This is a genomic window from Paenibacillus sp. WG02 (assembly GCF_055396115.1).
This window is the reverse complement of sequence record NZ_AP036016.1, coordinates 2796620-2854290: the sequence shown is the minus strand read 5'-3', so window position 1 is coordinate 2854290 and position 57671 is coordinate 2796620. Positions and strand designations below refer to the sequence as shown.

At 45.8% G+C, this 57671-nt stretch carries 39 protein-coding genes and 2 pseudogenes (2 of these 41 running past the window's edge); 5 read left to right on the top strand and 36 right to left on the bottom strand.

Annotation, left to right across the window (positions count from 1 at the left end):
- From ACBP55_RS12655 to ACBP55_RS12590, 14 genes are all read right to left on the bottom strand, one after another.
- A protein-coding gene (locus ACBP55_RS12655) for an alpha/beta hydrolase (RefSeq protein ID WP_464651977.1) crosses the window boundary here: on the bottom strand, nt 1-649 show its 5' portion. It extends 698 nt beyond the left edge of the window; only the first 649 of its 1347 coding nucleotides appear in the window; it begins with the start codon at nt 647-649; its stop codon lies beyond the left edge, outside the window.
- Nucleotides 650-673: 24 nt separating this feature from the next.
- On the bottom strand, nt 674-1588 hold the full coding sequence (locus ACBP55_RS12650; protein WP_464651975.1) for a LacI family DNA-binding transcriptional regulator: 915 nt from the start codon (nt 1586-1588) through the stop codon (nt 674-676).
- Nucleotides 1589-1653: 65 nt separating this feature from the next.
- Entirely contained in the window at nt 1654-1878 is a 225-nt protein-coding gene (locus ACBP55_RS12645) for a hypothetical protein (protein ID WP_464653306.1), read from the bottom strand.
- Between the two features lie 147 nt (nt 1879-2025).
- Nucleotides 2026-3477: an IS1182 family transposase gene (locus ACBP55_RS12640; protein WP_464644886.1), complete on the bottom strand. Its 1452-nt coding sequence runs from the start codon at nt 3475-3477 to the stop codon at nt 2026-2028.
- Nucleotides 3478-3580: 103 nt separating this feature from the next.
- A complete protein-coding gene (locus ACBP55_RS12635) occupies nt 3581-5089 on the bottom strand; it encodes a glycoside hydrolase family 13 protein (RefSeq protein ID WP_464651973.1) in 1509 nt (502 codons plus the stop codon).
- Nucleotides 5090-5123: 34 nt separating this feature from the next.
- On the bottom strand, nt 5124-5957 hold the full coding sequence (locus ACBP55_RS12630) for a sugar ABC transporter permease (protein WP_464651971.1): 834 nt from the start codon (nt 5955-5957) through the stop codon (nt 5124-5126).
- 18 nt (nt 5958-5975) lie between these two features.
- Complete coding sequence (locus tag ACBP55_RS12625; protein WP_464651970.1) at nt 5976-7274, bottom strand: sugar ABC transporter permease; 1299 nt, start codon at nt 7272-7274, stop codon at nt 5976-5978.
- A gap of 13 nt (nt 7275-7287) precedes the next feature.
- Nucleotides 7288-8571 carry a sugar ABC transporter substrate-binding protein gene (locus ACBP55_RS12620; protein ID WP_464651968.1) on the bottom strand — a complete coding sequence of 428 codons (1284 nt, stop codon included), beginning with the start codon at nt 8569-8571 and terminating at the stop codon, nt 7288-7290.
- Between the two features lie 238 nt (nt 8572-8809).
- A complete protein-coding gene (locus tag ACBP55_RS12615) occupies nt 8810-10468 on the bottom strand; it encodes a DUF4855 domain-containing protein (protein ID WP_464653305.1) in 1659 nt (552 codons plus the stop codon).
- Nucleotides 10469-10588: 120 nt separating this feature from the next.
- Nucleotides 10589-12259 carry a response regulator transcription factor gene (locus ACBP55_RS12610; RefSeq protein WP_464651966.1) on the bottom strand — a complete coding sequence of 557 codons (1671 nt, stop codon included), beginning with the start codon at nt 12257-12259 and terminating at the stop codon, nt 10589-10591.
- Nucleotides 12260-12288: 29 nt separating this feature from the next.
- Nucleotides 12289-14022, bottom strand: coding sequence for a sensor histidine kinase (locus tag ACBP55_RS12605; protein WP_464653304.1), 1734 nt, complete (start codon nt 14020-14022; stop codon nt 12289-12291).
- A 42-nt stretch (nt 14023-14064) separates the two neighbouring features.
- Nucleotides 14065-14949, bottom strand: a complete 885-nt coding sequence (locus ACBP55_RS12600; protein WP_464651964.1) for a carbohydrate ABC transporter permease — start codon at nt 14947-14949, stop codon at nt 14065-14067.
- 31 nt (nt 14950-14980) lie between these two features.
- Nucleotides 14981-15886, bottom strand: coding sequence for an ABC transporter permease (locus tag ACBP55_RS12595; protein WP_464653303.1), 906 nt, complete (start codon nt 15884-15886; stop codon nt 14981-14983).
- A gap of 82 nt (nt 15887-15968) precedes the next feature.
- A complete protein-coding gene (locus ACBP55_RS12590; protein ID WP_464653302.1) occupies nt 15969-17651 on the bottom strand; it encodes an extracellular solute-binding protein in 1683 nt (560 codons plus the stop codon).
- A 243-nt stretch (nt 17652-17894) separates the two neighbouring features.
- On the opposite strand from ACBP55_RS12590, the gene ACBP55_RS12585 reads away from it, so the two are divergent.
- Nucleotides 17895-18722, top strand: coding sequence for a sugar nucleotide-binding protein (locus ACBP55_RS12585; protein ID WP_464651963.1), 828 nt, complete (start codon nt 17895-17897; stop codon nt 18720-18722).
- Nucleotides 18723-18800: 78 nt separating this feature from the next.
- Here the strand turns inward: ACBP55_RS12585 and ACBP55_RS12580 are convergent, their stop codons facing one another.
- The 15 genes and pseudogenes from ACBP55_RS12580 to ACBP55_RS12510 all read right to left on the bottom strand — a co-directional run bounded on the left by ACBP55_RS12580 (nt 18801) and on the right by ACBP55_RS12510 (nt 41318).
- Nucleotides 18801-19586, bottom strand: a complete 786-nt coding sequence (locus tag ACBP55_RS12580; protein WP_464651961.1) for a DeoR/GlpR family DNA-binding transcription regulator — start codon at nt 19584-19586, stop codon at nt 18801-18803.
- Between the two features lie 79 nt (nt 19587-19665).
- Complete coding sequence (locus ACBP55_RS12575; RefSeq protein WP_464651959.1) at nt 19666-24822, bottom strand: DUF2341 domain-containing protein; 5157 nt, start codon at nt 24820-24822, stop codon at nt 19666-19668.
- Nucleotides 24823-24851: 29 nt separating this feature from the next.
- Complete coding sequence (locus ACBP55_RS12570; RefSeq protein ID WP_464651957.1) at nt 24852-28643, bottom strand: S-layer homology domain-containing protein; 3792 nt, start codon at nt 28641-28643, stop codon at nt 24852-24854.
- Nucleotides 28631-28807: a hypothetical protein gene (locus tag ACBP55_RS12565; RefSeq protein WP_464651956.1), complete on the bottom strand. Its 177-nt coding sequence runs from the start codon at nt 28805-28807 to the stop codon at nt 28631-28633. Before ACBP55_RS12565 ends, ACBP55_RS12570 begins: the two co-directional genes overlap by 13 nt.
- Before the next feature lie 716 nt (nt 28808-29523).
- Nucleotides 29524-30049: pseudogene (locus ACBP55_RS12560) on the bottom strand (C40 family peptidase).
- A gap of 395 nt (nt 30050-30444) precedes the next feature.
- Entirely contained in the window at nt 30445-31548 is a 1104-nt protein-coding gene (locus tag ACBP55_RS12555) for a dipeptide epimerase (protein WP_464651954.1), read from the bottom strand.
- Nucleotides 31549-31637: 89 nt separating this feature from the next.
- On the bottom strand, nt 31638-32570 hold the full coding sequence (locus tag ACBP55_RS12550) for a S66 peptidase family protein (protein WP_464653301.1): 933 nt from the start codon (nt 32568-32570) through the stop codon (nt 31638-31640).
- Nucleotides 32571-32736: 166 nt separating this feature from the next.
- A complete protein-coding gene (locus tag ACBP55_RS12545; protein WP_464651952.1) occupies nt 32737-34380 on the bottom strand; it encodes a peptide ABC transporter substrate-binding protein in 1644 nt (547 codons plus the stop codon).
- A gap of 31 nt (nt 34381-34411) precedes the next feature.
- Nucleotides 34412-35455, bottom strand: coding sequence for an ABC transporter ATP-binding protein (locus ACBP55_RS12540; protein WP_464651950.1), 1044 nt, complete (start codon nt 35453-35455; stop codon nt 34412-34414).
- A 5-nt stretch (nt 35456-35460) separates the two neighbouring features.
- The gene (locus tag ACBP55_RS12535) at nt 35461-36378 is read right to left on the bottom strand and encodes an ABC transporter permease (protein ID WP_464651948.1); all 918 of its coding nucleotides are present in this window, start codon (nt 36376-36378) and stop codon (nt 35461-35463) included.
- Nucleotides 36379-36381: 3 nt separating this feature from the next.
- Nucleotides 36382-37313: pseudogene (locus ACBP55_RS12530) on the bottom strand (ABC transporter permease).
- 21 nt (nt 37314-37334) lie between these two features.
- Nucleotides 37335-38159 carry a M55 family metallopeptidase gene (locus tag ACBP55_RS12525; RefSeq protein ID WP_464651946.1) on the bottom strand — a complete coding sequence of 275 codons (825 nt, stop codon included), beginning with the start codon at nt 38157-38159 and terminating at the stop codon, nt 37335-37337.
- 123 nt (nt 38160-38282) lie between these two features.
- Entirely contained in the window at nt 38283-38639 is a 357-nt protein-coding gene (locus ACBP55_RS12520; RefSeq protein WP_464651945.1) for a DUF3870 domain-containing protein, read from the bottom strand.
- A 158-nt stretch (nt 38640-38797) separates the two neighbouring features.
- Nucleotides 38798-39952, bottom strand: a complete 1155-nt coding sequence (locus tag ACBP55_RS12515; RefSeq protein WP_464651944.1) for a serine hydrolase domain-containing protein — start codon at nt 39950-39952, stop codon at nt 38798-38800.
- A 106-nt stretch (nt 39953-40058) separates the two neighbouring features.
- Complete coding sequence (locus ACBP55_RS12510) at nt 40059-41318, bottom strand: FAD-binding protein (protein WP_464651942.1); 1260 nt, start codon at nt 41316-41318, stop codon at nt 40059-40061.
- 1519 nt (nt 41319-42837) lie between these two features.
- On the opposite strand from ACBP55_RS12510, the gene gdhA reads away from it, so the two are divergent.
- Nucleotides 42838-44208 carry an NADP-specific glutamate dehydrogenase gene (gene gdhA, locus ACBP55_RS12505; RefSeq protein WP_464651939.1) on the top strand — a complete coding sequence of 457 codons (1371 nt, stop codon included), beginning with the start codon at nt 42838-42840 and terminating at the stop codon, nt 44206-44208.
- 117 nt (nt 44209-44325) lie between these two features.
- On the opposite strand, the gene ACBP55_RS12500 is transcribed toward gdhA, so the two are convergent.
- The 6 genes from ACBP55_RS12500 to ACBP55_RS12475 form a co-directional block, all read right to left on the bottom strand.
- Nucleotides 44326-45144, bottom strand: coding sequence for an inositol monophosphatase family protein (locus tag ACBP55_RS12500; protein WP_464651937.1), 819 nt, complete (start codon nt 45142-45144; stop codon nt 44326-44328).
- A gap of 30 nt (nt 45145-45174) precedes the next feature.
- Nucleotides 45175-46122 carry a ComEC/Rec2 family competence protein gene (locus ACBP55_RS12495; RefSeq protein ID WP_464651935.1) on the bottom strand — a complete coding sequence of 316 codons (948 nt, stop codon included), beginning with the start codon at nt 46120-46122 and terminating at the stop codon, nt 45175-45177.
- A 34-nt stretch (nt 46123-46156) separates the two neighbouring features.
- Entirely contained in the window at nt 46157-47239 is a 1083-nt protein-coding gene (locus tag ACBP55_RS12490) for an ABC transporter ATP-binding protein (protein ID WP_464651934.1), read from the bottom strand.
- 12 nt (nt 47240-47251) lie between these two features.
- A complete protein-coding gene (locus tag ACBP55_RS12485; protein ID WP_464651932.1) occupies nt 47252-48898 on the bottom strand; it encodes an ABC transporter permease in 1647 nt (548 codons plus the stop codon).
- An 87-nt stretch (nt 48899-48985) separates the two neighbouring features.
- Entirely contained in the window at nt 48986-50098 is a 1113-nt protein-coding gene (locus ACBP55_RS12480; protein WP_464651931.1) for an ABC transporter substrate-binding protein, read from the bottom strand.
- A gap of 64 nt (nt 50099-50162) precedes the next feature.
- Nucleotides 50163-51497 carry a hypothetical protein gene (locus ACBP55_RS12475; protein ID WP_464651929.1) on the bottom strand — a complete coding sequence of 445 codons (1335 nt, stop codon included), beginning with the start codon at nt 51495-51497 and terminating at the stop codon, nt 50163-50165.
- 350 nt (nt 51498-51847) lie between these two features.
- On the opposite strand from ACBP55_RS12475, the gene ACBP55_RS12470 reads away from it, so the two are divergent.
- From ACBP55_RS12470 to ACBP55_RS12460, 3 genes are all read left to right on the top strand, one after another.
- Nucleotides 51848-52555, top strand: coding sequence for a GntR family transcriptional regulator (locus ACBP55_RS12470; protein ID WP_464651927.1), 708 nt, complete (start codon nt 51848-51850; stop codon nt 52553-52555).
- Nucleotides 52556-52860: 305 nt separating this feature from the next.
- A complete protein-coding gene (locus ACBP55_RS12465) occupies nt 52861-53580 on the top strand; it encodes a glycosyltransferase family 2 protein (protein WP_464651925.1) in 720 nt (239 codons plus the stop codon).
- 27 nt (nt 53581-53607) lie between these two features.
- Nucleotides 53608-53751, top strand: a complete 144-nt coding sequence (locus ACBP55_RS12460) for a helix-turn-helix domain-containing protein (RefSeq protein WP_464653300.1) — start codon at nt 53608-53610, stop codon at nt 53749-53751.
- Between the two features lie 88 nt (nt 53752-53839).
- Here the strand turns inward: ACBP55_RS12460 and ACBP55_RS12455 are convergent, their stop codons facing one another.
- Nucleotides 53840-57671 carry the 3' portion of an OmpL47-type beta-barrel domain-containing protein gene (locus ACBP55_RS12455; protein ID WP_464651923.1) on the bottom strand. 2075 nt of this gene lie beyond the right edge of the window, so the window shows 3832 of its 5907 coding nt (coding positions 2076-5907); its start codon lies off the right edge, out of view — the gene reads right to left on this strand; it ends in the stop codon at nt 53840-53842.

The following is a 57671-nucleotide window of genomic DNA, read 5'->3' as shown; positions in this document are numbered from 1 at the left end:
CATACCGGACATGCTTTTCCATGACCGTAAAACCTTCAGAATCTCCGACATCCATCCAGATTTTCAGGTTCTTCTTTTCCGTGTAGATGTCACTTAACCATGTTTCTTCCATCGTGCCCGGGTCTGTGCTGACAAAGAAAGGACAAAGGGCTCCTATCATGCCAAATGTGTCCGATTGACGGAATCCAATATTATAAGACACAAGCCCTCCCGCAGACGATCCCATGAGAGCCGTATGTTCTTTGCCCGTCAAAGTTCGGAGTGCCCGATCGATAAAAGGTTTAACCTCTTGAATGAGAAAAGCCTCGTAAAGTTCGCCTTGATTGATTACATCAAAAACATTGTTCCCGTCAGGGGTCGCGTGCATATACTCCGCAATCCTTGCATCTTCAACATGGGCGATCGCGACAACAATGATTTCTCGCATCTTTCCTTGCGAAACCAGGTTGTCTACCGTTGTATGAACCTCCCACGACTCACCCTTTTGATCCTCAAAAAATACGTGTTGGCCATCGTGCATGTATAGAACAGGATATCGCTTCTGTAGATCTGTATCGTAACTAAGAGGCAAATAAACAAATATATTTCTGTAATTATTAAGGGTCTTGGAATAAAAATCTTTGAGCTCGATGAGCCTTGATGAATTCACAAAGCATTTCTCCTTGTAACAAAGTCACAATTTGGTTGTCAATAAGAAAAACTTATCAGGGTTTACGTAATCCTGCTCATTCATGTAACGATCCAAACTGTGCACGATCTCTTCATAATCATTTAATTCAAACTGGATTTTCATCATTTCTTCAGGGAGAATTTCCGAGTAATGGCACGTACATATAGACACTGTTTTCTTATGGGTCTTGTATACTTCATTCGCCAAAAACTCGTTGATGACAACCCCTGGACGATCGGCAAATTTGGATAAGAAAGTGTTCAAACTCTCTCTGTTCTCGTAAATATATATCCGATCTTGATCCAAGTTGGATTTTTCTTTAATGAGCTCCACCAGTTCTTCATTGTTGTAAGCATCCATAATGAGAAATTGCGGGGATTCCGCGAACAATTCATTCAATACGCGAAAGCTTTGCTCAAAGTTCGGCATGATTTTGTGAAATAAATTGTCTTCAATATGACTGTCGATGACGAATATCGGGATGCCGAATCCGAAATAATTGGATATCGTCGAGAACTTTTCTTTATCAACATTGATGATGAAGACGCCATCCAAATTTCTTTCCATGATGATCTTGGAGGAAGGTGCCGTACTGTCGATTTGCATAAAGAGAGCATGGTAGCCCAACTTGCTGCATAGCTGTTCGATCTTGTATATGGTTCTAACATATTTCAAATCAGACCATGGGTTCTGATCCTTGTCTTTAAACAGCAGGATGCCAATCAGTCCTGTTTTCTTAATTTTTAACGACTGAGCCGTCCGGTTTGTCACATACTTAAGCTGTTGTGCGATTTTCAGCACTTTCACGCGCGTTTCATCGGAAATGGACTGCGTTTTGACATCATTTAAAATGTAAGACACTGTGGCAATGGATACGCCAGCCGCTCCAGCTATATCTTTTATCGTTGCTTTTTTCATGAGAAACCCACCCTACTTAAACGTTTAGGTTGATTTAATCACATCGCTTTTACTTTGTCAATTACTTACAGCGACGCTGTCAAAACGATCCAACCGAATGAAGGTAAACTTACAGAAATTTTATTTTCGGTCATTTGATATGTTCCGTTCCCCATGAGTATTTCAGGCGATGATTCACTTAGAAATGCAAAGTCCACGGAAGTCGAGTGTTTGCTATGATTAAAACAAATGGTAAGTTGTTCGCTGGCATGCTGCCTTTGTACGACAAGTTGACGATTTTTTGCATAAATAATTCGAAATGAGCCCTCTTGCAGTGGAGGCCACTGAAGAACTAGCCTTTTAGTTTAATTGGTGGTTCATTTACAGAAAAAAGAAGACATCCTCCTAAGTGGTCGATGTCTTCTTTCGCTGTTTTTGGCCTTTTGGGACTTTCAATTTTAATCATTTAGCTTCAAGATTCGTTTTAGATTCACCGCAAAAATCGCCATTGCTCCCTGAAGTTCCATACCTAATAGACCCGCGGAAGTGGCTACATCATACCCGTGTCTGTGCTTCAATTCACTGTTCTTCGCTTCAATTTTGTAGCGTTCTTTCGACTTCGCTTTGAAATCTTCACTCTCTTGAAATGCCATTTGGTCGGAATGTTCGTCGGACTTTATGCTGACGGAGTAGCTCTTTGACTTGGCTCCTTCCTTGTAACACCCTTCCCGAAGAGGACATCGCTTACATTTCGACACATCAAAATAATAGGTAGTCACTTGGTTCTTGCTGACACCTTTTTTCCCCTGCCTCGCTTTTCGCGTCGCCAAATGACCTGCTTTGCAAACATACAAACCTGCGTCTTTGTTAAACTCAAACTCCTCTTCTTTTTTCCGGTTTCCCTGGGTAACCACGGGATTCAGTTTGGCTATTAATTCAATATGGTTTGTATTGCTGTAGATGAGATTGTCCTTCTCCGAGTACGCCATGTCGCCGATCACTGTTCGGACATCCATGCCTGCCACTTTACTTTTTTCAATGAGTTCTTGTAGTTGCTTACCGTCGTTCTTTTCACCTGTTGTAACGATGGCTGCTGTAATAATTCGTTCCTCGGTCATGGCCAGATGTGTCTTGTACCCAAAAAAAGCGGAGTCCGCACTCTTGTGCCCAACCCGTGCGTCAACATCTTCTGAAATTCGAAGCTGCTCTACATCATCTAGAACGGTTTCCTTCAACATGTTGAGGGTCTCTTGAAGTTTGGGCACTAAAGCAATACCTAGCTCATTTTCTACGGTATGTATGAGTTTTTGGCAATAACTGATCTCATCTTTCAAATCTGCATTGGTATTTTTGGCTGGGAGCTTGCCCTTTAAGCTTTCATCTATCATATAGAGAGCTTTGCGCACCTTACGTGCCCGATCCTGCAAGATTTCTTGAGGAGACTTCTGGTTGTAACGCGCTTTGGTGTGGGTGGCATCAACAATAATAGCCTTGCTCTTAATAATTCCCTTTTCGGTGGCAAGTTGCACAGTTTTCTGAATGAGCAAATCCAGCAAATTCATGTCTTTCAAACGAAGTTTGCGAAATTTGGTCAAGGAACTAGGATCCATAACAGGGTCTTCTGGCGCCATTCCAAGAAAATATTTGAAGGACATATCGTAACGAGAACGGTCAACAATGTCCACATCGGACAAATCGAAAATAGCTTTCAACAACAAGTATTTAAACATTCGGATTGGATCAATGGCATTACGACCATTATCGAGACAGTAATTTACCTGAAGTTCTTCGTATATGAATGTAAAATCCACGAGTTCATTTATTTGTCGAAGCAAATTATCCTTAGGCACAATCAAATTATAGAGTTCAACATAAGGACTTAACAGCAAAGTTTGTTGTTTTTGGATCACTCGACTCACCCTTATTCCAATGATAATAAAAGTATACAAGAAAAAGGTGCAGTCTCCTCACATTTTTCGCGAGAATACTACACCTTTGTTTGGTTTTACTTTTTCAGTGGCCTCCTTGCAGTGCAAGATGTTTTTTTCTCAATGAAATCAAACTCCGATAAAAATCAAGAAGTTCGTGATTCTGTTCCTCCACGTCCCAAATCATCGGTCTTCTGCAATCGGGGTCTTGGCCTCCCCTCATCCCCACCTCATCGCCGTAATAAATACATGGCACGCCGAGGAAAGTAAACTGAAACAAGACGGCAAGCTTGAATCTATTCTCGTCGCCACAGACGGTAAGCAATCTAGGCGTATCATGACTTCCAAGAATGTTAAAGGCGGCTTCGTTTACCTGCTGTGGATATTGGGGTAACAAGCGATTGATCTGATAGGAGAATTGCAGCGCATCGGTCGTTTCTTTTGCAAAAAAATCAATGATGGCTTCCGTAGCCGGGTAGTTCATGACCGCATCGAACTGATCTCCTCGAAGCCATGGCATGGCATCGTGCCAAATCTCACCCAAGATATAGAAATCAGGTTTGACCGCTTTTAATTCCTTGCGAAATGCCCTCCAAAATTCATGGTCAACTTCATTCGCAACATCCAATCTCCACCCGTCAATATCGCACTCTTTTATCCAATATTGTGCAATGCCCAGTAAATATTTCCTGACTTCCGGATTCGCAGTATTTAACTTCGGCATATGGGACTCGAAAGCAAAACAATGATAAGACGGCCTTGGTTCATATTTAAGCGGATATTCTTTGATGTGGAACCAATCCCAATACGCAGAGTCAGGACCTTTTTCGATCACATCCTGAAAAGGGGCAAACCAAAAACCGCTGTGATTAAACACCGCATCAAGGATTACGCGGATGCCGCGATCATGAAAAGCATTGACCAACTTTTTCAATAATGTAGTGTCACCGAAATGCGGATCCACTTTTAAATAATCGGTCGTATCGTATTTATGATTAGTCTCCGCTTCAAAGATAGGAGTAAAATAGATGGCATTTACACCAAGGGCGCTAATATAGTCGATACGGTCTAATATGCCTTGTAAATCTCCCCCGTAGAAATCATGCGGACCCGGATTGGCATCCTCCCATGGACGAACATTGGCCGGATCATTCGATGGATCGCCGTTCGCAAATCGTTCAGGGAAAATCTGATAAAAGATAGCTTCTTTTACCCACCCCGGCGGCTTTAAAACTTCACTCGACCAAAGAAACGGATAATCGAAAAATTTCAGCGGATCCTTTGGTTTCTCCTTGCAAAAGCCGCTCTCCGTATACCAAAACGTTTGACCGCTCGAAACTAATTCAAACGCATATCGTAACCTAAAGTGCTCAGGGGCGATTTCCGCTTGCCAATAATCGAACAGCTCATCGCTAGCCATCTTATATAGTAGCTTCTCACTAACGGTTTTATCCAAATCATACTTATCTCCGTGGATGGCTTTCACCATTTGAAGATCGTCTTTCTTTGTCCGCAACCGGATATGGATCAAATTGTCATCATAGGCGTAGCAATAAGAATCAGCAGTTCTATGGTAAATCGCTTCAAATATCATGGCAGTCTCCTTACGTATGATCTACTTTCCTCCATCACCCTTTGTCTGCCCCTGACGTAATTCCGTTAATTAAATACTTTTGGAAATACATATACAGAACAGTGATAGGTAATGCCACAAGCACAGCGCCGGCAGCGAAAAGCGTAAAGCTGGAATTCGTTTCGTTGGCCACCATGTTATATAAGCCTTGGGCTAAAGTCATTTTTGCTGATGATCTCAACACGATTTGCGGCAAAATAAAATCCATGAATGGCGTAATAAAACTGTTTAGTGCAACAAAGGTAATCGCCGGTAGCGATAAAGGAAATATAATCTTAAAAAACACATCCGTATTGCTCGCTCCATCGATAAAAGCGGCTTCTTCAAGACTTTTCGGAATGGTATCGAAATGCCCCTTCATTACCCAAGTCCCCATCGAAATGGACCCTCCGGCATAAATGAGGATTAAACCCAGATGGGTATCCAACAATTTCGTCTGTAATAACAAAACAAAAATCGCCATGACGGATAAGAAGCCAGGAAACATTTGAAGAACCAACAATGTCATTAATCCTTGTTTTCTGCCCTTGAAACGAAATCTTGAGAATGCGTAAGCCGTCGCCGCAACAAGGGCTGTCGACACAATGGCATTCGAAATGGCGATCTTTATTGTATTTTGATACCACAGCACAAAATCAGTGTTCCTAATAAGATCAATGTAGTGAGCGATAGTTGGCTCATCAGGGATCATCTTACTTACCAGTAGAGCATTACCCGGATTAAGCGACGTCCCAATAACCCAAATGATCGGATAGATCACTGCAATAAGCAAAACGGCAAATACCGTGTAAATCCCTGTTACAATCAGGTTGGATTTTAATTTAGACATTTAGACCAGATCCTCTTCCTAGACTGACTTCATCCGCTTATAATTCCATAAGGAAAACATCGCAATAAAGATAAACATAATGATAGACACAGCGGAAGCCATATTAAATTGACTTTGATTAAGCGTCATCTTAAAGATCCACGAGATGAGAATATCCGTGCTTCCCGCGTAATAATAAGCAGGACTATCCGGTTTGCCATCCGTAAGCAAATAAATCAAGTTGAAGTTATTGAAATTAAAGGCAAATTGCATAATTAATATGGGCGCGGTAGCCAGTAAAACAAGCGGAAGAGTGATCTTGAAAAACTTTTGCTTTCCTGAGGCGCCATCTACTTCGGCTGCTTCGTAAAGGTCGCGCGGCATAGTCGTTAAAACACCCGACATCAGAGCCATAAGGAAAGGCGTCGAAAACCATAAGTTAACGCCGATAATCGTAACTTTTGCCATGGTCGGATCGGATAGCCAGGGCACTGGAGAAAATCCAAGTTTGCCGATTGCATCATTAATGGGACCAAACGAACCGTTCAATAAAACCCTGAAAACCAATATAGAGATGAATTGCGGGACTGCCCAAGGTAAGATAAAGACGGTTCTCCAAAATCTTTTGAATTTAATCTTAGGATGATTCAGCATCAACGCCAGTATTAACCCGCTCAAAAAAACAGTTGTGGTAGAAGCCACAGCCCATACAATATTCCAAACGGTTATGCCAAAGAACGTGAATCTCCATGCTTTTTGCGCAAATAAATCATAAAAAGTTCTAAAACCTACCCAATCTACTAAGGATCGATCAGGAATATGGGCGGGAGCCGAATAGTTCGTAAAAGCAATCAAAACATTGAAAACGAGTGGTATAATCGTAACAAAGAGTACAAAAAATGCCGCTGGCAGTAATAATAGATAAGGGAAATTTCTAAACTTCGCTTTTCTAACGGAATCCATGAATCCAGGGACACTGCCTCCTTCATCCCTCAGTCCCCCGTTTTTCTTGGCGTCATAAATGTTAATCAAATAGAAGCCTATGAACAAAAGGATAACCACAAGTGTAATTAGACCGTTAATTAACATAAAAATGGAGTGATCGCCATGAACCACTTTCCCATTGATGATTTGGGTAGGCACATCACCTAACGTGATTAAGCCCATAATCCCTTTATATGCAATGGGATAATAGTTCCAGAATAACAATTGAGCCAAGATGATGAATACGAAGCCTTTTAAATATTGTTTGTTATAAAGCTGACCTAGACCGATAAAAACCGTGGAGCAAATTGCGGCTATCGTTCGATGTCGAAGGGCGCTTTGATTCAAATCCATACGTAAGACCGCCTTATTTCTTAGTCTTCATTGCTGTCTTAATTTGTTCTACCGCGTTATTCAGGACGGTTGTCGGATCCCCATTGTCGTTCCAAATGGAAGCAAGTGCAGCACCTGCGGGCACCCAAACATTCCCCATCTCCGGTATGGACGGCATTGGCGTCGAGTATTTCGCTTGTTCAAGGAAAGCCGATGCATTAGCGTCCATCGTGATGATCGGATCATTCATCATGTCTTTTCTTGGAGGCAGTTGGGTCGTCATTTTAAACCGATTAATTAAATTCTCTTTACTTGTTGCATAACTAGCAAACAATTTCGCAGCAACCGGGTATTTGGTATACGAATTCACATACAGCGCTCTAATGCCTGAAAAGCTTTGTGGATGTTCGCCATTTGGCAAAAGCGGCAGCGGCGCTACCCCATACTCAAAGTTCACTTTGGACAAACCGGCCATTAACCAGGGTCCATTGATGACAGCAGCTGTTTTCCCTTCTTGGAATAAGCCTGTAATGATATTATCATTGATGTCATTGACGTTTAACGGAAGTATTTTCTTTAATGATTGAAAGAACTTCGCCCCTTCGATCGCTTTGGGACTATTCAGACCAATATCAGTTGCATCCGTACCATTCTTGCCAAATACATAGCCGCCGTAACCCGCAAGGAATGAATAGGATTGATACAACTGTCGTACATCCCACATGAAGGCGTACTTTTTGTTTTTTGGATCGTTATAGCTTTCTGCAAACTTCATGATTTCATCGTACGTTTTCGGAGCCTTTTCCATCAATTTTTTATTGTAAAAAAGCGCATAGGTGTCAATAGCTGTCGGGAACCCGTATAACACGCCTTTGTAGCTAACCCCGTCAATCGCCGAAGACATGATTTCATTTCGCATGCTTTCGTTATATACATCATTCTGTAAAACAAGTCCCGCTGTAACGGCATTGCCTAATTGATCGTGAGGTGCAGAGAATACATCAGCCCCTATTCCAGCAGGACCATCTGTCGTAAGTTTCTTCACAGAGTCAATAGCAGGAACCACTTCTACCTTCACTTTAACGCCATATTCTTTTTCAAAGGTTGCTGAGATCGCTTTCAAGTAATCCAATTCAGGCCCTTTGGACTCCCAAACTAGCAGCTCAGCTCCAGCCTCTGGTTTAGCTCCTCCTTGCTTTGTGCTGTCTTGTTTTACTTGACCTTGCTCTGGTTGGGTTGATTTTTTCGTACAGCCAACGAGAAATGACAAGCTGAAAAGAACAACAATAATAGAAGTAATTAACAGACGTTTGGACATTCATATTCCCCCTCTAATTTTACTGAATCGTTTAAGTACCTAAACGTTTAAGTAACAACACAATTATAATAACTTTTAATCCCTACCCAAGTCAATGAAAAATTTATGGACTAGAATACTTTCCATGAAACCGCGTTTAATGCCGATTATGCGAAAAAGGCCGGGCGGGCTGCCGATTTCTGCAGTTCCCGATTCATCCCCAGCCCTATACTTTTTTTACCAGCGCATCTGCTTGCCGTTAATTCGAATATGTCCCTTTGGTGAATCGGTAAAGCGAGTCATACAAATTTCGAATTTCCGGATCTGTGCTTGTTGCCGAATTCTTCAGAACGGGGCCGCTGCCTTTGTAATAGGCTTTAAATGCATTTCGCATATAGCCATACTGCACGCCGCCTTTGAGATAATCGTAGAATCTGTCGCGGAACACTTTATCAGTCAGCATTCGGTCATCAAACTCCATTTCCATACCCATTCCGTAAGACTTGGCAATCGTTGAAGCATCTTCCATACGGTCAACATTCAACTGTTCAAAGTAATAGTTCGGTTGAAAAGCAGCTGCATCAAAGCCGACATCCTGCCACATAAAGCTTTTGTACGCCAGGAAGTGAGGGATCCAGAACGCCTTGAAGCCCTGATCGTGAACGAGTTTATTGACTAAACGGAGAGTTTCCGGTCCCGTCTCACTCGTACTAACCTGCTCATCCAGCCAATACATGCCGACAAGCTCAAGATTGGAATAATTTTGTACGTTCCAACGCTTCTTAACCTCTTGAATCCACCAACTAACGGCTTTCTGTCTATTGGCCAAAGCCGCCTCTTTGCCTACGATGCCCTCATTGAAGTTCTCCATTATTCCGTCGCCGTCCACATCGCCGAAATCGGATAAATACTCTCCCGGATTCGGTATCATCATAACTACTTTTGATTTATGCTTCGGCTGCCCAAGTTTCTCTCCGACTTCCTTGGTCGCCTCGTTGAGTTGACGCAAGTCACCTTGATCGGAGAGCGTCTTATCGAGATACCATTTCCAGTCTGACAGGTATGAACCACCGCCGCCAAAATCGCGCCCTTGAGGTGTCATCAATCCGAGCATAAGGAAGCCGTCAAAGAACCAATCGACCGGTTTCCCCTCCTTATTGATATAGCTAATTTCGGGAATCAACTTCTCCTTCGTCCAGTTGCCTTCTCCGTTGGCATAATAGCCATTATATAAGAGCGACAAATTGGAAATGCCTGCAGTGTCTTTACCTGGTTGCAAATAAGTGAATGGATCGGCATGTACCATCTTTGCCCCCTTCGCTTTGCCATCGGTCCCCCAGATCTCGATTTCGTCTATGAACGACCAGGCTCTAGGATGCATGGAGAACGTCACTTTAATATATCGGGCATACGCCATCGTCGCGTCATGGCCAGGTTTCTCTACGCCATCCTTGTTTCCGTCCCAAACATAGTATTGATCGACAGGAGGTCCGTCGCTCCACAGATGCTCTGTTGCTTTATTGGCTAGCGTCCCCCAATGCTGCTTATCGTCGGAAGCGTACATGGAAACCGTCAGAGGAAAGAGAATGGCCGATCCCGGCCAGTCTTGCAGGAAATGGGCTTTAATGCTGGAGATGGATTTGGAACTTCCCAAATCAAACACGATTTCACGAGTTTTCTTATGCAAATGTCCCGTCCATGCAGGATCCAACACGTTCAAGCCGCCAATTATTCCATCCGTAAGCTTATTCCCGGTATCCGGATAACTGGATTCCGGTGTCTCCGACCACTCATAGCTTAAACCTTTGGCAAGATTGCGAAGTTCCGGTTGCTTCTCGGCTGCATGCACATCAGGCATTAAAGCGAACATCATCACCATACAAACAGCCAGGGATATCCATTGTTTCATCAAATTCATCATTTCCCCTCCTAAAATAGGTTCACTATAATAACGCTTGAAGAGGCCTCTTCACTATTCATACTAAAAGACCCGTCCCTGCATACAAAGAGATAACTTCTTACTTTTATATACACTTGTTTACTTTATCCGCAGCATTCTGAATTCTTGGGGTGTCGTTTCGTTCTGCTTCTTGAAGAAGCGGATGAAGGCCAGTGCGGAGTTGTAGCCGAGTGCGGCGGCGATTTCGTTCACTTTCATGGTGCTGTCAATGAGCAGCTCCTTTGCTTTCAAATTCCGGTAGTCGATGATGTAGTCGGATAACCCGATACCGGTCATTTGCTTGTAAAGTCTGGAAAAATACGACGGATTCAATCCAACGTGGTCCGCGATCGCATTTAATGAAATATCCGTGGAAATGTGGGCTTCGATGTACCGGTGCGCTTTTTGCACTACTTCCGCCGGAAGCACCGCGCCTTGGGCTGCGTTCCAGTCGAACAGACAGTCAGCAGTTTGCATAAAATATTGCCTTAGGGAAAGCCAAGAGTCATTGTCGCCGTACTGGAACAACGTAGCCAAATCATGAACCTTATTCAAATATGCGCGCATCTGTGAGCTTTTATTGATGTAAGCCAGAAATACAGCTGCCATAGAGTGATAGAGCTCCTTTTTACGCTCATACGGGCTGTTTTCCTCACTCCAAATCTCCGTCAATTCCAAGTAAAGCTTGTAAAATTCTTCCCGGTGGCTGTTCTCCAGGGATTTGGCGAGCAGCTGCACGCGGGTATAATGGAAAAAATCGTTCTGCTTATCCGCTGCCGTGCCTTCCTCTGACCGTCTGATGTCGGAATCGCTCAAAATAACCTCGCTGGACAATCCCATTCCGTACACAAATCCATATTTCAAGCTATGAAATCTTTCGAAAACACCGCTCCACGCTGTATACTCGCTGCTTAGAATAAAAGAGACTGGCAGCTGCAGCAGCTTCTTGCACGTACGCTGAATCTTCTCGAGCATGCCGCTTACATACGTGGATGTTTGTTTCCACAGTACATCGGATGAATCTTGTGGTGTTGGCGCATCGTTCACGTCTATGGGCTGGATGAACCATACGATTTTGGACTGGTCGTACACATAGGAATAACTGCGCACGCGTGGCGACAAGAACTCCTCGGTAACATTTTGCATGGCGTAAATAAGCAGCGCTTTATCCGGAGCCGTTATCATGTCCCTCCAACCATCGACCCTTCCAAGCAGCAAAAAAACCGGCATGTCCGCCCGCAGCGGCATATCGATCTCTTTAAAATGGTTCTCCAATTGGCTGCTCGTGACAGATTTACCTTGAAGAAGTCCAGAAATGTAATCTTTCTGGAGTGATGGCAGTGCCAGCCGCATCCGGTTATTCGCTCTTTCAAACATTTGCAGCTGATCGTATTCCTCTTCGAACTTCTCGATCGCCCGCTGGACAGAACGGATGATTTTCTCATCGCTTTCGATCTTCAGTAAATATTCGAAACTGCCGTATGTGACGGCGCTCTGCACATAATGGAAATCGTTATAGCCGGTTAGAAAAATGACCTTACAAGCCGGCCACTGGGCTTTAATTTCCTGCAGCAGCTCGATCCCTTCAAGACCGGGCATTTTAATGTCGGAAATAACGATATCGACCCGGTTGTTCTGAAGGACCTCCAACGCCTCCTCGCCGGAATAAGCTTTCAGGATGTCGAGGTCCATATCATGTGATTGTTCAAAAAGCTCAATCAGACCATCCACGATGATCGGAAGATCGTCGACAATAAGCAAACGGTACATACCTACCCCTCCTCTGGGAAATAAGCGGCTTAACTGCTGCCGAAATGAATCCTCACTTTCAAGCCGCCCAGCGCGGAACGCGCCATCGTGATACCATACTCGGCTCCGTAGCGAAGCTGGATTCTGCGATGAACATTGACAAGGCCTGTCGTCTCTTCGAGACGGCCTTCAGACCGCTGCAAACGGGTGTTCAGCCGGTCGATCTCTTCATCTGTTACGGCGCTCCCGTTATCCTCGACATAGAAAGATAGGCTCTCTTCGTTCTTCTCGAAGTGTACCCAAAGTTCTCCCTCGGTCCGCATGTTGCCAAGCGCATGCTTGTAAGCGTTCTCGATGATCGGCTGCAGCACTAGGCGAGGGACGGAGAGCTCCGGTACATCGCTGTCAAACCTCACTTGAATGCGATCCCCGTAACAGACTGTCTGCATGTCTACATACGTGCGGGAATGCTTCACTTCCAACGCTAGCGGGATTTCGTCTTCACCATCCCTCGTAATGAAATGAAAATATTCACCGATGTACAAGCAAAACTGGTACGCTTTTTCCTTCTGTCTATCGGACTTGATCAACCGACACAGGACAAAGAAGCAGTTGTATAAGAAATGCGGATTGATTTGCGATTGCAGCCGCTTGAGCTCCGAACGCTGGTTGCGGATTTGCTGCTCGTAGTTTTCTTCGATCAATGTTCGGAGCGACCGAATCGTGTCATTAAAGGCTTGGTACAAATACCCGAATTCGTCATGCCCGCGGTCGATGGTGATCGGTATCAGCCGGTTTTGCTGGACGTGGCGGAACGAATAAACAAGCCGCATGAGCGGTTTATAAATGAGCCTGAACAGAAAGTAGGAGAAAAATAGGCCGACAACAACGGCGAGCGCGCAAGCCCACCAAAACCATACGCGGTAGGTTTGAATCGGACCCAGTACATTCGCTTCGGGAATCAAGCTTATCGAGTAAGAGTTCCAGAGCGGAGAATACTTAAACACCGACAAATAGCTTTTTCCCCCGTAACGGACTGTTTCGTAGCCTTCCTTCTTACCTTCTGCCTGTTTTTCCTTGATAAAAGCCTCGACCGTCTCCAGCAGGGCCGGATCGTCATCGCTCTGGATATGCCAGCCACGGTCCAAGCTTAGGAGGATGCTTCGGCCATCGAGCGAGCTGCCGATTTGAGCCAGCGATTCCTTGATTTTACGAGCGGACAACTCGACTCCGACAACGAAAAGCGGCTCACGCCGAGTATTCGCCGGGTACTGCATGGAGATGAACAGCCGATCATTCCAATAAATGAACGGTTCCTCGTATGGCCTATTTTTCGGTTGCATCGCCGCATATTCCAGCCTGTCGATCGACGTGTCGTATTGGATGCTCATCAGCGTTCGATCGATGGAAGGAATATACGCTTTCGCTTCCTGAATAAACGGGCTGGAGTCCTTCATCAACACAAGCCGCTTCTGAATGCCCAGTATTTTCTCCGCCCGTTCGTAGTGAGACAACTCATTGCCCGCAGCAGCTAATTCGATCAAATCGTCATCCGTCACGTATTTGGGCAAATATCGCACGATCCGGTCCGCCTCCTTTTCAAGCGAGTCCAGGTAATACCCCGTCGTATTTAGTGTCGACTGAGATATTTCCTTGCGGATGCTTTCCGCGCCTTTCTCGTTGATCAGCCATGTAATGGCCATAAGCGGCAGCAGCACTACCATGAAGGCAGCCAACATTTTTTTGAATATGGAAGAATCTCTCAATCGGAAAAAGCGCTTCATCATTCGTTCACCTGCTAAGTTTTGGTAGGGAATCCTGAATGTTTATTCTTTGACACTCCCCATCACAATTCCTTTTATGAAGAAACGCTGCAAGAACGGATAAACGATCAATATGGGAAAAGCCGCGACGAATATTTGCGCCGCCTTGCTAGTCCGGTCGGACAACTTGCTGATCAACTCTGCGTCCTGTGTCTTGAGGAAGCGGAAATCGAGTTTGATAATGATTGTTTGAAGGAACGTTTGCAGCGGATATTTGTCGGGATGGTTCATCAAAATCATGCCGTCGAACCAACTGTTCCAGTGCCACACCATCGTAAACAGTCCGGTCGTTGCGAGCGCTGGAAGAGCTAAGGGAACATAGATTTTCCACAGTGTCGCAAAATGTCCGGCACCGTCAATCCGTGCCGATTCTTCCAGTTCTTTGGGCAGGTTCCTGTAAAAGTTAAGCAGCAAAATAATGTTGAACACCTGAAGCGCTCCCGGCAGCACGAGCGCCCATATTGTATCGATCAATCCAAGCGATTTCACCGTCAAATACCATGGGATGAGACCGCCGCTGAATAAAATCGTGAACACGAACACCCATACGTAAAATGTCCTTAGCCGAAACTGCCTCTCATCTTTCGATAATGGATAGGCAGTCAGAATCGTCAAAAACATACTAATGGACGTTCCAAGAATGAGCCGTTCGAATGAAACCCCAAAAGCGCGCAAATATTCAGGCTTGCCGAATACGTTGTCATAAGCAGCCGTCGTAAAGTCGACAGGCCATAATATGACCTTGCCGGCGGCTGCCGCCGTCCCGTTGCTGAAAGATAAGGCCAATATATGAATAATGGGCATCAAACAGGCAAAAGAGATTCCCGCCAAAAATATGACATTACCGCTCAAGAAAAGCCGCCGGCCGAGTGGCATTTTGTAACGCATGATGTCTCCCCTCTCTTCCCCATAACTCTATTTAGAAAATGCGATAATTCGCAAAACGATAAGCGAGGACATACGAAACCGAGATAAAGATGAACGAAACGATCGATTTCAACAGCCCTACCGCCGTAGCGAACCCGAACTGAGACTGCTCGACACCCATCCGATACACGAACGTATCGATAATGTCGGCGCTTTCGTATACTTGCGGACTGTACAAGTTGAATATTTGATCGAAGCCGGCATTGAGGACGTTACCAATGTTTAACGTAAACATCAGCACAATAATCGGCAACATGCCCGGAATCGTAATGTTCAGCGTCTGCTTCCAGCGTCCTGCGCCGTCAATTTCCGCAGCTTCATACAGCGACGGATTAATGCTTGTCAATGCCGCCAAGTAAACGATCGTACCGTACCCGAACTCTTTCCAAATGTCCGAACCGACCATTACATAAGGGAACCAACGATTATTTCCCAGAAAATAAATCGGGTCGATTCCAAGCAAACCAAGCGCTTGATTGAGGACCCCGGTTGTTGGGGAAAGCACATCGATCAATATGCCGCTCAGAAGTACCCAGGACATGAAGTGCGGCAAGTAAACGAGCGTTTGGAACGTTCGTTTGATCCATTCCCTGCTCATCTCGTTGAGCAGGATAGCAATCGTAATGGGTACGAATAAGCCTGCAACGATTTTCATGACAGAAATATAAATAGTATTGAAAAAAATTCGACCGATGTCGGGATAGACGAACATATAATTGAAGTTTTTCAAACCGACGAACGGAGAACCGAACAGACCTTTGGTCGGAATATATTTTTGGAACGCCATGATAATGCCTGCCATTGGGACGTAACTGAAAACGATGACAAAAATCAGTCCCGGGATCAGCATCACATGTAACGGCCATTCACGTTTCCACATGCGAGAAATCAAGTTCATCATGCACCACCACCTGCTTATATTCCCCTGCTAAGTTTGAATAGAAAGAGGGATCGTACCTGATCCCTCTCCCTGAGAAGAACTATTTGTTCTTCGCGTACCAGTCATTCACTTCTTTGGTGATTTGGTCTCCGCCAAGCTTCTTCCAGTCGGCGACAAATTTATCGAACTCATCAATCGATACCTGATTCATAATAATTTTGAAAAATACTTCATCGCGCTTCTTCTCGAGGATCGCATTCTTCTCCACCATCGTTGGCGTTGGGGCACCGTAAAACTTCGTTTGTTCAAACTGATTGTTCTTTTTCATATCTGGAATAAGGGAGTAGGAGCCCTTCGGACCTGAAATCCAATATTCCCACCACATGCTCGTATCGCCGTTTACATATTTCATAGCCCGCTCGTATCGGGACTTCTGATCTTTCGTCTTCGCTAGACTCGCATCTTTGGCTGCGATCGCCTTCGGCAGCACTTCACCGTTATTGTTCGATAAGCTGCCAACCCTGAGCGGATTAAGCAACCAGTAGTTACTTTTCTTTTCCACTCGGTCTTTACCAAACTCGTAAACTTTGTTATCTTCCGTTTGATTGTTATCCACGACAATCCATTGATTGAGCAGCCTCATGACGGCTTCCGGATTTTTCGCTTTCTTTGACACGACGTAATATCTGTCGCCGCCTATCCCGATTTGTGCTTTGGCCGGCTTACTATCCACGGAAGGAACCGGATAAACGCCCCACTCCTGCACTTGTTTGCCGTCTTTGATCGCGCCGGTCGCAAGGTGCGCCGGCACCCATTCGGCGCCATATACAAGACCAATGTTGTTACCGAAAATGAGTTCCGATTCCTTTTGCGTGTCCTTCACGGCAAATTCCGGATCGATCAGACCTTTTTTGAACATATCTTGCAGCGCCTTGAGCGCTTCTTTCATTTGCGGCTGTACGTAACCCTTGACAAGTTTGCCGGTACCGTCATCAATCCAATGATTGGAATCCGCATTCGAGTCCATATAGGCATGGTAGCCATTCATGAAACCGATGAAGCCGGTTGCACCGTCTTCTTTCATATCCTTGTTGAATGCAATCCCGTAAGCTCTTCCAGTTCCTCCAGGATCCTTCGTCTTAAACGCTTCCGCGATAGTCATCAGATCCTGCATCGTTTTCGGCTCCGGCAAATTCAGCTTCTTGAGCCAGTCGGTACGCACGTATAGAAACTGGGCGTAGTACGGATTGGACGTGCTCGGAATGGCCATCAGCTTTCCGCCAAAAGTGGCCGATTTCATTTGGGTACCGCCGTCCGCTTGCATGAATTTTTTGGTTTCCGGAGTAGCGAACTTATCGTAAACGCTAGTAATATCCATAATCATATCCGCTTCAATCAGTTGCTGGAGCTGAGTAGCATCAACGAGCATAAAATCAGGAATATCGTTCGAGGCAATTGCGATCTTGAGCTTTTCCTTGAACTGGTTGTTATCTGCGGCAACCCATTGATTCGTAATTTTGACCCCGACGTCTTTCTCGTAGGCTTCGTACACGGAATTTTTGTCGAAGCTTTCACCTGCGTCGAATTTCAAATACGGATCGCCTTCTCTGATTGTGGACACCTCAAGCACTTTTTTCGAATCCGGCGTTTGTGCTCCAGTTGCAGCTGCTGTCGCGGACGCGGACGGTTGCGGGCTATTCTCCGGTTTGCTGCTGCACGCCGTTGCGGCGATAAGACTTGTAATCAAAGCAGTAGTGAGAACTTCCTTCCCTCTCAGTTTCATTTTCATACGACCCCTCCCATTTGGCTCAACATGTTCCTCCGGATGCTGTACGCGTTTCAACTTCCTTCGATAGTTTTAAGTATAAGAAAAGAAACAGGATCCTTCCATATACCAGTGTTTACTTTGATATACACCTCTTGACGGCGAATTGACAATTATCGATTTACGTAATAAAATATTTTTACGTAACATAATATTTGTATTTCGAAGACCTCTCTAAATCAGCAAAGGAGATAAGACGAAATGAAAATAATCATTTTCGGAGTAAGCGGAACAGTCGGAAAAGCATTAACTAAAACTCTTACAGGTAATCATCACGATGTTTATGGAAGTTATCATTTGAATAAACCGTCATTTTTACCTTCAGAGCGTACAATTCAGCTTCCGATTGGTGAACTTGATTTACTGGACAAGTTCTTATCGCAAGTCAATCCCGATTTCGTAGTTATGGCTTTGCGCGGAGATTTTGTTAAACAGCTTAAGTTTCATGTGAAAACTGCTGAATTCTTAAGAAATACAGGTGGCCGAATGATTTTTTGTTCCACCTCTAATGTATTTGATGCAAGTATCGACTCGCCTCATTTCGAAGAGGATCCCCCCTCCGCTGCCAGTGATTATGGACAATTTAAAGCGGAATGTGAAAGTGAATTGGCTGAAATACTTTTTGATAAACTTACCATTGTTAGGATTCCAGCCCTTTTTGGTCATGATACACCTCGAACTAACGAGTTGAGACAGCAGCTTCAGGACGGAGAATCAATAAAGATCTATACCAATTTGTATTCGACCAGGAATACCGATCAGTTATTATCAATGCAGCTTACCTATTTGATGGAACAAGGGCTATCGGGCATTTACCACCTTGGGACTACCGATATCATGAATCATTCAGAATTCACAAAAAAACTTTTGACACGTTGGGGTTATACGAATGTTGCATACGAAGAATTAATGCAGGATACTTTTTCCTCCATCATTCCCGAAAAATATGATAACTCTCTTTTGACGAATAATCCCTTGCCGAAAAAACTCCAAATAAACCACGAGCAGTTGATCGAATATTTATCTTAGCAATGGCAAAAAGAAAAGTTCAGGCTCCTACTGGAAAATTCCCAATAAGAGCCTGAACTTTTTGCCATTACATGAACGTCATTCGCTTGTTATCCAATATATGTCCTTTTGATCTATCGTTTCCTTCCATTCTTTAGGATATGGCATGTCGGAGACAATGACATCAACCTGATCGAGCGGCATAATATGAACGAAAGCTTGGACGCCGATTTTTGACTGATCTGCCAGCACAATAACTTCTCGTGCCGATTTGGCGAACTTTTTCGTAATATAGGTTTCGTTCAAATCATAATCGGTCACACCGCCCGTCAGAGAGATACCTCCGATGGACAAAAAGGCTTTATTCAAATAAAACTGTTCCATGACTTGTTCACAGAGTGGACCTGTGAGCGATTGCTGTTCCGGATTAAGCTGTCCACCGAGTAAAAAAACCTTACCGGAAAACCGGTTGCTGTTCAATGCTTCAGACAGATAAGAGGCAATCGGCAGCGAGTTTGTCAAGATTGTCAAGTTGCGTTTGCCTTGGATGGCTTTCGCCAACTCCATCATTGTGGTCCCTACATCTAAAGCAATCGTATCCCCATCCTGAATAAGCTGCGCAGCACGTTCCCCGATCTTTTTCTTTGCATCAACGTACAATTGTGTGCGCTGTACAAAGGTAGGTTCGCCGTTTTCATAGCTGGCGCGAACAGCTCCGCCGTAAACCCGCTTAAGGTGTCCCTCTAATTCCAAGGCATCGAGATCTCGACGGACCGTCTCCGAGGAAACGCCAAGTTCGTCCGCCATAGGCAGAACTTTGACTTTTCCATCACGAAGCAATGTTTGCAATATAAGCTCTCTTCTTTCCTGGCCCAACAACGACAAGATCGATACACCACCCATGGATACATATATGTCTCAGTATATTAAAATTGCTTACTTTTTCCAATAGGGTGCACAGGATTTATTCATTTGTATGAAATAAGAAATTATGGATGGCCTGCGTTCCCTCTGCTCGTGTCGCTGTTCCTTTAGGCACGAACGATTCTTCCGCGCGCCCATTCATCAAACGCAATGAGGATGCTGAAGCTATCGCTTCTTTCGCCCAATCATCAACATCGCTCCAATCGGCAAAAGCTTTCCTGGTGTGCGGCGCCTCCGCCCCGCCATTTTTGACTTTCCAAGCTCGTATCAGCATAGCAGCCATCTGTTCTCTGGTAACTTGAGCCTCAGGAGCAAAAGTAGAGTCGCTGACTCCATCCACGATGCCAGCTTTCAAAGCAACTGCAACTTCTTGCGAATACCAAGTGGTATGCGGAATATCTGTGAAGGGGCTGCTGCCTGTCTTCGGCAGCTCCAGCGAACGAGCGATCAGAGCGGCAAATTCCGCACGAGTAATCTGTTTTTCCGGATTAAAGCCTTGTTCGCCTTGATCGGCAACAATGGGATCGACCACCATGGAATCGAACATGTTTCTTGCAGCCAAATCTCCGATCACATCCGAAGCCCAATGACCTTTGACGTCGAAATAGTTTACATCCTTTTGTACGATGACAAAGTCACCGCTGCCACTCGCCTTGAACTGCATGTGGGAAGGATCTGCAGAAGTATTAAGAGACTGTAAGATGAGTTGACCGTCGTTGCTGATGCGGTATAATCCAACTCTTTTACTGTTAAACCCTTGCTGCAAAGGCATCTGAATATCGATCGGTTCAAGTGGAGCCGAAGAGCCCCAGGCCAAATGAATCATATCGGATGCAGGCTTCACGCGCAAAGATGAATGAGATTCCAAATCTTTCAGAATATCCATATAATCGTCGTTCCATACACTACCCGACACTACAAGTGCCGAATCTTTATTGGGCTTGTCAGATACCAAAGCGTTAGCAGGTACTTTCACTGTTCCCCATTCGAACTGAACAGCAACATGCGATGCCTTGGCCTGATCCGCATTCAAGTAAGGAAGCTCTATCTGTACTTTGCCTTTCTCAACTTGCACGATGATTGAATCCGTACCGTTGTTAGCAGTTAGCTGACTTGCCTCTACTTTTTGAATAAATTTGTCGTCCGGATTTGTCTGAACAGGTGTCGGTATATAGCTACCCCCACCTCCTGTTTGTGGTACAGTTGCTGCAACAACCTGAATTTCGCGACTAATCTCTAACCCTTTAAATCTTGCTATAATCGTTGCACGGCCTATACTTAATGCGGTCACTTCTCCTTGAGCATTCACCGCTGCTACGGACTCCATGCTGCTCGTAAATTGAACACCGTCCTGAATCGGAACAAAGATCTGCTTGTCACTATACCGTCCGCTTATGGTCGCTTGGCCTTTCTCTCCAACTTTAAGTGTATCAAGGCCGTTAATCACCAGTGATTCCAATGTAGGATCAGGAACTGGCTTCGTTACGTCCGCTTTCACCAATAACTTAAAGCTTTGATTGAGGGACTGATAGGTTGCTGTGATAAGCGTTTCTCCTGCTTTCAAAGCGATTACTTCACCAGTCAATGGATCCAGCGAAGCAACAAGCGGGTTCGTATTGGTCAGTATAAGCCCTGGTGCCAATGGTTGACCCGCTTCCAGCAGCTTTACGGTCGTCTTGTTGCTATAAGTTGCTGTGACTACCGTTTGCTGGCGCTCTCCAACTACAGCATCCTTTAAACCGGTCAGCTCTATCGATTGAATGATTGGCTGCACCGATGGCAGCGCTTGGACAATCAGACGATAGGACGTCCCAATGGAACCCACTCTCGCTGTGATATCGGTCTGCCCTTCGGCGAGCGCCGATACGAGTCCATTAGAATCAACCATTGCTACCGCAGGATTGCTGCTGGTCATAACGTATCCTGATGCAGGCACGATACTCCCGTCTGTATACGTGGCTTCTACGACCGTGCTTAGCTTTTGTCCTACTTTCATGGGAGCCAGCCCGTTCAATCGAATGGATTGCAAAGCAGGAACCGCAATGGAAAAGCTGCTTTCCTCCGTTTTTACTTTATGACCAAAAGTGTCCAAAACCTCAGCAAACCAGGTATAGGACTGGCCCGGGTTTAAGCCGCTCCATACAAAATTAGCCATGCCAGCTGCAGCAGAAACCGGAACCTCATTCAACGGTTTCTCACTGACCTTACTTCCCGTAATGCCAATGTAACCAGTAGCCAGCTCAATAGGCTCGTTATTCCACTTGATCGGCATCGTATAAAACTCATGCTTCTGCTGGAAAAAGCCATAATTGTCGTTCGTAATCGGCGAATAAGGTACCATGTAAATCTGCTGGCGTTTCAAATCGAAATACATCATCCGCATGTACGCCGCACCGCCAAGAGCCGCATCCTGATAGTCGTGCAGCAGCTCATAGACGACTTTGCCCCCGATACGTTTAACATTATAAAAAGCGGATTGGTTATGACCGCATAACACCATGAATACGTTACTGTTCGGTTTGACAATCTGGTTCATAATGTTATTTCCGTCATAATCATCTTTGCCGTAGGTACCTTCGTACAGCAAGTACTCATGTACCGCCAAAATTGCTTTACGGTCTTTGTACTGCTGTAATACCTGATTTGCCCAAGCTATAGATGTCGCGTCAAATCCGCCCCATCCCATATACAAAATGATGAAATCTACACCGCTAGCCGAGATCAGATCGTAATGGTTCTTGTTCATGCTGTTATATGCGGTGTAGTACGGCTTGCCATTGAACAGCTTGTCTTGAAAACGGAACGCGCCAAAATACTTACTATACAGCCCATCGTTCATATCATGGTTACCTTGAATAACACCATAAGGAATTCCTGCGTTATCCAAAATTTTCATACTATGATCGGCGTTCTTCCATTGCGTTTCCTGGGTAGCCGTGTTCACGATATCGCCGGTATGAATCACATACTGGATTTTTTGAGTGTCCTTGTTATCTGCGATCCACTGTGTTTCGGCATCGTATACACCTGGAAAGGACTCCGCTTCGAGCTGTGTGTCCGTCATCCAGACGAAAGAGAAATCGAAATCGCTCGGCGTTGGATTTTTGCCTGGCAGCATCGTATCGTGCTGCGTAGCGGCCACATACAACTTGGCGACCTTCGTGGAGCTGTTTACCATCGTCGTTATATCCAAGGTGCCTGTCAATTTAAAATCACTATTGTCCGCATTTCCCAGCTTTGAAGCGATCAGCACCCATTTGCTGGTCGAATAGTTCCATGCGAACAGCTTGACGAGCTCCTTCGAATGACCTTCCCATGTCACATCCAGCTGACTGACGCTGTTCAAATCGCTGTCAATTGTCAAATCAAAGCGCTGGTAAGGATAGTTCGACAACGACTTGCTGCTGTAATAAGCGCCATCCGACGATTTCATCTGATCATAAGCGCTTGGCGGTAATGCCGTCTCGGAAGTAATGGTGGCGTTGGTTGGTGGATCCATCGTATCCGTACGCTCATAGGCGACATCCGTGGACACTTTGGTGCTGTAATCTTTGACGAACTTCATGTCTTTCTGATAAAAGTTTACATTTACCGGATCTCCAGTCGGTGACTCTGCCTTCACTTGCAAATTGACATCGCCGCTTGGCTGAATCAATGTCCCATTGGCTCCTTGCGGCGCAGCTGAAGGGCTCAAATTACGTCCATCGATTGTAAAGGTCACCGTTTTACTGGTCTTAGCTGAAGGATCGGTTTTGGAGACGGCCTCGACCTTCAACGTATGCGCGCCGCCTTTAAGTTGACCAAGCATCGATTGAAAAGCTTTGAAACTGCCATCCACAACAACGTCCGGCTGGCTATCCAATTGATAACGAATCGTTGACGCATCGCTGGTCACGCCTCCGAAGCTTAAGTCTGGCGAATAGTACACGGCTCCCTGCTTCGGTTGAATCAGGGTAAGCTGCATCGCGCCTTTCGATTCTTTGTCGCCAAAGACGACAAACCGGCTACCCTTGCTCATGATTTGGTAATCGGCCAAAATCCAAGCTGCGCTGCGAGCTTGCTTCGAAACCCTGACTTCGTCTACACCGCCACGGTACCCCCCGCCTGCAGCTCCGGCATCGGATGATTTACTGATCGTGAACGGCGTCGTTGACGAACCACTTGTCGTAATCAACGCTCCGCTGCGGGTTGTAGCTGCCACGAGCGCTCCATCGCGATAAAGCTTGAGATTATTGCTAGCTTGACTTTGATCGTACGTCAACGTCAAATAGGTCCAGTCTGCCGTCACAGCTCCCCCGTCCAAGTCCGGTGCCGTGCTGCCGTTTTTGCTTGGATCGGCATCGTTCGTGAACAAATTAGCGCTCCATTTACCGCCGCCAATTTTCATAAAATACGCCTGATTTAGCGCATCAGCACTTCTCTTTCTTGCAATGACGTAGTAATTGAGCGAGTTTACTTCGTACTCATTCGCTCGCACCCAGGCGGAGATCGTAATCTGACCTTGCCCATCGCCAACGTTGCCGTTTGTCGCTCTTACATAACCTCGATGACTTTCGTAGTAACGACCTACCATGTTGTAACGAGGATCCTTCGCTTCCAGCGTATAAGAAGGCCCGCTTGAAGTTGCGCCAATTGCATTCCGTAAACCGGTATTGTTGTTCACGCTCGAGTCTATATACTGCTGAACTTGAGCAGGGTGATAGAAATAGTCGGCGATCCTGTCCGGGAAATGATACACTAGCAAATAATTCGGATCCCACACCTGCTTCGGTTGAAGGTTAATCGTTGAGCTGCCGCCATAATACAGCCAGATATTATCCGCGCTGGATTGGGCATGGATGATAGGGACTTTAACCCAAATCAAGCTCTCTCCCTGTGGATCCCATTTTTCAACCTCGTATGGCAGCTCAGACGACTGATCTGCCGAGTAAAATCTGAGATCGTTTGACGCAGTTACCGAATAATCGATTTTGGTAGCGTCGAGTTTGACCAATACGGGATAATTTTGCAAATCTTCCGTACCAGATGAATTATCGAAGCTTAGTTGAATACGGTAATTCCGGTCTCCATCCGCCCATGTTGAGGGAGCGGATGCGGCATTTGCTTGAAGACTTAACATTGGCAGCGCCATTTGGCATAGGAACATGAAAACGACTAGGAGTGCTATTATTGGCTTGAAATGCTGAATTCGCAGCATGGAAGATCCTCCACTCTATCTCTAACGCTTTATTTTTTTGGCAATTTATTCGTAAGGTTAAATACCGCTTGTGCCGCTTCGGCACGAGATACGCTTCCGCTTGGAACAAACAGTTGATCTGAACGTCCTTGCAGAAGTCCTAGTTTTGCAGTCAACTCGATAGATGGACGAGCCCACGCTGCCATTTGATCGGCATCCTGGAACGTTTTGTCGTTGCCTTGTTCTGATTTTCCGCCCACATGATCAAATACTCTTGCGAGAATTACAGCCATTTCCTCTCTACTGATAACCGATTCAGGATTGAATGTAGCATCGTCCTCACCGCTGACCAAGCCGACTGATGCAGCGCCTGCAACGTAAGGCGCATACCATGCGCTTGCCGGAACATCCTTGAAGCTGCTTTGTTTTTGCTGCGGAAGGTGCATCGATTTCATCAGCAAAGCTACAAATTCTGCCCGCGTAATGGACTTCTCCGGTTGGAAGAATGCGTCGCTCACGCCTTCCACCATATGCATAGCGCTCATGATCTGCACAGTTCGATTCGCCCAATGCTGCCCAGGCAGATCCAGGAACACTTTGTTGTACTCTAGTACTGCATACTTGCCGTTCTCACGGAGCTCTGCGCGGATGCCCTTTTCTGTCAGTTCTCCACCGATATAGGTCATACTGCCATCATCAAAAATGCGGTATACGCCTAAAAGCGGCTTATCGCCACTTGCTGTAAATTCCGCTTGAATCGGCTCTGCCCATCGTGGATTTAGCGTTTTGGCTCCGTCCAACGCTTGTGAAGCGATTGTTAATTCAAAGAGTGACGACGCAAATTTCAATTTCGTATCGGATGACGAATTGGACGCTTTGAGCCACGCCGTTTGATCCGTCTCGGAGCCGGTAGACATGCCCAGAACAAGCTTGCTCTCTGTAGAACCGATGAACAGATTGTCAGGCATCCTCAGCGTAAGATCGCCTCGATCTAGGCTAACTGTCTGATTGTTCGATGTGCTTCCAGCCAGAGATGGGAATACAATCTCTTTGATGCTAGTGTCCAGCTTTAACGTGCCATTCGAAGCTAATTGCTGCTTCAGATCGTCGACTTTCAACGAATCGTTTTTATCGGAAGGCGTGTACCCTCCGCCTCCACCCTCTGCGCTTTGTTCCCGAATAGTAATCGTCGATTGAGCCACCAAATTCTGATAGGTTGCTGTCACCACAGTTGTGCCAGGACGAAGCCCGGTGATTGTACCATGAACGTCAATCCGAACAATATCGGGATTCACGGCAAGCCATTTTGCCAGGCTTGTGACCGGCACAGAAGTCAAGGAGGCTCCATTTTTATAGACCGCACTGACCGAAATAGCCCCAGTTTGTCCAATATATAAGCTTGATGGAAGGTTCAATTGCAGCACATCTGGGCGTTGTTCAGGTACAATTACGGCATTAACAACCATCGAAAAGCTTGCGTTAAGACCTTGATATTGAGCTACTAAACGCGCTGTCCCTGGTTGAGCTGCATATACGGCTCCAGTGACGGAATCAATTTTAGCCACATCAGGATTTTCGCTGCTATAGGTGACCCCAGATTCTAGACGTTTGGTTGAGTTATCCGAGTATACAGCCGTGAGTTCCGTGTCTGCCAATTGACCTACTGTCAAGGAAGTTGGTCCAGTAAACTGAAGCGCCGTAATTTGCGGGTTCCCGTTAGGATTGTCCGATGGACTAACAGTCAGGATAAAGTCTGCTCTTAATCCATAAGCAGCAGCACTAAGAACAGCAGTTCCCGGAGTAACAGCATGGACGATGCCGTTATTATCGATAAGAGCAACAGCAGGATGATCGGAACTGTACGACACACCCGTTGTCATCAGGCCAGTGCTTCCATCTTCATATACGGCCTTCGTAACTACATTTGCAGTCTCACCAGCAATCATGACAGACGGTCCATTTAATAATAGAGATTGCGGCTTAGGCAGCTCTTTGACGGTAAGGGTAACACTGGAACTAAGTGATCCGTAGCTGGCGATTAACGTTGCTGTCCCTGCACGAAGAGGCGTAATTGTCCCAGTGCTTGAAATCAATGCAACATTCGGGTTCAAGCTTTGAAACGTAAGCCCGCTTTCAATAACTGTTTCCACGGAGTTGGCGTCCCTCTTCTTCAAAACCGCAGGTGCAGGTTGACCTACCCACCAATCAACCGGAATGTCCCAGGCGATCGAAGATACGGGAGGTGTGACAGCAGGTGCATATTTGGCATGCAATTGCTGCACAGCACTAGCATCCAGCACTTTGCTGTATAATTCTACGAAACCGATTTTGCCTTGAAAATAACTCTTGGCATCTGTCGGCTCGGCATCTGCACCAATGGCTAGATCGACCTTTGTTGCACCGCTGATAACGCCATTTTTGGACTGACTTCCTTCCAAAATTCCGTTCACATAAAGCTTGGCTGTCTGCCCATCAAAAGTAGCTTCCGCATCATAAATCTGACCGGCGGTCAGTTTAGTGCTGCTTGGAACAACAACGAAAGCTTCGTTTCCTGTTATGTCATGAATGAAGAACCATGCTTCCAGCTTTTGTGTAATTGGATTGAATTCTAGCGCATAGTCCGAACGCTGCGCTTTCCCAATGATGTCTTGGGTTCGATACAGATCGTCCAGCGAGAAGGACGCCGCCATCGTCATAAAACTTGGGCTTAGCCCTTGATTGGAGGGGATCCGAACATAGGACGATTCTCCATCAAGCGCAAGTACATTTTTGTTAAAATCGGGATTATAATAAACAACTGCGTTTCCAACTGGCGTACCGTTATTATGTGTGGCACTGCTGTCTTCTCCTGCTGAATGCTCAAACGTGAGCTTGAGTAAATCGGGCGTCATGCCAGGAGGAGCGACTACCGTCCCCGGCACTGTATAGGATAGCGAAGGTCCGTTCGTCGTCCAGTTATCAGATGCATCTCCGGCTTCGACTTTATATGTCGCTATTTCTCCCGGAATCACTAAATCAAAGGAATAGCTGTTCGTGCTGCTATTTACTGTATTCACCAAATTACCGTTCTTATAAATACGGTACTGCGTTACAGCTTTATCATCCGTTGCCGCCGACCAGCTCACGTTAAAGCCTGTCGAGCCTGTTTGCGCTCCTGTTAGCTCGCTGCTTGCAGGCCAGGAAGGAGCCTGTTGATCGGCCAGGATGCCTGTACTTTCGTAATAACAAGCCAATTCTGCTTGCGTTAAGCCTCGGCTGAACATCTTGGCGTAGCCTATAGAACCTTTAAACGTTAACTGGGCAGTGGTTGCGCTTTGCGGATCTCCGCCTATGGCCAGTCCTACTGAAGTAGGGGAGGTTACCGCTCCAGTCCGATTTTCCGAAGCAGCCACCTGTCCAATCCCATTCAGCCCAGCTCCATTCATATAAAGGACATGCTTAGCGCCATCATATGTAATTGCGGCATCGTAATACTTATTCGCACTTAATACAGGGCTATACAACTTTCTGGTTGCACCGCCGATATAATCCCATGTCTCCATCTTGTTTGGATCCACTTCTAATCCGTAGCCTGTACTTTGCGTTTTCTGGAAAATTCCTTGTTCACCGCTTAGGATATCCGCTGAGAATTGGACCAACATCGTAAACCCGTTCGGGAAGTTGTTAAGCTCCGCAGCGTTCGGTATCATAATAAATTGGCCGCCATTCAGCTTCAGTACACTTTTTTGCAGCTTTGGTTCATAGACGATCTGCGGGTTGCCGTATGCAGTACCGTTCACATGTCGAGGCGACTTATCTTTAATCGCGCTTTCGGTAAAATCAAAATCAACTAAATCCGGCACGGGACCGGGCCGTACAAGATGAGACGGCACTTGCCTGACCTGGGATCATGATGGATGCATAAGATCCAAACATGAAGCAGCATAGCAGCAATAATGACAGCTTCCAACGTAACCTCATCAAGATTCTCCTCTTCTTTCTCCATTTCATTATTTTGCTTTGCCACTTTGTTGTTTGCCTCTACTTAAGGTGCTGTTGTTGCAGAACTTCCAACATTCTCCTGTGTTGTTGTGGTTTTATACAGACCATAAGAAACAAACACAGACGTCAAGATCGTTGCTTTTTCCGTTACATTCAAGATAGATTTCAATTTTAACTTATAATTTCTGGTTCTCTCCTTAGATTTCGTAATAGTTATTGATACTTTTAAAGATATAAGAAATTTGTTTACACAGTGTTAACTCAGTGTGAATTTTTGTTAAATATTATTTGTTGTTGTTGATTTATGTTTAATTTAATTTAAAAATGATTGATATAACCTTTCCACCAGAGGGAATTTAATTTCAATATCACATAAATCAACATTATATCTAGAAAACCTATCCATAAGAATCAATTTAAGCTGAATATTCATGTTTTCTGTGTTTCGGCAGTGATTTGTTATGGAATAATGTTGTTTTTTAGATAAATGCCTTTGCTCTATCAAACAGAAACACCTCTTCTTTGAGGTAGTGGTAGCTCATTGCTCTCACTTTGCCTAACGAAGAGGTGTTTTTCTGCAACAAATTCATCGGTCTTACTACCAAATAATTATTGGAACTGCGAAAGTTAAGTTAGACCCGACTTACCATAATTAAAAGCGGCAACCTTGGACGATAAATTAAAGTCCCAGACTGCCGCTTTTATTATTGCGCTTAGGCGCTTTTCATAGGATCATCTTCCTTACTTCCAATACCTTCTAGATGCACAATGCTCTATGGCCAGATTAAATGTACGCAAGTCAACAATTTCAATACATTTTATGGTTTCAGGGGAATGGATCATCTGATTGTCTCCGACATAAATCCCTACATGGTGAATGGCTCCCTTTCCTTCTTCGTGAGCGAAAAAGAGCAAATCCCCCGGTTCCAGCTTGGTCTTTGTCAATGAGAGTTCCCTGCTTGGCTTGATCCGAAGCATCTCTTGGAATTAGAATCCCAACATATCTGTGCATCGCATAAGCAAAACCGGAGCAATCATAGCCGAATGAGGACATGCCTCCCCATAGATAGGGCAAATCGAGAAACCTCTTCCCCTGCTCCACGATCCCCCGTCCGATGTGACCTTCTCCATCTCTGGGAGCTAGGGGACCATCGATCAAGCGAATATCATCCGCTTTTAAATAACCGATCCCCTCCGGAGTTTGCACTTTCACCCATTCTTCCATTATTTCCAACACTGGAAGTGAAGTCAGATAGCTCAACTCCATCAACGACTCTGACGGATTCTTATACAACCATGCTTGATCAGAGATCACTTCTACTCTCTTCGTTCCGACAGGTGCTTCCGCCTCGTCAACTAGCTGGCAGCTTGGTACCCAGCCAGGATAGCCTATGGAATCCTTGCGTGTTCCCTGCTGTGGTATAAGCACCTTACTCCAACCTTCACGTTCTTCCGAGACAAAGACGGAGGAACCATAAAGAACTTGGGTTTGCACCCGGTTCTCCAGACATAAATCCAGCTTATCTTGAAGCGTCATGCTCTCCAGCCATTCTCTTATTCTGGCCGGCTCCTTCAATGCAAGCTCATCCATAGGCCGTGGAGATTCCGGCTTCGTCCACACCGTTGCAACCGAAACAGCGACCATCTTTCGTTTCAGCGTACTCATGATCCCACTACACTTTGGCTGTGGACGACGTCTAGAATACCAAGACCCGCAGCTCTGGGGAAGGTCATTACCCTTCCGTCATACTGCACACCGCCAACCACAATATCATGAAGCATCATTAATGGCGCATCGAAATCGCAACGGGTAATATTTTTCTTACTGGCGGCAAGATGGGCTGCAGCTGTTACGGCCACACGGGATTCGATCATGCTGCCCACCATGCACTCGACACCGAATTCTTCCGCGATATGATTAATGATTTGTGCTTTGTAAATGCCGCCAGATTTCATCAATTTGATATTAATCAGGTCGGCAGCGCGGTTTTTGAGTACCTCAAAGGCTTGAATGGGTGAGAACACGCTCTCATCTGCCATGATGGGTGTTTCCACGTTATCTGTAACCATTTTCAACCCCTCGATGTCGCAGGCTTTCACTGGCTGCTCAACAAGTTCAATATCAAGTCCTAAGTCCTCCATACGGCGGATGGTGCGGATCGCGTCCTTCACCTGCCACCCTTGATTTGCATCTACGCGAATTTTCACGCTGCTGCCAATGCAGCTGCGGATTTCCTTTATTCTTTCGATATCCTCTTGGAGGTTGTCCTTGCCAACTTTAATCTTCAGAACATTGAAGCCTTCTTGCACATAACGAATTGCGTCTTCTCCCATTTCCTTAGGCGAATTGACACTGACCGTGAAGTCCGTTTCTATCTGATCCTTATATCCTCCAAGGAATTGGTACAAAGGCAAACCGCAGTACTGTGCGACAAGATCGTACACAGCCATATCCACTGCTGCTTTAGCACTGCTGCTGCCGATCATCGATTGATGAATCTCCTGAAGGATTCGTTCATAGGCCAGCAGGCTTTTACCAATCAATAAAGGACTGAACGTATGTACGATAGCCGAATGGATACTATCCAAGCTGTCGCCTGTGATGACGATGGTCGCGGGAGCCTCCCCCCAACCGATTCTGCCGTCGTTCGTCTGAATCCGAACAATAATAGATTCCGTTCTATACACTGTACGCAGTGCTGTTTTAAACGGCTTTTTGAGCGGAGTTGATTGCCGCATGACTTCAACACTTTGAATAATGTTCATGTTTGTTGCCTCCTGAAAGTTTTGTGCAGCAATGTTAGCGAAGCGGACTTAAGCCACAAAACTACTTCGGAAGCATAAGCTCTGAAAGCTTATGCCTCTACACCGGGTTCCGTACATGCCAGCAACTTCTCATAGGTGCTCATTCTTGCTGTTATTCCAATTGGAACCGCAATATTCGGAGAGCAGTGCCCGATTTTAAACCCCGAGAGTGTCGGTTTCCCCGCGGATGCGATGTGATCGTTAAAAATCTCCTCTAAAGTAAGCGACACCTTGCGTTTATTCGGCACACAATTATTAAAATCACAGATCAGAATTCCAGCCGCATCAGCAAATTTCCCAGCAAGCCTAAGCTGGTTTAACATCCGATCCAACCTATAGGGCTCTTCGTCGATATCTTCAATAAAAAGAAGTTTCCCCCTCGTATCCAGCTCATAAGGCGTTCCAAGCGTACTAACAATTAAAGATATATTCCCTCCGACGATTGGTCCTAAGGCTTCTCCGTCTACTAATGATTGCAGAGGGGAAATCTCTTCTGTATAGTGTAGAACGGACGGTCGAAGAAGCGTCTCATAATTTTGAATCGTAAGCGGATGCACGTCATCTTTTCCCAAATCAATCATCATGGGTCCATGAAAAGTAACCAAACCCGCAATTTGGCTAATCGCTGCATGCAGAAAGGTAATATCACTATAACCCCAGAAAATCTTCGGATTAGCCCGAATGAGCTTATAATCCAGCAGATCTGCGATTCTCCCGGTACCATATCCGCCACGCGCACAGATGATAGCTTTAATAGCGGGATCGGCGAACATGGCGTTCAACTCCCCAGCCCGTGCCTCATCCGTTCCTGCCAGATAACCGTGCTGCATGAATACGGTATCTCCCAGCCGAACATTCAGCCCCATGTTCACTAGAATGGATGTTGCCGCTTTCACCTGCTCCGTGTCAACCCAACTTGCCGGGGCCGTAATGCCCACCGTATCGCCAGGGCTTAATCGCCGAGGCTTTATAAGCTCAACCATCATGGAAGATCTCCTATTCTGCAATCAAGGATAAACGACTCCGTCGTCCCACTGGGACGAGCGCGTTTGTCAAGGTAGATGCGAAGCAAAAGTATAAAACTTATACTTTATCTACGAAAAAAAGGGAGAAGCACCCCTTACAGGTGCATCCCTCCGTCATCCATTGTTATTTTAAATCTGCCCACTTAAAGTCGAGGAAACCGAAAGCGTGTCTAACGACGCCTTCCAATTTGTCGCTTTGCAGGTACGTAGAGTTATAGAAGTAAAGAGGCAGAATCGGAGCTTCGTCCATCAAAATCTTCTCTGCATCATGCATCATTTTGTATCGTTTAGCCTCATCCGATTCGACATACGCGTCTTTGATCAATTTATCATAAGTAGGGTTAACCCACCCTGTGCGGCTGAACGGATTCGTTGATTGGAAGCCGTCTAAGAAGTTGATCGGATCGGCAAAGTCCGGAAGGAACGAAGATCGGGACAATTGCAGCTGCAGAGCCTTCTGCTCGGTAGTCAGAACTTTGCCTTCTTTATTTGCAAGTTTCACATCAATACCTAAGTTATCTTTGAGCATAGCTTGCAGGGTTTGTGCAATTCGTTGACTGACATCGTTCGTGTTATAAGTCAAAGTGACTTCAGGCAGCGTCGTGTATCCGGCTTCCTGCATCCCTTTTGCCAATAGATTCTTTGCCTCGGCGGCATCAAACTTAATCAGACTGCCGCCCACCTTGCGGAAGTCTCCGCCCGCAGGATCCTTAAGTCCAGGAGATACATAACCGTCTGCCGGTTTCTGCTTTTGCTTTAATACCAAATCAACAAGCTTCTGTCTGTCTACAGCCGCAACAAAAGCTTTGCGGATATTGGCGTTATTGAATGGCGCCATTTTCACATTAAAGCGGTAGAACGCAGTTCCTGCGGCATCTTCAACCTTTACTTTGTTGTCTGCAAACAATTTATCGCTCATGTCAGCAGGAATGGATCCGGTAGTATGAAGCTCGCCTGTCGTAAAGAGCTGGTACGCGGTGTTGGTATCATTGATCATTTTAAAAGTTACGCCCGTCAATTTTACGTTCGCTGCATCCCAGTACTGATCGTTTTTCACCATTTTCAGCTCGCTATCGTGCTTCCATTCAGTAATTTTGAACGGTCCATTACTTACAATCGTAGCCGCTTCACCTGCCCATTTGGCATTGCCTTCCACGGTAGCCTTATGCACAGGGAAGAAGGCTGGGCTGGAAACCATGCCAACTAACCAAGAAGCAGGCTGCGTCAAAGTAACCTCAAGCGTCTTATCATCCAGAGCCTTAATTTTCACACCGTCGGCTGTCCCCTTACCGGAGTTGAAAGCTTCTGCCCCTTCAATAGGATATGCGAGGAAAGCCGCGTCAGAAGCTGTTTTTGGATCCAGCAGACGCTTCCAGGCATACTCAAAGTCGGCAGCTTTTACTGCATCTCCATTGGACCACTTAATGCCGTCACGAAGCGTAAACGTATACTTTTTTCCATCGGGAGTAACTTTCCACTCTTTGGCCATAGCCGGCTCAGGTGCCTGATTCTTGCCAAGACGCGTCAATCCCTCAAACGCATTGTTAACTACGTCGTAAGAAACTTGGTCGAATCCTTTCGGAGGATCGAGGGATGTCGGTTCTTTTAAGTTGTTGTAAAGGAGGATTTTGGACTTCGTTTCTTTGGCTGCTTCCGTCTGCTTGGCTCCAGACTCTTGCGTTCCGGACCCTGGATCTTTGCTGCATCCGGCTAGTAACGTACCGAATACCAATACGGAGCTGATTAGCAATGCTGAAACTTTTTTCATGTGCATTTCTCCCCTTCGTTTCTTGTCTTATTTATCCTAGAGCCGTCATACTTCTCTTGATCGGCGGCTGGAATACAAGTTTAGAGCGTGGATCCTGAAGCCAACAGGCTACCGAATGGCTGCTCGATACAGCAGTCTGCTCCGGCTGATACGCACCGCAAACTTCCATGGCATAGCTGCAGCGCGCTGCAAAAGCGCAGCCTTTGGGCGGTGCGAACAGATCCGGCGGTGTTCCCGCAATCGGTGTGAGCGGAAGCGACTTGTCTGTGTCCAGACGCGGCATGGAAGCGAGCAGCCCTTTGGTGTACGGATGCTGCGGACTGTGAAACAGCTCATCCACTGTCCCCGCTTCCACGATCTTGCCGGCATACATCACATTGACCCGATCGGCCATATTCGCAACCACACCAAGGTCATGGGTGATGATGATGATGGAAACACCAGTTTTCTTCTGCAGCATTTTGAACAGCTCGATGATTTGCGCTTGTATAGTAACATCCAGCGCCGTAGTCGGTTCATCTGCGATAAGGACCGAAGGCTTGCACACCGCTGCGATTGCAATCATAATCCGCTGCCTCATGCCTCCACTAAATTCGTGCAAATATTGCTTCAAACGCATCTCAGGATTCGAAATACCCACCAGCCCAAGCATTTCTGTAGCTTGCTTGCGTGCTTCTGCACGCGATATTTTCTGATGACGAATGATCCCTTCCATGATCTGCTCACCGATGGAGATGGTGGGATTCAGGGCGGTCATCGCATCTTGGAAAATCATTGAAATCTCAGAGCCTCGCAGCTCTCGCAGCTGTTTTTCGCTAAGCTTGGTCAGTTCCCTGCCCTTATAGCGAATACTGCCTTGGCTGATTTTCGAGCTATGCTCGGGAAGAAGACGCGTCACGCTGCGGGCTGTTACACTTTTGCCGCAGCCGGATTCGCCTACGATAGCCAACGTCTCTCCCTTCCCTAACGTAAAGCTGACTCCGCGAACCGCCTTCACTTCTCCACCATGCGTGGTGAACGAGACATGAAGATTGTCCACTTCCAAAATAACGTCGGACGAGTTCGTTGCTTTCACCTCGGCTACCTCCTCCTCTTCGGATTAAAAGCATCCTGCAAGCCATCCCCAACCAGGTTAAAGGCAAGCATCGTGATCGATATGAAAAATGCGGGATAGAACAACCGCCACCACTGCCCCGACAAAATGGTCGACAGACCGTCGTTGGCCATAACGCCCCAGCTTGCCAAAGGCGGCTGAATGCCTAGGCCAAGAAAGCTTAAGAACGCTTCTGCGAAGATAGCGGAAGGTACCGAGAACGTCACTTGCACGATAATGACACCAATCGCATTAGGCAGCAAATGTTTACGGATAATGTAACCCGCGCCTCCGCCTAGCGTTCTTGCCGCCAGCACATACTCCGATGATTTCAAACTAAGTACTTGTCCGCGTACAATTCGCGCCATGCCGATCCAGCCTGTAGCACTTAAGGCCACGATAATCGTTAGTAAGCCGGGGCCCATGACGACCATCAACAGGATGACAACAAGCAGATAAGGGATCCCGTACAAAAGATCAACGAACCGCATCATGACATTATCGATTCGTCCTCCGAAGTAACCGGCGATGCCGCCATAAATAATGCCGATGACGAAATCGATCAAAGCCGCCATAAGGCCGATAAATAGCGAGATGCGGGCTCCATATAGGATACGGGCATAAACGTCGCGCCCAAGCTCGTCCGTGCCGAACCAGTGTGATCCCGATGGTTTCTGATTGGCATCCAGCAGCACTTGCTTCGAATAGCTTTGGTCCGTGAGGATGGGCCCAAATATCGCTAACAGTGACATCAATACAACGATGATCAGCCCCGCCATAGCCAATTTGTTTGAACGCAGTCTGATCCAAGCTTCCTGCCAGAACGACAGCCGCATACGAACAATGGCTTCCGCCGTTCCTTTGCTCTTGGACATAGGGACAAATAAAGAATCCGGAACGTTCATCGTTTACCCCTCCTTCCTGTACAGCTTGATGCGGGGGTCAATGATTCCATAGGCGATATCCACCAGGAACATCATGATGACTAATAGAGCGCTATAGAATACGGTCGTACCCATAATGAGCGAGTAGTCACGATTATTAATGCCATCGACGAAATATTTACCCATTCCCGGAATGGCGAAAATCTTTTCGATAACAAAACTCCCCGTTAGTACGTTGGCCACCAATGCGCCGAGCAAGGTAATGACCGGAAGTACGGCATTACGGAGCGCATGCTTGATGACGATCGTGGCGGGCGACAAACCTTTGGCCCTTGCCGTTTCGATGTAATCGGTAGTCAACACCTCCAGCATGCTTGCTCTTGTCAATCTGGCTATAATCGCAAGAGGTCCTGTTGACAAGGCAAGTGCAGGAAGGACGACATGCTTCCAGGTCCCCCAAGTGGCAACCGAAGGAACCTCCACTCGACAGCAACATATTTGATCAGCAGGGTCGCAACAATGAAGTTAGGTACCGCAATGCCGATAACCGCAAAGATCATGGCGAGGTAATCGATTATGCGGTTCTGCCGGAGTGCGGCGACCGTTCCGAGCGCGACACCGGTGACGATAGAAATAAGGATGGACACCATACCAAGCTTAAACGAAACTGGAAATCCACGGCTTATCATGGAATTCACGGTATCGGGGAAGTGTCCGATGGAAGGTCCGAGATCCAAGGATAACAGCGATTTTAAATAAAGGAGGTACTGCGTCGTAATCGGTTGGTCCAAGTGGTAAAATTCCATCATGTTCTGAACCGCCGTCGGATTCGAATTCTTGCCCTCTTTTTCGAAAGGCGACCCCGGAACAGCATGCATCAATGCAAAAGTAACCGTAATAATTAGCCACAGTGTGACAACCATGGAGATAAATCTGCGAAGAATATATTGTGTCACGCTATCACCCACTCCCGCTTATTAACAAAATGCCGTTCTCATCGCCAATTCCGTCATAACCAACATGGCTTGGTAGGCCTCTAGAATGTTTTTAGCCTGAAAAGTAACCGTAGGGCTTTTATCATCTATGGTCGTTCCCGGCATCAGATGTGCCCACTCCGCTTGGCCATAGTTGGCAAATTCAATCTTCAACACCGGATGATCCGGCGGTAGGAGCGGCTTTACTCTGCTGCGGTTAGCCAGCGCTTCCTTTGTTTTTTCCCGGAGCAGCTGACCGCTTTTTTCGGGGGTCAAGCATACAGCCGAAGTCCGCGATATCCGCTTTTTTACAATCGCTGTCGCGATACCCGGAATTAGCTCTTCCGCTTCAATCGCGGTTTCATCGTCCCCAGCCACTAATAAAACAGGTACCCCGTAATGACCGGCAACATAAGCATTAAAACCGAGCTCACCAATTACCCTATCATTTATGTACATATTACGAACGCCGAAAATCATCGTATGACTAAGCACACCTTTGGTGGCTGCTCTAGTATGATAGCCTAGAAAAGCCGCTCCTGCGAAGGAGGCATCTAGTCCCTGCACCATGGAAAAAGGCTTCACGTCACCTGAGATCAGCTGAGTTTCGGGATGCAGCTTCTCAATTAACAGATTGTTCATTTTGGAGTGACTATCATTCACGATAACCTCCTTACAGCCTTCATCAAAAGCAGTTCCTATGACATGATTGGCTTCATCCGTCATGATGTGCTGCCCGCGTGTGTAGTTGTATTGTCTAGAATCGATGAACGTGTTATCAACAAGTCCGGTTATCCCTTCCATATCTATGGAAATATAAAGTTTCATTGGTTGTCCTCCCCAATTGTAAGGTAGAAAAACCCAGCAAACAGCCTCAGGAGCTTTCGTCCCAAGAAACCATTTGCTGGGTTTTATTTACGGGTATGTTTCCATACGGATAAATAAAGCAGCTTACACTGTACCAGAAGATTGGAATCCCAGCTCTACCCGGCCGTTAAGTGCTAATTTGTATTTTTTTTGTGCGTCTTTATACGCTACGATCAGAGCTTTTTGGGAGGATCCATGGTATCTTCGGCGGATTTCCTCCGCTACTACATCAAGGAGAAGCATATTGTGCCCGATGAAGATTGAGCGGACAAAATCCGATGTGAGCGGTATGGTGGATGAACATCCTGCATCAACAATTTTATGGCTTGTCGTATCAACGATAAGTCCGATAAAAAATGCGTTGTACTGCTGCGTAATAGGATTATTCACGGAAACTTGCGCGTCGCCGATAATATAAATCGTGTCTTTGTCATATAACAAACGAGCACTCTCCTACTTAGCATTCTGTTCGATTTCTGAACGGGATGTGGGAAGAGATTGGGTCTCCCTACGACCGCCAGAAGCCAGATCACTAATGATGTAATATATTCTAACATCGAATTCACATGCTGTAAATAACAAAACGCTTCACTCAAACACTATTTGAGAAAAGAAGTATGCAACAACCGTGCAAGTTCTTCTTCAGCTTCAAAATAAACGCCTTGTTCTTTTCGTTGGATAAGGCCGTTCATGAGCAGAACGATGCCCCATTTATCCTGTTTATGGAAATACATATCGCTAAGCAGTCCATAAGCATCACCAGAATGTCCAATAAGTCTTTGTCCAGGAATCAGATCATCTGTAATCTGAAATTGGAGCCCGCAATTGCGGAAAAAGCCATCTCGTCGGTGACCCGACCAATGTGGGGTGTGCATGAGATCCACAGTCTCCGGCTTAAGTATTTGAACATCGTTCAATTTACCTGAATTAGAATGCGCTTCCAAAAAGCGCGTCAAGTTATCAACGTTTGTGCGAAGTCCACCTTGAGGGCTGAATAACGCTCCATTGGTGCCCGGTACATATCCGCTGTAATCCATTACTTCCGGTTTTCTTCCGCGAAAATCGTCCGTGCCAACAATAAATCGATCATCGGCCTCCGAGTATTCATACAGATCAGCAACCGAATCCATGTCCTTCAAATCACCGATATGAAAACTAGTATCGTTCATTTGTAGCGGCTCGAACAGATGCTTCTTGCAGTATTCGTCAAACCGTTCATTCGAGAGTCGCTCTACGACAGTAGCTAGTATGATGGCACCCAGATTCGAATATTCAAAGCAATTGGGATCCCCTGGCTCTCCGAATCCCCAGAGATTGTCCGAGTAATAGGTCCCGCCTGGCATCAGGATATCGGCTAGACATATCTTAGGCGGATTCTCGCTACGCGAATCAACGACAAATCGAACATATTCATCTTGCATCCCAGAAGTATGGGTCATGATCTGCTTGAGCGTTATCGGTATATTGGGATACTTAGGATTGCGCACTGGGAATCCAAGTATGTCACCCACATCCTGATCAATTCCGCATAAGCCCTTTTCAACAAGCTGCATAATCGCTGTCGCGACCACTGTCTTAGAGATAGAAGCAATGCGAAATACAGTTTGTGATGTAACGGGTACGCGTCTTTCCACATTCGCCCATCCATAACCTGCGCTCCAAATCTGTTTCCCTTCACGAACCACGGAGGCTGCTAAGCCAACAATCCGATGCTTGTCCATCACCTGCTGAATCCGTTCATCCAAAGAATTCAAGACGTTCCTCCTTTGTCCTGATTTGTTAAAAACTGATCCTTATAGTTACATTATAATAAAGTCTATTCGTGCTGTGTAGCATTTTTTTTGTTGGGAAAAGCCAATTCTATTTCTCCATCAAATATGTATTCAAAAAGTCGTTACGAAACTTTCCGTGCGGATCACAATGAAGCAGCAGTTCTCGGAAGTCAGGCAGCTTCTCATAGAGCGCCATCAACTGAGCGGGCTGCATGGTAAACAGCTTCCCCCAATGCGGACGAGCCCGGAAAGGCGCAAGTTGCTTTTCGATCATCGGCAGCACTTGTTTAACTGCCTCCCAATTCGGTTTCCACGTAAAATGAATAGCAACCGAATCCTGATTGTAATTAGGGCTCATCCACAAATTATCTTTTGCAATGGTACGAACTTCAGAAATATATAGGTGTGGCGAGATATGCACCCGTATGCCATTAAGCGCATTCAATGCCTGATAGGCATCTTGTCGCGGTACGAAATACTCGCTTTGCAGCTCCTCTCCAGCACTCGGAGTGAAATCCATGCGAAAGTGCGGCAATCTCTCGTGCCATGGCCCCGCGATGCCCATCTGCTCGCTGCAATTCTCCGCCGTATGTCCTGGTACTGGATGCCGTGGTGAAGCTGCTAATTGCGCGCCAAAAAATTCAGGTGCCACCTGATCAGAGACTTGATCAGTCAGTTTCCGCTTTAGCCAGACTTGATTGAAATTTGCATTCTTCCAATCGGTGAATAGACTAACACTATAAGCACTTGAGAAAATATCGTCAAAGTGCTCATTTAGTTGCATTAGAGACAGATTATCGTAAACATGCTGACTCATTTGAAATGTTGGGATCACATCCAGTGTAATTTTAGTGACTACACCCAATCCTCCAAGCCCAACAATTGAACCTGCAAGGTCTTGTTGCTCGCGGAAGTATACGGCCATGTCCCCATTCGCCTGAACGATTTCCATAGAATCAACCACTGTAGCAAGATTGCCGTTCTGATCACCAGAACCATGTGTTGCCGTAGCGCATGCACCAGCAACGGTAATGTGCGGCAATGACGCCAAATTGTGAAGCGCATAGCCATGGTTATGAAGATATTCACATAGCTCTCCATACCGGATTCCTGCTTCAACAGTTACCTTATTTTCTACAGTATCTAATGCTACCACACGGTTAAGGTTCTGAAGCGAAAGAAGGATTTCGGTACAATCGGCGATACTATTAAACGAGTGCCGTGTGCCAAGCACCTTTATTTGCTTACTGCGAGCCACTACTTCCTGTACTTGCTCCACACTTGTGGGAATATAGAGTTCCGAGGCACTATACTTGTAGTTGCCAGCCCAATTCCAACTATTTTTCATATCTTCACACGCCTTCGATCGTATTTTGAAAAAGGGAAAGATACCAAAGAAAAATGGTGTTTCTATCGAGAAACTTGGCAAGTTGTATGAGATCAGAAGTAAGTAAACCCAAGATGAATTTATTCGATATTTACTCTGTAAAACCTCCTGTATTGAAGAAACCAACTAAGAATGTATTCATTGAACTAATTGGCTAAAATATCGTTTATCTTCTTCTCTAGCGCTGCAAGTCCTGCTTCTGGATCCAGTCTTCGATAAAGAGCTTCCTATAGGGCAGTTGTTGGTACTGCTCGCTTTGCAAGACAGCTCAATTCGCCGGCACGTGTCCGGCAAGCCCCCATGTCTTACTGCCAACTTCAGAAAAATATGTCATAAAGACCATTGCTGCACGTTGCTTTTCCTTGGTCACAAAGGCAGGTACTACCAACGTGTGAACAAATTTACGGTCTGTTGAAAAAAGTGAGATAAAAGTAGACGATCTTAAGATAGGGGGTTAAACGTAAGATGAAGATAACTTAAGTTTGCAAAGCGAGAAAAACGGCCCGTGATCGCTGTTCGCGATTGGGCCGTTTTTGTTTTTCTAATTTTTTGTGTTGGATGAAGGAAATTTAAATAACAAAAGCTGTTGTGATAATTACCAAAAGAATAAAAAGAACCAAAACAATTGCTACTGTGTGGCTAAAGCCATAACCTACTCCGCTCATCTCATTCATTCCCTTCGCAGTGATTTTTAACTACGTTATAAATATACGTACGGTATGTTTTGCTTGCTTGGACGTATGTCATTGGGAGGTAAATGCCGAGGGAAAGCATATAGGTCTCACTCTATTTTTCCGTCCTCTTTGTATGCACGGATACTACCATGCACATGCCACCATTATGGACAAACTCCTGGGCATCGTGAAACCTTGAACGCACGAACGCATTTATTCCAACGGAGTTAGATTAACATTATTTGATAAGAACAAAAAAAAAGGTGGTAAAATCCACTGGATGATAGGTCGGCTTGAAAGCGAAACTCTGTGGAGTGATTTCGAACATTTAGGCTGCAAATCTGAGGATCGCGAGGAACGAGGAGCCCTTATTTCGGTGATTATGTCGATGCGGGACCCGCACGCGGAACGTAGGGGCCTTATTTTGCCGTTTTACCGGTTTTTACACCTCGAAAGCGGGAAATAGAAGCTCCTCGTTCCGCGAAAACGTGAAATACGCTGTTTTGAGCAAAATAAAGCTTCTACGTTCCGCTAAAATCTGGTGATGCCGGCCAAAGGCTCCTCGGACCTGATTAAGATAGCTTGCGCTCCGTTTTTTTCATCAATCGTACTTAAGTAGCTCCAGTTGGATCCTCCGTTCGCGGAAGATCGAATGTCACTTTATTTCATACCAAATGAGCACTTGATTAACATATCTAAGTAAGCTTACATGACATGTAAATTTCGATTGCTCAATTGCCAAGGATAAGGTAAAACTATACTATTAGACATTTTTAATATAACTGATTGTGAAGGTGGATGAGGTTGTGATTGTTCAAGTGGATAATGAGGTAGTTGCAAGGGAATATGTACATGTCGTTTACGAAACCGTAGTCAAACGTAATCCTTATGAGTATGAGTTCCATCAAGCTGTGAAGGAGATATTAGAGTCGCTAATCCCGGTACTCTCAAAGCATCCGAAGTATATGAAATTCGGTGTTCTTGAGCGGATCGTAGAACCAGAGCGCTTAATCACTTTTCGCGTTCCATGGGTAGATGACCAAGGGATTACGCATGTTAATCGTGGTTTCCGTGTTCAATTCAACAGTGCGATTGGGCCGTACAAGGGCGGGTTGCGTTTTCATCCCTCCGTTAATGCGAGCATCATTAAATTTCTTGGATTTGAACAAACTTTCAAAAACTCCCTTACAGGCCAGCCGATCGGCGGCGGTAAAGGCGGCTCCGATTTCGATCCTAAAGGAAAGTCCGATAATGAAATCATGCGCTTTACCCAAAGCTTCATGACAGAGCTCTATAAATATATGGGGCAGGACACCGACGTTCCTGCAGGAGACATTGGCGTAGGCGCGCGCGAAATTGGTTACATGTTCGGTCAGTACAAAAGAATTCGCGGTGCTTACGAGGCCGGTGTACTGACAGGTAAAGGGATCATCTATGGCGGCAGCTTGGGACGTACCGAAGCGACTGGGTATGGATGTGTTTACTTTGTTAATGAAATGCTGCAATCCAAGGGCCTTAGCTTCGAGGGCAGCACCGTAGTAGTTTCCGGCTCCGGCAACGTGGCCATATATTCCATGCAAAAGGCGATACAGCTTGGCGCCAAGGTCGTTGCTTGCAGCGACTCCAACGGCTATATCTATGATAAAAATGGGATCTGCCTAGACACGATTCGACGGTTGAAGGAAGTTGAGAGAGAGAGAATCAGCGAGTATGTAAAGGAGCATCCGACTGCAACCTATCATGAGGGGTGTAACGGCATTTGGTCCATTCCATGCGAAATTGCGCTTCCTAGCGCGACACAGAACGAGATTGATGAGGATGCGGCAAGAATCCTTGTAAGCAACGGAGTAATTGCAGTCGGGGAAGGCGCCAATATGCCCTCTACCTTGGAAGCGATTGATGTATTCCTGAAGGCAGGTGTGCTTTTTGGGCCGGCCAAGGCAGCGAATGCAGGCGGTGTTGCCGTATCCGCGTTAGAAATGTCTCAAAACAGCATGAGATACTCATGGCAATTCCATGAGGTGGACGATAAGCTCCATGCGATTATGAAAAATATTTACAAAAGCGCTGTCCAAGCGGCAGAGGAATACGGGCACCCGGGCAATCTTGTTGTAGGTGCCAATATTGCAGGCTTTACAAAAGTGGCCGACGCCATGATTGCTCAAGGTGTTGTTTAAGGAAAACAGCAATTATAAGATTAAGGGTGACTTTTTTATAATAAGCTCACCGAAAAAAACGGCCCGTATTCGCATCTTCGCGATAGGGCCGTTTTTTTTCAATCCGGTACTAAAGTTTTACTGTAATACAGAAATCAAGGCCTGGTGAATGATCGAATTGGATGCAATCAAGGTGCCATCACTTAATGCAAATGGTCTTCCGGCAACATTCGTTATCGTTCCACCCGCTTCTTGCAGAATGACGATACCAGCGGCGACATCCCAAGGATACAGTCCGTCATGCCAAAATCCGGTTAACCGTCCAGAAGCCACTAGACATAAATCGAGACTGGCAGCTCCCATAATGCGTACGCTTCGGACTCTGCCTGTCATTCTTCCTATTTGCTCTACAACAACAGAGTTCGGTTTCCAATCAATTGCTTGAAATCCTGTTGCCAGCAATGCTTGAGCAAGTTCTTGCTCCTTCCCTACTTGAATCGTTTGGCCGTTCAAAAAGGCACCGCCCTGTTTTCGACCTGAATAGAGGTCATTAGTTACAGGATTATAAACGACTCCACATATCGGCACTCCATTTCTCACAATACCTATTGAGATTGCAAAATGTGCTATGCTATGAATAAAGTTGATGGTCCCATCAATAGGATCTATGATCCAACCGTAACCCGCAGTCGGCTGCTGTAAAGCGCGGCGGGAATCTTCCCTGCCGCCATCCGTTTCTTCTGATAGAATCCAATGATCCGGATAATCGCGGATAATTCGATCGCGCAGCAGCTGCTCGCTGCGTACATCCACTTCCGTCACCAGATCGGATTGATTCTTCTTTTCTTGTATTTGCAAGGGCATATTAATTAGATCCATAATAAGTTTGCCCGCTTCCTTCACATACAAGATTGCATCCTGCATAATTGCGTCTTCGTACGCTAGCTGCTCGTTCATACGCTCTCCTTCTCTTTAAAACAACAGTATTCAATAACCGATTTGGATAGGAACCGATCCGTTATCCAAAAGGTGAGTCTTCCCATTAGCATAACTTCCAGTCAAATAATAAGACATGTTTGTACAGGAGCGGAGCTTCTCCCAGTTCTCTTGGAACGCTTCGGATCTCTCCAAGCAAACAGGAATGATACAGTGTTCAGGCTGAATCCACGATAAAATCCTGGAATTGAAGCCATCCTCCATCCCATGATGAGAAACTTTCCAAATTCTGCTCCTAATATCCGTTCGCTGCGTTAATCTTTCCCACCCAGGCTCCAACTGATCCCCGCCGAATAGAACACTGGAATTAGGCTCTTGCATAGAACTAAGTCGATAGACTGAACTATCATGATTAGATAACTCAAAGAATCGCCGCAAGTTCTCCAGTATTCCCTCACTCTCAGACTCAATAGAATTTGAGATCATTTTCACGAGAACTTCGTATGCCGGAAGAGGGTCATCTTTCCAAGGATATAGATGGGTTAAGATAATGCCTTCATCCGACCAGATAACAGACTTCTCGCTCGATCCATATTCGCTGCGCCATTTAATCTCAGTACCCTGTTCGATTAAAACTTGAATGAATTCAAGGTAAGATGCCAACATGCGATAGACCCTCCTAGCAAAACTATCCCCTTGTTCGTGAGTCAGCTCTTCTGGAGGAAGATCGAAGGGCTCATATGGAAGAATCGCTTTGATAACCGGTTTAGCTCTAGCCACATCTATGAGCCCGTTAATATGATCTTCGTGAATATGGGTAAGGATCATCCATTCCAATCGATCCGTCTGATTTCGATTCATCCAAGATAACGGATGGTCCTGATTTTCGGAGAAAGTGCCGTCTCCCCCGTCAATTAAACAAATACCGCCAGAAGGCAGCTGAATCAGGTGAGCATCTCCCCATCCGACATTAAGAAATTTAACATTAGCACCCGGCATATTCCTATCACCTCTACGGATCGTTTATATTTCCTTACCTGTCAACCGGCAGTAAATGAATTTTATGCTTGTCCACAGCTAGATGCACAGTGCCCTGCAGGTAGCCACGCACGCTTGGACTTGAGTCATCAACAATCCACTGAAATGGGGAAGCATCGACCCAATAGCGAATCATTCGCCCTAGGAAGCTGCTTCTCTGTATGACTCCAGTCCAAACATTATCACCGGCAACCGGTTTATCAATAATGGAGAAGCATTCCGGTCTGATCACAAGAGTCACTCGGTCACCTGGCCGAAAAGGATATTCGTTTCGATGTACCCGCAACCAAATAATTCCGCATTTAACAACCAGGTCATCCCCCTCTTCAGCCATAATTTCACCCTCTATAAAATTGGCAGTTCCAACGAAATCAGCTACAAATTTACTTTCAGGTTTAAAATAAATGTCCCACGGTGTCCCGACTTGGCCGATACGCCCCTTGTTGAACACAGCAATTCTATCCGAAATCGCCAAAGCTTCATCCTGATCATGTGTAACAAAAATAGCCGTTATGCCCAAACGCTGCTGCAGTTCTCTAAGTTCATTTCTAACTTCAACTCTCATTTTTGCGTCCAAATTGCTAAGCGGTTCATCCATTAATAGAACCTTCTGTCCCATGATGAGCGCTCTGGCAAAGGCGACACGCTGCTGTTGTCCACCGCTTAGCTCTCTGGGAAGTCTGTCCTGTAAGCCTTGAAGTCCAAACATACTCAACATGGCATCCACTTTATCCCTCACTTCTTGACGAGAAGGCTTCTGCAGCTTTAATCCATACGAAATATTCTCGTAAACTGTCATATGCGGGAAAAGAGCGTACTCCTGGAAGACTAGTGGTGTATTTCGCTTAAATGCGGGCAGACCATTGACTTTGTTACCTTCTATATAAATGTCACCGGCATCCGGTTCATAAAATCCGGCGATAGACCGCATCAATGTCGTTTTACCGCATCCACTGGGTCCGAGGAGTGTTGTGAAACTACCCTCTGGAATGTCAAGAGACACTTGACTGATCGCCTCAAAGTCACCGAAGCTTTTGGATATATTTGAAATTTGGATCATCGGTTTCTCCGTGTTCATGGGTTCCTCCACTTAAAGTTCTATCGATCTGCCTTGCTTTTTCAAGAAAAATTCAGCTAATGCCAGTACAACGAAGGCAATGGAAATGAGTACAATCGTAAAGGCGGATGCGCTGCCCCATTCTCCGTTTTGGACCAATCCAAGAATGGACACCGTTCCTACGGATGTCTTCGCCGAGTAAATGAAAATAATAACGCTTAAACAAGTCACTGATCGCAGAAAGGACACGACAATTCCCGAGATAAACGGCCCTTTCAATAGCGGAATCACAATTTTCCTAAACGTGGCGAAATTGCTTGCTCCAAGATTAAGCGAAGCTTCTTCCAAGGCTCCGCTGATCTGATGAAGACCTGCCAGGCTGGCGCTATAGCAGGTTGGTAAATTCCAAAACATGAGGGCAAGGACCATAATAAGAGAAGTTCCCGTAATCAGAAGCGGTTTTTCATTAAACGCCATGGCAAAACCAAGTCCTAGGAATACCCCCGGAACTGCTCCTGGCAATATCGCCAAAAAATCAAGCAGCCGATTGATGCCTATATGCTTTCTTTGAACAATATAAGCTAATGGCAGGGCAAAGAATCCAGCAGCCAATGAAGCAAGCAAAGCATATTTCAAGCTATTGAAAATCTCTCGCCCCTTGGCTGTAACGTAATGGATGTTTTGCAAGGTGAACGACCAATCATATCCCCATGTCTTGGTGAAAGCGCCATAAAACAGAACGCCATAGACAGAAAGAACGATAATGGTTATAAGCATGCAGAAAGCAAACAACCCCCATTTTATGGCGAAGGGCAGTGGAAAATGATCTAGGGAAGTTTCCTTCCCCGTCACGGTGACGTAGGAACGTTTGCCTACCCAGGCTCTGTTCCATACAAACAGACCAAGCGCAGGAATCAGCAGTGCTGTTGAAAGCACAGCAGCTGAATTCAAATCGAACAGTCCTGACATTTGCATGTAAGCTTCTGTTGGCAGAACGGTGAAGTTCCCGGCTATGATCATGGGATTCCCAAAATCCGCCAAAACGTTCATTGCTGTAATCAGCGCTCCGCCTGCGATACCCGGCCTGCACAGGGGTAGAAATACCTGTTTAAATACCTGCCAATGTGTGGCTCCGAGATTATAAGCAGCATACTCCAGGTTGTTGGAGGTCGATTTTAAAACGCCATGTATAACCGCATAGGCATATGGAAAAAAGGTCATCGTCTGAACCAGCCATAGGCCGTGCCAGCCGTAGATATCGATATTAACGTGCAGCACATATTTCGAAATGATGCCCTGTCTGCCGAAGAGAAGGATATAGGACAAAGCAACAATAAAAGGAGGGGAAACAATGGGTAATATGGTAATAAATTTGAAGAGACCTTTAAAAGGAACTCTGAGTCTTGTAATCGTATAAGCAAAAACAAAAGCAATGACCGTACACGACACGGTTGATAAAGCCGTCATAAACAAGCTATTCATGGCCGCATGATACCAACGTGAGTACGTAAAGAGCTTCATATAATCTTCTAATCGTGTGAAGCTTACCACTTTCAGAATGGGCCAAACGACAAAAAAGCATGTAATTAGAATAATCGCTGCCACACCTAAAGCTAATAAAGGTTCATTTATTAACCTTTTCATTTCAGCCCAGGTATTCTTGACAGTAGATGAGATCAAATCTTTCCACACCTTTCGGTTATATGCATGCACCTCCCCTGCGAAATGGCAGCAAGAGGAGGTGATCAAACATTTCCTATCAAGTATTTATTTGCTCGTCATTTCAGTAAATTTCTTCACAACATCCGCTTTCATCTGGGAAGCTTTGTCCCTGTCATAGTTGACTAGCTTTACATCCTCAATCTTGATCATGCCATCCGGTGGCGCTACATCTTTTCTTACCGAGTAGCGATTGGACATTTTCGTATTCATTTCCCCAACTGGTTTGGTTAACAGCCAGTCCACGAACTTCTTGGCATTTTCCGTATTCGCTCCACCCTTCACAATCCCTGCACCGCCGATTTCAAAGGCAGTTTGCTCAGGAACGATCACCTTAATCGGATAACCCTTTTGAGCGGATTTAACAATATCATGCGCCCAAGACATGGCGGCTACGAATTCACCTGTAGCAGTAAGCGTAATTCCGTCGCCTGCGGCTGGCGTATAATGGTGAACATTTGTATGAAGTTTCTTCAAATAATCCCAACCCTTGTCTTCTCCCAATCGAAACAACTGGTCGGCAACAAAGATATACCCTCCGCCCGCTGTCGCAGGATTGGATGTGAGGAACAGACCTTTGTAGTTAGGATCAAGCAAATCGTCCCAAGTTGTTGGCTCTTTAACACCTTTCGGCGCGAACTCCTTTTGGAATCTGTCCTTGTTCAGAACGATACCGAGCACGCCCATATACCATCCTTGCCAGTAGCCTTTCGGATCATTGAATCGTGATTCAATATCTTTGGCGTTAGGGGACGTGTATTTTTCAAGCAAGCCTTGCTGAGCCAGAGGCTCATAGAACTCAACCGATCCGCCTACAAAAATATCCGCTTTGGGCGTAGCCTTTTCTGCTTGAATGCGCGTGCTAGCCTCTCCAGCGCCGCTCAAACGCAAGTATTCAATTTCAATGCCGGTATCTTCTTTAAACTTCTTTTTAATTTGCACGATATCATCTTCATTTAATGCTGCGTAAACAACCAATTTCTTCGATTCTGGAGCAGTCGTGGCTTTGGCGGGCTCACTGCTTGTCGTACTAGCTGGAGTTGTTGTTGACGAGGTAGCTTGCGTACTTTTGCCAGCCCCACACCCTGTTAAAACTGTGGTTAACATAAATGAAGCAGCCAATAACAAACTTAGTGTACGTGCTTTAGGTTTCTGAAACATTTCCATCCTCCTATATAATCTCTCTTTTGTATTTTGGGCTGAGGCGATTGATCACGCAATTGACTTATTTAGCAGAAACGGTAGCTGATACCTTTGCTTGTCCATTACTTGTCAGAGCATCATTCCATGTCTGTGTGGTTCCAGGCGCTACAACAGCTGATACATATCCCATATCATCATCACCGGAAGTTCCATCTGAATCATACACATGGATTTCAACATTGGTATTCGATGGTTTTGCTACGTAGACGGTATTGTAGTTTTCTGAGAAGTTAGGACCGAACTCTGCCTCATTTGCACCAAAAGCTATATTGTAAATTTGATTCTTAGGCGCATCATTTTTCTTCCAGAATCTAGCGTCTGTCTGCCCCTGACTGTTTACATATGCTTTTATGTACATATCGCTCTTACCGCCGAACGGGTCGCGGTCTGCCAAACTTTGAGCATTTTGGAGAACAATTTTATGTGAGTAATACGGATTGAATACATAAGTATGTGAGAAATTACCTAGACCATTGAGGTGTACATCTACTTGGTGAGCCGGGTCAGACCAATTCATCCCCTGCAAGGCGGGGCCGTCATCGCTGTCATCCCATCCCCATGGCGCATTCGCAGAATTAGCTGTATGGTTATCACCTGCAAATGTCCCCCAGGAAGCGAAAATGTTAGGGTCGTTTCTGCGATTCCAAAGGTCACCCCACTCAATTAATGCGTAGCCGTAGTGGTTCGTATAACTGCCTGATGTGTTAGTCGGGAATTGCGCTATACCTGTGTAATCGTAGACAATTCCATCTCCGCCTGGAGCGCTTGATCCATCATATGCCTTGACACCATGCCCGCCGCTTGGACTTTGTCCATTAGCTTGGCAGAATACCATGGGATGGCTTCCATTGAAAAGGACTCCGCCATCAACATCGTCTGAACCTGATGTGATGTTAGGATCATTCGTATAATCGTACCACTGGTTATGCGCCATTGTTTCCATCAGTTGGAAAGATCCGTAGTTAGATCCATCCTTTTTGATGACAAGGAATAGGCCTTCGAGGTCATTTTCATGTGCATCGAGCGGCCTCGTGTAAGCATCGTCCCTTGCATGGAACAGGTCGTACTCGATAAAGTAATGGGTTGCGGTTTCAGCAACTTTATAGTAGACATAGCCATTTTCGTTGTAGTTCGCAAGATTATCCCAGTTATTCAGAGCAAGATAATCGCCGTCATAGTTGAAATTAGTAATAAAGTCTGCCCTCACGTCAAGATCAGCGTTCACATCTTGGTAAATTTGAGGTGCCCAGTAGGCAGCTAGATCCGAATAACTTGCAGCATGAGTCGTAATTGCATTAGTGAAGAAAGGAATAATCAAAGTTAATACAGTCATTAGACTTAACAATATTTTCCTCATAAAATACAGCCCCTCCGTTAAATCAAGTTATTTTCAATTCAATTAGGAGTAAATCTTAACGAATTCTGCTAATCCATCCACTAAGCAAAATCATTCCGCCTTTTTGGCAAGTCCTCCTTCCTTCGCGACGATATTCACGCTGTCTGACATCTAAAATTATAGGGAAGATAACTTGCCTGTGTCAATCATTCCAATGTTAAGTAATTGTATAGATAAATTCGCTTAAACCGTTTGCTGGATGAGTTATCCTGTTTTTAAAATAGCAAAAATGTGTTACACTAACGTTGTCAGACAGCATCGGGAGTAACTACATTGAACTGAAACAATTTACGGAGAGGAATCACTGAAAATTGGAGAAAAAATTGCTTTATCTCAGAGTCAAAGAAGAGATTGAAAGAAGTATAAATGAAGGGGAACTGAAGCCTGGGGAAAAGCTTCCTTCCGAACCTGAACTCGCAAAGAAATTCGAGGTGAGTCGCCCTACGCTACGAGAGGCGCTTAAGATGCTTCAGCGGGAAAAGGTTCTTATTAGCAAAAATGGTGTCGGAACCTATGTCAATAATCGTCCGGATTTCATTATTAATCCCCTGAGTAAGCTGCAAAGCGTTGGTCAAATGATCAAGAATGAAGGCTATACCGAAAGTGAATTAGACATCAAAATCTATACACGCGATCCAGAAGATGATTGGAAAAAGCAGCTGCAAATCGATGAAAAAGTTGTCATTTTGGAGCGCTCGCGAACAGCCGATGGCAAAAAAGTCGCATTTTATTATAATATTTTTCCGCAGAGTCTGGTCGCAGGTCATTTCGATGGGGAATTTTCTGGGGCAATCTTTGATTTTTTGAAAAGCAAGATGGGAATCAACATTGCCTATGCGATCACAGAGATCTGTGCGTTAAACAATTCCAAGGAATTGGATCAGAAAGCTGTGAACGTGATTGGCAATGAAATCATCCTGTTAAAACAACTCCATTTCGACGAATCGGATAGGCCTGTATTCTATTCTCTTGACTATTTGAAAAATAGCGTTTTTAAATTGTTTATCAAACGTGAGTAGACTATTCTATTCGTGTAAATTCCAACACGCTTCCATATTAAAATGCCGGCCATCATGGCCGGCATTTATTATGCTTAAGGATACCAAAAAGCGCCAACAGTAAACCTGCCCACGAACATTCCTTTTCTTAAGCTCCCTAGGATCACGGGGAACGAGGTGCCGTTATTTCGGTGATTATGTCGATGCGGGACCCGCACGCAGTTATTTGTACAATATCACGGTAACAAACAAACAAGCACTTTTATTTAAGTGAACATATACCATTATCAGATAAAAATACACACTGCTGGAAGGAGGTAAAGGGAATGGGTAAGTTTTCTAAGTCTCCACAGGGAGTATCAGTCATCATAAGTACAAACCGACCACACTTTTTTAATAATATTCTTACGAATTACAAGAATCAGAATTACCCAGTAAAAGAACTCATTATTGTCTTGAATAAAGATAGTATGGAATTAACAAAGTACCGAAATATAGCTAAAAAAAATAAAAGCATCTCCGTCTATAAGATTCCTGAAAAGAAATCTTTAGGTAGATGCCTGAATTATGCTGTAAGCAAAGCGAAATACCCGTTCATCACAAAGTTCGATGATGATGATTTCTACTCACCGTTCTACTTGACCGGACAGATGAAGGCGTTGCATCGATCCAATGCTGATGTTGTGGGAAAACGAGCATATTTGGCCTATCTCGAAGCAAGAAAGCTGCTCGTCCTCCGCTTTCCTGAGCGACAGAATAAGTTCGTTGGTTTAGTTGCGGGAGGGACCATTTTATTCAAAAGACGTGTGTTCGACCGTGTACGATTTCCCCATGTGTCACTTGGCGAAGACGTTTCCTTCTTAAACAGATGCCGGGCTAAAGGCTTTAGAATATACGCACCTACTCCTTATAATTATGTGCAAATTAGAAGAAAACACAAGAAGTCTCACACATGGCAAGGCAGTGATGACTATGTACTAAAGGGGAGTCGGATTTTGGCAAGAACTGATCAATTCAGGAAAATTGCTACTCGAAGATATCCATAGAAAAAGCAGCCTCCATCCTCACTTTGACTGAGCGATCCTAAGAACTCCATTCGAGCTATAACAGATAAATTGCGTTACACATCGGTTAACAGCTTTATCCGCATTTTCAAAAAAATCACTGGCACCACACCTGGAAATTATCGAAAAGATACGCAAGAATTACGGTTCTGATGCCTTATCTTCCGATATGGAATACAAAAAGGCATAACGTCTCAGACGTTATGCTTTTTTTATATTGGCCGAGGGGCTCCCCAATATCTTAGTGTCTAATCAAATAAGTGATATCCTCCTGCAAGATCAAAGCAAATCCAGCGTCAATTTTTTTGCCGGTTTGAGCTTTAATTTCTTGAAGCAAGGGGTTGAAGTTGATTTCCCCCTTGTCTTTGACAGTGTCCTTTTGAACATTTCGGACCTTAGACAAGAGGCTGTTCAGGATGCCCTGCCCGTCGATCCAACCCCTATCATAGCCGTAATTCAGCAATTCATCCAGTTCTTCTACGGTGAAAGTGATTGCTAAGTTCAAGCTTTCTGTCGCCCGGTTGCCGGCTGCGTCCACAGCTTCAATAGTTAACTGATGAACGCCAATGGCAAGAGACATCGGTCCGATTGCGTAGGGGTTCGAGATCGGGACGCCATCCAACCGATAAGTTGTTTCTGCTACGCCGCTTAAAGCATCTTCCGTTACAATGGCCAATGTTCCGTACGTAACCTGTGACACGGTCAGGGGACCCGTCACTCGTATAATCGGCAGCGACGAATCGATCTTGATGACTACCGTTTTGGGTGATTCCGCATTGCCCGCCCGATCCGTACTGTTGTAGACAAGGGTATGGATTCCGTCACCTGCTATCGTTACGGTAGTCCCCGCTGTTTGCGGTCCGCCGTCCAGTTGGTAACTCGTCTGCGCGACACCGCTCAAATTATCGTAAACCGCCAAGGTTACGGTTTGGGCTGTACGGTGCCAGCCAGGAACAGCATCATCGATGGTTACTGGTGCCGTCCCGTCAACCATCACCGTGGTGGTGGCCTTAAATCCTCCATCCTTGGTTGTCACTGTAACGGTGCTTTTTCCATCGCTCATGGCTTTTATAATCCCATTGTTAGTGACATCCGCAACCGACGGATTGCTGCTCGACCAGAATAGTGTCTTATCGGTGGCATCCACTGGTGTAAGGACGGCTGATATGGACGCTTCCAGTCCAGGGCGGAGAAGCAGTTCCTTAGGCTCAAGAGAAACACTTGCTACAGGAATCGGCGGGTTGTAATCAATGAACATAAAAGCGTCATACAGCGCCGTGTTCTTCGAATCGGCCGTTCCATTGGTCCACTGAATAAAATTATCTCTGCCGTTCTGGAGGTCCGCATCATTTACAGCAACGTTAAATCCGATGATTCCGCCGAGCTCCGGCTTCAAGTCCTTCACATAGGTGGCAGGGATCTGAAACTCATAGAATGTTCTGCCTGCCGCTTCATCCCGAACAGCTTTGAAAGGAACCCTGCCACTCACGTCTCCGTTCGGATTAGGCTGAGTTGAGTTGAAAATATTGACAAGAAGTGTACCGTCATCCGCCAAAGCGAAGCCCCATTCCGTATCATCCGCCCCATATGGGGACTCCCGGTTGTTCAGTGGATCCAAACTAACCTGAACGGAATCGTTTTTCCACATGTTCGCTGCATTCTCTGATTGCTTGTGGATGTTGTCTCGGACTGATACCGCCATATGCATACCACTATCCGACCACTTGGCGTAAGCCGTCGCCTCCAGATTATCGGGGTCATGGAATCCGCTCGAATTCTGGGCTTTGCTCCGAAGGTGGAACGGAAAGGCATCCTTCCAATCGTTCAGGTTGCCGTCAACCGTCACATCCCGTGCCAGCTGAACAAGGTTGAATTCAACCGGCAGTGCGGGATCATGGAAAATCACCTTTTTGCTTGTCGCCTCTTCGACCTGCAGGTCGACGTCATATTCGTTGAATGGGACCGGATTATGATACGTCCAACGGAAGTCCATCTGGACTTTATCGCCTTTCTTTATCCCATTGAAGGCATTCGAGCTCACAGGCTCTAATAAGACGCCGTCTGGACCTATGACGGTCACCACACCCGATTTTACGAAAGATGACGTTCCCGTCAATTGCACGGAGAGTACATCCAGTTCTTCAATCGTCTTCTTTACGGGAATGAGCTTTACATCAAGTCCGTCTTCTACAGTCAACTGAACCTTTTTCGTGTCGAAAACAGTGCCGTTGTACTGGATTTCAACGGCAATCTCATAACGCCCCTTGCGGGTATTCTCCGGCACAAGTACTTGGTAGGGCTGATCAAGTGAGCCCTGTGCAGGGATGGTTAAGCCGGTTGTTGCCAGCCCAGTTTGTGAAGACTCCCAGCCATCCGGCAGCTTCAATTGAACGGTCACCTGCTGAGGAATATCCGTATTATTGACAAGAGATAGATTGATCGTATTCGCATAGCCGGCCTCTCCGTTCACTTGTGTCGGTACAACATTGGCCATCACCCCGATGAATTTAGCCGGCTCGGAATCGGCAATCGCCTCCACTGCCCCCGCAAATTCATGCGCCAGCAAATTATACGCGTAGCTTTCCGCAAAATCCCCTCGTGCGTGGGCGGCCTCCGCCAACCTGCCGTATCGGTTCATGCGGAGCACAGCGGATGCGGAGATAGGCATGACGCTGTAGTCGCCTTTCTTGTTGTTGAACGAGGCAGTCACGGCTTGCACGACCTCGGCATAATCCAGACTGTTCGCTCCGGTCCCGTGAAGGGAGAAAGCTAGGTTGACCGAAACGCTCTCTGCCATATTGTACAAGGCCTCCAACGCCACGTAACCGGTTGCCCGTACCACAGCGCCGTTCTTGATCTGGGCGGCAATTTGTGCCATCAGTGTGTAAATATCCTTAATTCCCTGCTCAAGCCTTGCAGCCCTATTCCCACTACCGTCTACAGTTTCCAACTGCGTATAAATGCGGCTCATCTCCGCCAAATCGCCATCGACGAGAGACGCGTTCACTGGAGTCCGTGCCATGTTCAGCTTGGCGGCAGCTTCCAGCTCCTTTTCTTTCAAAAGCTTGGCAGAGGATTGAAATACAAAATCGGCGGGTGCTCCTGTGATGTATACAGGTGACCCTGAAACGGTAAGCTGAATGCCTCCATTCGCTGCCGTTACTGGAATTTCCACGCCGTTGATGTCCTTTAACTTCAGCCCTGCTGCGCTAAAAGGAAGTGTGATCGTGCTTGTAGGAGGTTTAATCGTCGGATTGTCCTTATGATCAACCTTTTTCCAAGCCGTAATAATCGGTTCACCATCGTTCAGGAATACTTGGACGGCAACGTCCGGGTCCCCGGTTTCCCAAGTTCCGATGTAACGCGCTTTATCTAGGGTGGTCATCAGTTGATTAACGGCGGCGTAGGACAGTTTCGGTCTTCCATAGTTGTCCGTGATCCCCCAGAAAATGTCGTAGTATCGCTCGTCCGTACCATCATTTTTGTAATTGTAATATTCGTAAGCCTTCACCTGATCCGTAACCATATAATTCAGGAAGGCGCGAACGATATAGTCCCGCTGGGTCTCCTCAGAAACCGATGGATAACCGGACGTGGCTGTCGGCCAGCCCCCCTCCGTCAAATAATAATCCTTCCAGCCCCCGTAAGCGTTAACAAGATCCTTGACCCCGCTCATCATGCTCTGCAGATTGCCGTCCGGCATGGAATTGTACACATACGGATGATAGGAAAAGGCGTCAGCATAGTCGAAAGAGCCGAACTCTAGCTCCTTCGGCAGAACGCTGCGCACACTAGAGGTGTGATCACCAGCGAGAAGCATGGCATCCGGGTCTGCTTTCTTTAGGTTCAGATATGCGACTTTTTGCAGCTGCACGAATTCCTCCGGTATGTAGGGCTTGGAGAAAATCTCGGGTTCGTTCGGCATTTCCCACTGCCGGATTTTGCCCTTGTATCTGCTGACCGTATTGGCAACGAAGTCCCCCATTGCCTTCAATGCGGAGGTCGTATTGACGGTGCCTTCCTGATAATTCGCATTTTTGTCGATGCCTAATACTGTAATCTGATTAAATCCG

Excerpts from the sequence above, each read along its gene's own strand:
- ACBP55_RS12650 (WP_464651975.1), bottom strand. The coding sequence starts at position 1,588 with ATGAAAAAAGCAACGATAAAAGATATAGCTGGAGCGGCTGGCGTATCC.
- ACBP55_RS12635 (WP_464651973.1), bottom strand. The coding sequence starts at position 5,089 with ATGATATTTGAAGCGATTTACCATAGAACTGCTGATTCTTATTGCTAC.
- ACBP55_RS12630 (WP_464651971.1), bottom strand. The coding sequence starts at position 5,957 with ATGTCTAAATTAAAATCCAACCTGATTGTAACAGGGATTTACACGGTA.
- ACBP55_RS12625 (WP_464651970.1), bottom strand. The coding sequence starts at position 7,274 with ATGGATTTGAATCAAAGCGCCCTTCGACATCGAACGATAGCCGCAATT.
- ACBP55_RS12620 (WP_464651968.1), bottom strand. The coding sequence starts at position 8,571 with ATGTCCAAACGTCTGTTAATTACTTCTATTATTGTTGTTCTTTTCAGC.
- ACBP55_RS12615 (WP_464653305.1), bottom strand. The coding sequence starts at position 10,468 with ATGAATTTGATGAAACAATGGATATCCCTGGCTGTTTGTATGGTGATG.
- ACBP55_RS12610 (WP_464651966.1), bottom strand. The coding sequence starts at position 12,259 with ATGTACCGTTTGCTTATTGTCGACGATCTTCCGATCATCGTGGATGGT.
- ACBP55_RS12605 (WP_464653304.1), bottom strand. The coding sequence starts at position 14,022 with ATGAAGCGCTTTTTCCGATTGAGAGATTCTTCCATATTCAAAAAAATG.
- ACBP55_RS12600 (WP_464651964.1), bottom strand. The coding sequence starts at position 14,949 with ATGCGTTACAAAATGCCACTCGGCCGGCGGCTTTTCTTGAGCGGTAAT.
- ACBP55_RS12595 (WP_464653303.1), bottom strand. The coding sequence starts at position 15,886 with ATGAACTTGATTTCTCGCATGTGGAAACGTGAATGGCCGTTACATGTG.
- ACBP55_RS12590 (WP_464653302.1), bottom strand. The coding sequence starts at position 17,651 with ATGAAACTGAGAGGGAAGGAAGTTCTCACTACTGCTTTGATTACAAGT.
- ACBP55_RS12585 (WP_464651963.1), top strand. The coding sequence starts at position 17,895 with ATGAAAATAATCATTTTCGGAGTAAGCGGAACAGTCGGAAAAGCATTA.
- ACBP55_RS12575 (WP_464651959.1), bottom strand. The coding sequence starts at position 24,822 with ATGCTGCGAATTCAGCATTTCAAGCCAATAATAGCACTCCTAGTCGTT.
- ACBP55_RS12555 (WP_464651954.1), bottom strand. The coding sequence starts at position 31,548 with ATGAACATTATTCAAAGTGTTGAAGTCATGCGGCAATCAACTCCGCTC.
- ACBP55_RS12550 (WP_464653301.1), bottom strand. The coding sequence starts at position 32,570 with ATGGTTGAGCTTATAAAGCCTCGGCGATTAAGCCCTGGCGATACGGTG.
- ACBP55_RS12545 (WP_464651952.1), bottom strand. The coding sequence starts at position 34,380 with ATGAAAAAAGTTTCAGCATTGCTAATCAGCTCCGTATTGGTATTCGGT.
- ACBP55_RS12535 (WP_464651948.1), bottom strand. The coding sequence starts at position 36,378 with ATGAACGTTCCGGATTCTTTATTTGTCCCTATGTCCAAGAGCAAAGGA.
- ACBP55_RS12525 (WP_464651946.1), bottom strand. The coding sequence starts at position 38,159 with ATGAAACTTTATATTTCCATAGATATGGAAGGGATAACCGGACTTGTT.
- ACBP55_RS12510 (WP_464651942.1), bottom strand. The coding sequence starts at position 41,318 with ATGAAAAATAGTTGGAATTGGGCTGGCAACTACAAGTATAGTGCCTCG.
- ACBP55_RS12500 (WP_464651937.1), bottom strand. The coding sequence starts at position 45,144 with ATGAACGAGCAGCTAGCGTACGAAGACGCAATTATGCAGGATGCAATC.
- ACBP55_RS12495 (WP_464651935.1), bottom strand. The coding sequence starts at position 46,122 with ATGCCGGGTGCTAATGTTAAATTTCTTAATGTCGGATGGGGAGATGCT.
- ACBP55_RS12490 (WP_464651934.1), bottom strand. The coding sequence starts at position 47,239 with ATGAACACGGAGAAACCGATGATCCAAATTTCAAATATATCCAAAAGC.
- ACBP55_RS12480 (WP_464651931.1), bottom strand. The coding sequence starts at position 50,098 with ATGTTTCAGAAACCTAAAGCACGTACACTAAGTTTGTTATTGGCTGCT.
- ACBP55_RS12475 (WP_464651929.1), bottom strand. The coding sequence starts at position 51,497 with ATGAGGAAAATATTGTTAAGTCTAATGACTGTATTAACTTTGATTATT.
- ACBP55_RS12465 (WP_464651925.1), top strand. The coding sequence starts at position 52,861 with ATGGGTAAGTTTTCTAAGTCTCCACAGGGAGTATCAGTCATCATAAGT.